We start from the raw sequence: 57,671 nt of genomic DNA, 5'->3' as shown, positions 1-57,671 counted from the left end.
CACGAGCCTTTAAAAAGTGGATAGGAGAGATTATTTCAGAGTATCGTGAATAGATTCTTAACATCAGAAGTTTTTGTCATAAACATTGGATGCTATCATCCAGTGTTTTTATTTTAAAAAAATTCAATATATCCTTGACAAGTGAGTAAACACTCACTAAGGAGGATGCATATGAAAACATTGCTACATTTACAAGATTTACAAAAATCTTTTGGTCAACAACTGGTGTTAAACCACGTTGGTTTTGAATTACAGTCTGGGGAAATCATTGGTCTAATCGGTCCTTCTGGTGCTGGTAAATCAACCATGATTAAAACTATGTTAGGAATGGAAAAGGCAGATAGTGGTATCGCTTTAGTCTTAGACCACACCATGCCTAATCGCCATATTCTGGGAGATATAGGCTATATGGCCCAGTCAGATGCTTTATATGATGCTTTGTCAGGACAAGAAAATCTGGAATTTTTCGGTCAGCTAAAAGGACTTTCCAAAAAAGACTTAACAACAGAAATTGCCCATGTGTCTCAGGTGGTAGATCTAACAGATCACTTAAATAAGGCTGTGTCTGGTTATTCCGGAGGGATGAAACGACGTTTGTCGCTGGCGATTGCACTTTTAGGAAATCCGCAACTTTTGATTTTGGACGAACCGACAGTTGGAATCGACCCCTCTCTTAGGAAGAAAATCTGGAAGGAATTAATCACGCTTAGAGACAATGGTGTAGGAATTCTGGTAACAACCCATGTCATGGATGAAGCAGAGCTGACAGATAAGGTCGGACTACTATTAGGTGGAAAAATCATTGCCTTTGATACACCATCCAAGCTAAAAGAATCTTATGGTGTTTCAAGTATTGAGGAAGTCTTTTTGAAAGCAGAAGGAGAATGAAATGAGAACCATTGCCATTGCAAAAAAAGTCGTCAAAGAATTGCTTCGTGACAAACGGACACTGGCCCTAATGTTTGTAGCACCAGTCTTTATCATGTGGTTGATGAACCTCATGTTTTCAGCAAGTACAACTGTAAATGTCAAGTTAGCGACACAAGATGTGCCAAGTAGTTTGGTAAGTAAGATGGACGACTTAGAACATGTCAGTGTCAAAACCTACAAAGACTTGGATCAAGCTAAAGAGGCTTTAAACGATGAAAAAGTAGATGCAGTTATCTCTTATAAGGATGGGGAATATCATGTAGCCTATGCCAATACAGATGCCTCTAAAACTTCGGTGACCCGACAAATATTACGCACCAGTATTGCCAGTGAAGGCACCAATCAATTATTAGCACGTGTGAAGCAATCCCTTCCACAATTACAACTAAAGGTAAAATCTCCTGAAATTAAGGAATCTTATGAATATGGTAACGAGGACACCGGCTTCTTTGCTAAAATGATTCCTGTTTTGCTTGGGTTCGTCGTTTTCTTCTTTGTCTTTTTGATTTCAGGGATGGCACTCTTGAAAGAACGTACTAGCGGAACCCTAGATCGTTTGTTGGCAACCCCAGTCAAACGTTCGGAAATTGTTTACGGCTATATGTTGTCTTACGGCCTTATTGCCATACTGCAGACAGGAGTAGTCGTTCTAGCAGCCATCTGGTTGTTGAACATTGAAGTTGTCGGAAGCCTGTTAAATGTTATAATAGTTAATGTGGTACTGGCTCTGGTGGCACTAGCCTTCGGAATTCTCTTGTCTACCTTGGCAAAATCAGAATTTCAGATGATGCAATTTATTCCTCTTGTGATTATGCCGCAACTCTTTTTCTCAGGAATCATTCCACTTGATTCAATGGGAGACTGGGCAAAAACTCTAGGGAAATTCTTGCCTTTGACCTACTCAGGTGATGCGATGAGTCAGATTATTCTTTACGGACGTGGACTTGGAGATATTTTACCAAATATTGGTGTTCTACTAGTCTTCCTTGTCGCTTTGACAGTTCTCAATATTGTCGGCTTGCGTCGTTACCGTAAAGTATAAAATATAAATATACGAGGATGAAAATGAGTGAGAGTGTTTTTGAGTCGTTTGAAGCTTATCTAAAGGGTGCAGACTATCCCAAGGGAAAGAAAAAAATCATGCAGGCGGCGGTCGATTTGATTTCTACTAAGAGTTACAATGGAACCTCCACCTTACAAATTGCTAAACATGCGGGACTTAGCCAAGCAACGCTCTTCAAGTATTTCAAGACCAAAGAAGATTTATTAACGGCTATTTTGCACCCTGTTGTTCCAGGACTTTTCGGTCGTTTTTTTGAAGAACTTTTAGCCTTAGAAACGACTGAAGAAAAGGTGCATTATCTGGTCCAAAATCGTATGGCCTATCTCAAAACGAATCGCGCTTTGATGAAAATTATTCTTCAGGAAATTTTTTCAAATAAGAAACTGAGAAAAGAACAACTTTATATTTGGAATACTCTTCAGGATAAATTATTAGTACTCCATAAGGAATTGATAGCAGATTCACGAGTGAATCCTGAAATCACGGTTCCTCAAATGGTTCGTATTTGTATAGGTCCCTTATTGGCCTACTTTGCCCAACTCTATATCGTTAGCGACAATAGTGACATAAGAGAAGAAGACTTAAATTTGTTGGAAAAACAGATTTTAGGTGGTTTGTGGAAATAAACGCCGACTGAAATGATATTTCTTAAAATAAAACACAAAAAGGACATGTTTCTGACTAAAGCAGATTTATGTCCTTTCTTTTCAGTTATGTACATTGTTTAATTGGTTTTTCTTTGTGATTCTTGGGAAGTAGTTCCTATGAAATCATATAATCAGTTTGAATTTTTGATATAATAATTCTTAAAATTTAGGAGGCAACAGATGATACATAAACATGAAATCCCAATTTTAGAGTTTGATGACAATCCTCAGGCTGTGATTATGCCGACCCATGAGGATTTAGACTTGAACTTGCCGGCTAGGTGCGTCTACGCCTTTTTAGAAGAAGAAATCGAACGCTATGCGAATGCTGTTGGCGCTGAAAAAGTTGGAGAGTTTGTCTCTGCGACCAAAAGTTATCCTATATTCGTTATGTCTTACAATGGGGAGGAGATTTGCTTGGCTCAAGCTCCAGTTGGTTCAGCTGCAGCTGCACAATTTCTTGATTGGTTGATTGGTTATGGCGTAAAACAAATCATTTCAACTGGAACTTGTGGCGTTTTGGTAAACATGAAGGAGAATGTTTTTTTGATTCCTACTAGAGCGTTGAGGGATGAAGGAGCGAGTTACCACTATGTAGCTCCATCCCGCTATATAGACATGAATAAACAAGCTCTGGAAGCTATTGAGAAAACTTTAAAACAAAAGAAAATCCCCTATGAAGAGGTCATGACATGGTCGACAGATGGTTTTTATAGAGAAACACCAGATAAGGTTTCCTATCGCATTGAAGAGGGCTGTAGTGTTGTAGAGATGGAATGTTCTGCACTTGCAGCAGTTGCTCAACTTCGAGGAGCTATTTGGGGATTGCTACTCTTTACGGCAGATTCCCTTGCAGATATTGACAATTACGATCAAAGAGCTTGGGGATCAGAGGCTTTTGATAAGGCTTTGGAGCTTTGTCTGGATATCATTGTTCAGATGTAATCTAGATTCAATAGAAAAAAAGCATGATTGTCTAGTCATGCTCTTTTCATGTATCAATTATTATTTCAAAATATCCCAAAGTTCTTGGGGAGTCTCAGTTACAAAATCTGGATTTTCTGCTAATAGGGTTTCGTTAGCCCCGAATCCCCAGGTCACCGCTATTGTTTTGATGCCAACTGTTTTTCCACCAATCAAATCAAACTTGGTATCACCAACAATGACGGACTGGTCTTTAGGGGCTTGATTTTCAGTAATGGCACGCTGCAAGACATCAGCCTTATGAAAAGCAGCAGGGGTAGATCCATAAATACCTTCAAAATATTCAGTAATACCAAGGTGTTGGCACATTTCTAGGGCAATGGGTTCATTTTTTGAAGTTGTGATAAAGATTTTCTTGTTAGGGTCTTTACTAAGTTGTTCAAGAACTTCCTTAATACCATCATAGAGGTGAGCTTCCAATTGTCCTTTGGTCTCATAATAGTCACGATAAATCTTGACAGCTTTGGCAGCACCTTCTTCACTAACCTCTTCTTTAAAGGTTACCTCGAGAGGTGGTCCCATAAAGGTACGAATTTTCTGATCACTAGGAACAGGAAGGCCTAGTCTTTCAAAAGTTTGAACAAAACCATTGTGAATACCCTCAGAACTATCAACGAGGGTACCATCTAGGTCGAAAAAAATATGTGTGAGTGTCATAGAATTCTCCAATATATTCTCTTTGGTTTATTATATCATGATAAAAACGGTTAAAGTGGTTAGGGCTATTTATCATTCTAAAGTTGACATGACTTTTTTATGTGTAACTGTTCGTTCTTGCTTATTTCCAAGTGCCTTGATGCGGGCTTCTAGGAGAATAGGACGTCCTTGAATACTTCGCGTATAAATAAGATCATATTTTCCTAGACTTTTTTGTATATGTCGAAGGAAAGACTCTGCATCTGCCTTTCGCTTTTCAAACATACTTGGAACGGCAAAAAATTCAGTTTGGTCCTTCACTTTGTGACAAGCCTTTAAGATATAGCGTTGATTTTCGATAGGAGCGAAAAATTCAGTCATAGTCTGAGCAAAGATTTCTTTTTCCCTCATGCTAGCACCCTTGAGATAGATGGCGTTATAAATCGCTTGTTTACTGTCTTTTACCACTCTAGGAGCAGATTCTTTAGTCTCAATCTGACCTGAATCCAGCAGAGCTTGATGGATAGCTTTGCCAAAAATTTCCAAACGTTTATAGGGGCTCTTATAGATAAAATATCTTCCCCAAAAGATAGCCAGTACAAGTAGCACAAGTAAGAATATAGGTAGGCTTTGATCAAACGGCTTCCCAACAATCAGATATCTTCCCAAATCAATAATAAAAAAAGTGGCAGCAAGGGCTTGGGAAATAAGAAAGGCCTTCATCCAATCATTAAGGTATACCAACGGTAGAAATTGTTTGTCGACCTCAACTTGGTTGACCACTTCCATTTCTTCGTATAGCGGGAGGGCTTGTTGCCAACGGTCTTTAAGCTCCTGACGTTTTTGAGATAGTGTAATGGCATTTTGATTAAGTTTTTCTAAACCCTTTCGGCTAAAAGTTATTTGATTGAGGTCAAGGCGATCAATACCAGATTCGATAGTAGGCTCTTGATAATGGAGGCCCAGAAACTGTGTCATACGCCGATCTAACAAATCTAAGTCAGGACTAAGTGCATACAACTGCAGCTCTAATGTCTCATCGTATTTTTCTTCCTCATCTTGAAAATCAAACCATCTCCTAGGTGATAAATTAATAGAAACCAAATGCCAGATATTACTCGTTTTATTAGGATTGTCTGGCCAGACACGGATGGCACGGCCTCGCATCTGATTACTTAGCATGAAGCTTCCAACAAAACTAGCTAAAATAAGGGAGTTAACACAAGGGGCATCCCAACCTTCGCCCAATAAAGACTTGGTCCCAATAATCACCTGAATATGTCCTTCTTGGAAAAGTTGGGTAAGGGCAGTCACTAAATCATGGTGAGAACCAGAAACACTCACCTTAAGATAGTCTTCTTGACTCAACTGTCCAATAACATCATAGGATAAACGAGAATTAGGAATGAGTCGCTCTAGATGTTCTTTAGCTGAAGTTGGAATAACCACTAAACTTCCTGTCAATACAGCCACAGGCACGGTCCAGGACTGTTCAATTATTTCTCTACGAATAGATTCAAAGTAAGAGAGCACACCTAGTTGTGTAAATTGTGCACTGTTATCGCCTAGATGAATTTGAAAATCCTTACGTATAAAGTCTGTCAAAACAAGTTGACGGAGATTATCTCCTAGAGACTGGTATTCTGCCTTAAAAATATCTCTAACAGCATTGAGTTTTCCCAATGATTGATTAAGCAGGACATCTTGCTTCTTATTCCGGATAAGTTTAACTTGATTTCTCTCGATAAGACCATTTGCTTTCAAATCACTCTTTAGCTGATTAAAGGCTTCCTCGGTAAATCCATACCAATTTGGGACCTGGAAAATCACGCCATTAAGCAAGGTTTCAAACCACTCAAGCGTAAAAGTTGGCAAGGTTTTTGCAGAGAGAAGTTCTTGAAAACGTTGAGGAAAAGGCAATTCTTTAGACCGTAAGAAAATCAGGGTAGCGGAAAGGTATTTAGGATTAGCCAATAGGTCATCATAGCCAATTTGGCCACTTAGTGCTGGACTAGACTGAATAGTGTTCGAAAAGTTTATATCTTTAGATAATTTAGTTAGAAAGTTAAGTTTCTGCTTATCAAACCGGTCTAATTGTGCACGTTCTTCCTTTGTTGGAAAGGCGAAGTAGACATAGTCCTGATGAGGACAGAGCGTCCCTTCCTTAACCAGTTCAGGCACTGTAATTTCTTCATCAATCTCACCACACATGCTTATATAACGTTCCCAAAGTGCAGGTTCTCCCTCGTATGGGGGTGTTGCTGTCAAAGAGATCATCTTTATATTTGGAAAAGCTTTATGAAAACTCTCTAAACTCTTCCACCATTCATTTCTTAAATGATGGCATTCATCCAGACAAAGAGTCCCTAAATCTTGGTCCCCAAAAGTTTTTCGAATATCGAAACCTTGAAAATCGAAATGCTCTTGTTGTGACTCATCATCTGTGTCCTCAATAAGACTATCGCCCACGACTTGGTTCATAGCACTGTGCAGTGCCTGATAGGTCGCAACCGTAATCATTTTAGGCCTTTTTAAATCCTGTGAAATGAGTTGTTCTACAAGATTGTCATCACTTAAAAAAGCTTGTTTAATCCGATCTACCCATTGTTGACGGATGGTAACTGTCGGAACTAAAATTAAAGTTGGATTACCAAAACGCTGTATAAATTCAATTCCTAAGGTTGTTTTACCAGAACCAGGAGCAGCCACCAAGTGAATCTTTCCATCATCCATAAAACTTTCGGCTTTATCGAGAACACGCCGTTGGTACTGTCGCCATTGTCCCTTAAATGAAAGCTGATTTAACATAATTTCCCTCCAATGTTACTAACTATTATATCATAGTGAAGATAGATAGAACTGGCCATATGGAAAAGCATGAATAGTAATATTTTTATAATATACGTCTCAAATATACAGCCAAAAACACCCCAAAATTGAGCTTTTGGAGTGTAAATCACGGGGTGCAATAATTAAGTTTTTAACGTAAACGAAGAGTTAGTTACGTTTTGGTTTGACTGCCATGCCTAGGCCGAGTGAAAAGGTTGTCAATATTATTTAAGGCTTTTTAAGTTATTTTTAAATGAGTTTTCAGTGTATTTTAATACCTATCTCACCGAAAAAATACTAGTTAGGGATGTTTAAATTCGTATCGCTAATCTAGTAAAATCCATTTCAGTCTGCAGAGCATCATTTGCTATTCACAGAACCCCAAAACAATTGATAAAATCAGGCGTAACCTATAAAGAAGAAGGCTTCAAAAAAGAGATCTCTTACTTAAATATTTAAAAATCAAAGAGGATGATATAATCTGACATTTCAACGGCGTACAAGATGTCCTCTGAAAAAGAAATTGCTGTTTTTTTACTCAAAGGTTATAGTTTATTTCTATAATACCTCTTAGAAATCAAAAACATTCAATTCCTTCCAAAAAATCTTAGTCATAGATTGACATTAAAGAAATTTTAAGATAACTTTAAAGTAACGATTTAATCCGATCTTATCGAGGAGTTGCCATGAAAAAAATAAATCTTCTTTATTTATTAGCTATTCTGGCCATCATATCTGGTCTTTTACTATATTACTTGCCAGACATGACGTCTGGACATAATGCAGAGTCAAATAATACAAGTCAAACTTTTAAGAAGAAGACGATTGTTCATGATTTTGGTACGACAGAGTTGAAAAAAGTTCCTAAACGTATCGTTATCCTCGACAACCTCTATGGTGAAATCTTGGATCCTCTCCATATCACTCCTGTAGGTGCAACAACTGGCCAAGCTGATAGTCATGAATTTTCAACCCTCTTTAAGAAACAATACAAGGATGCCAAGGTGGTTTCAGTTGGTTGGCAGGGAAGTCCAGATTTGGATAAGATTGCTGAGTTAAAACCTGATTTAATCCTTATGACTAGCGAGCAGGAAGACCTCTACGACGAGCTGTCTGAGATTGCACCGACTGTTGGTTACCAAATTAATACAGATGAAAATTGGGACTATCACGAAACCTCATTAAAGGTAGCAGAAATCTTCGACAAACGTGATGAGATGAAGAAGGACCTGGATAGAGTGGATGCTAGGGAGGCTGTTTTCGCAGAGAATGTCAAAGCTAAGTTTGGCAATCAAAAACTCATGTATCTGCGCGTGACAGACAATGACATCCGTTATTACGCTTACGGGCATTTTGGTTATCTGTATGATACTTATCATTTCAATCGTGCTGAAACCTTCAATCCAAATGATATGTTCCAAGTTATCGATCCAGATAAACTAAAAGACATTAATCCGGACCTCCTGATTGTTCAAGCAGATTCTCAAGAACTCCTAGATAACAAACTTAAAAATAACCCTGTCTGGAGTAGCTTAAAGGCAGTTCAAAATAACAAGGTAATTTATGCTGATTACTCAACCTACATGCTAGGCTTTGGGATTGTCTCCCAAGAGGCCATAATGAAACAGATCTCTGATGAATGGGGATTAAATTAAACTAAAAACGACCGTGATGGTCGTTTTTTCTATGTTCAAAAGTAGTCTAACTGATAAACAAGCGTCGAATATGTTTCCTCAAGGCAAAATAGAGCTGAATGGTCATGGGAATCCAAATCAAGGGTTCGCATAGGATAACACCAAGGTAGCCCATAGAAGGAATAACCAAAAGAACAAAGAGAATTTTTCCAAAAAGCTCAATGAAACTAGAGGTTAAGGGTGTGAGTTTCTTACCTAGGCCTTGGAGACTATTTCTGAAAATAAAGAGCATACCTAGAATAGGATAAAAAAGAGAACTGATACGGAGGTAGCGACTGGCGTTGTCAATAATCACAGCATTATCAGAACCAGAGATAAAACCAGCCAAAAAGGGACTTGCTATATAGAGAAGGACACAAGCAATGACAGACCAAGTGATAGAAACAAGACAAGATTGTTTTAAACCAGCCACTATGCGTTTAAACTGTTTGGCCCCGAAGTTTTGTGAGGTGAAGGTGGTCACCCCAGTAGCAAGTGAGGTCAAAGGGAGAACAGCGAAAGACATGATACGCCTTGCTGCAACCTGAGCACTGATGATAAGAGGGCCAAAACCGTTAATGGCATACTGCAAAGTCACTGTACCAATAGAAACAATGGAATTCATAAGTCCCATGGCCATTCCTTGTCCAAAAAGGTCCAAATAAAGACTTGAATCAAGAACAAAGTCTGACTTGCTTGGTAGAAGGAAGGTCACTTTTATCTTAATATAGTAAAGACAGAGGATAGCTGAAAGTCCCTGTGAGATAATTGTCGCTAAGCCTGCTGATTGAACACCAAGATGAAGTTGTGTAATAAAGAAAAGGTCTAAAACAATATTGACTAGAGCTGAAAAAATCAGAAAATAGAGGGCGGTAAGACTATCCCCAACCGCTCTGAGGAGTCCTGCACACAGATTATAACCCAAAGTTATTCCAACACAAGACACAATCATAGAAATATACTGGTAAGATTGTCCGATGATAGAAGTAGGCGTTCCTAAAAATCTTAGCAAAGGATAGAGGCCGAAATGTCCTAGAATCATAACCAAGGCACTCAAGCCTAGACCGATGACAGCAGTGGCCGCCACAGACTGACGAAGTTTCCTAAAGTCTTTGGCACCATAGTAACGTGCGATAACAACGCCCATACCATTTCCAACGCCAAGAGCAAAGCCGATAACCAAATCAAAAATAGCAGAAGAAGCTCCTACAGCAGCCAAGGCATCTGGACCTAGAAAACGACCCACAATCATGACATCGGCAGTATTGTAGAGTTGCTGGAAAATATTGGATATCAGAATTGGTAGAGCAAAGATTAAAAGAGACCTCAGAATTGGGCCTCGTAAAAGATCAACTGACGCATTTTTCATAGACTTATTATAGCAAGATTGTAATTGTGAAACAATGTTAAAAAGCCATCCTAGGATGACTTTTGGATATTTTTTAGGTAGCGTCTAAGTATTTGTGTCATATGATTGTAACCCGCCGCGATCATTGGAATTTGTAAGTAAATATAAGGTAGGGTGTACTGGCTCTTAGTCTCTGATATGAGGTGAAAGAGGATGCCACCGAAAAGATAGAGGAAGGCATAGAGGCCCAGTGTTGCTCCATCTCCCATTCGTTTATAAGTGAAAGCATAGTAGAACGCACCACCAAGATATAAGACTAGGAGATAGCCTTGCATATAGGTCACAAAAAAGAGATGCAGGGTCCCATCGTGATAGATAGAGGTCGCAAACCTATTCCACAAAGGCTGAAACTTGTCTTTACTTGGACCGTTCCAGATGGACTGGAAGCTTCCCTCTGTCCAGGAACTGATAAACTTAGTGCTAAAAAACCAACTGGCCTCATCGGGATGTGCTAGAAGATATTGAACACGTCTATCAAAAAGATGATTGGCGCTTTTTTCAATCTTTTCGATATTGCCCTTTTTCTTAGCATAAATGTCACGGACATAGCCGGTATACCATCCTGGCATTCGTTTAGAATCGGGTTTGTCCTGTAAGCCCATTGCCAACCAAGCAATCTGAGGTGTTCCAGAAATTTTTTGATGAGTGGTAATCTCATAGTAACTGGTTGTCGCCTTATGCAAGCCCATCGGAAAGGCAAAGAAAGCCAAAACCAAAAGTAAATAGCGGTAACGTTTCTCTCTGAGAGTCGTTAGTATCAAAATACCAGATAATGCAATAATGAGAATAATATTATTGCTCCTTACCCAGTAAGCCAATGATAGCATGACCACCGAAAGAATCGCATTCCTAGCCTTACCACGTTTTAAGTAACGTAGAAAGAAGAGAATGGCAAAACTAGAAAAGAACAAACCATACATAAGTCCATAGGCAAACATAATGTTAAAAACTAGAGGTAAGAAACCGAAGCTCATGATGACAGCCAAACGACTGACTAACGGTTTCGTAAACAGTTCATCCGTGATTTTCCATGTCGCATAGTTCATACCAATGACCATGCCAAGATTCAATACATAGAAAACCGAGATGACCGGCAAAGGAATCAGATAGAGAACCAGGCGTTCAAAACTAAGCAATCCCAACTGATGAGGATAGCGGTAAAAGTAGGCTCCTGGTTTAATTAAGGAGAAGTTGCCAGCATTAAACTGGACCGCCCCTTTAAAGACAGTACCTGCATCGTCTCGACCAGCAAAACTCGTCAGAAAAATCAAAAGTAGGCCAAAAATCATAAAGCAAACGGAAAAAAAGATGAAAATCTGCTTTGTTGTAAGTTCCTTTAAGATTTTGCGCCAGAGAAGTGTCAAAAGCAGAATGACACCACCTGAAACATAAACATACCAAGGGACGCTACTAATCTCTGCCCACTCAAAGTATCCCGTCATCATGGTCGTGCGAATGAGTAAAGCAGTCATAAATAATATGCCGAAGACTAAGAGCCCCACGTAGCGCCCTAACCATTCTAAAACAGAACTCGTATATGACATAAGAGCCTTCATTGAAAGTCTCCTTTAATATAGGTAATTACCCTTATAGTTTAGCACAGTCATCGGAAAAATGTAATGAAAACTTGAGGAAAATCTCATTCATCACTAAAAGAAATTGCTCTAATGACGACATCGAAAAAACTCTCTTGTATCAGCAACAAGAGAGTTTGATTTTATAAAGTAGTTTACTTCATCCGCATGCTATCGATTTTTTCTTCAGTCGGTGTGACACGTAAGGTCTTTTGTCCCGTATAAGTTACAAATCCAGGCTTACCAGCCGTTGGTTTGTTGAGTTTCTTAACATCAATCATATCCACTTGAACCAAGTTTGATAGACGAGCCTTAGAATAGTAGGCTGCCAATTCAGCCGCATCGGTCTTGACCTCGTCAGTTGGGTTAAGGTTGTCCTTGATAACTACGTGACTACCTGGGATATCCTTGGCGTGGAACCAGAGCTCACCTTTTTTAGCCATCTTGAAGGTCAACTCCTCATTTTGCAGGTTGTTACGACCAACCATGATAATGGTCTTGCCATCAGAAGCTAGATACTGTTCAGGTTTCTTACGTTTGTGGCGTTTGTCAGTTGAACGACGCTTCATAAACCCAGCCTGAACAAGCTCCTCACGAATATCCTCGATTTCATCCATATTGGCTTGAGAAAGACTGAATTCAACACTTTCTAAATAATCAATGGTCTGTTTGGTTTCCTCAATCAAACCAGTCAAGTGCTTAACAGCCTCCTTGAGCTTCTGGTATTTCTTGAAGTAACGTTGCGCATTTTGGTTAGGAGTCAGAGCCACATTTAGAGGAATGGTAATCTTTTCACCAGTGTAGTAGTTGTCTAGCTCGACACTATCCTTGTCATTTGGCACCATGCTGAGGTAGGTGGTCAACAGTTCCCCTTTTTGACGGAACTCCTCAGCATTTTCAGTCGCCGCAAGCTCTTTTTCCTGTTTAACAAGTTTCTTCTTGTTTTTTTCCAGCTCATTTTGCACACGATGGATTAAATCACTAGCCTGTTGAGCCACACGGTCACGCGCCGCCTTGTCCAAATAGTAGTAGTCCAAAAGGGCAGACAAGGTTTCAAACTCAGGTTGGTCCTGACTATCAGAGAATCTTACAGCTGAAAATGCTTTTGTCGTTAAGTTTGGCTCTACTTCACGATTGAAGAAGGCACGGAAATTCTTGAGCTTATCAGTCTCAAGTAAAGCTGATAATTCATTGGCCGTGTCACGCCCCAAACCTTGGAAAAGTTTTTGAAGGTTTCTAGCTGACAAATCCTCGGTTTGTAGGATTTCAAAGAGCTTTTCGTCTGCAATGTCAAATGGATTCTTGGCGTCTGTCTTAGGCGGTGCGATGTAGGTTGATCCTGGCAGAATAGTACGGTAACTATTTTGTGAGAAACCAACGTGCTTAATTGACTCGATAATTTTGCTCTCGTTTTTGTCAATCAGGATAATATTGGAGTGTTTCCCCATAATTTCCATGACTAGAGTAACCTTGACGCTGTCACCGATTTCGTTTTTGTTTGATACGGAAATCTCCAGAACACGATCATTTTCTACCTGCTGGATATCCTCGATAACCGCTCCCTGAAGGTATTTCCTCATAATCATGGTATAGGTATTTGGATTCTGTGGATTTGGCAAGTCAGCCTTGGTCGTCTGAATACGCCCAAAGACAGGGTGAGCCGAAAGCAGAAGCTTGTAATTCTGACGATTGTTACGAATGGTCAGGACCAACTCACGTTCAAAAGGCTGATTAACTTTCTGGATACGCCCGTAAAGCACCTGCTCACGTAGCTCAGCTGTCATATGATGAAGAAAAAAGCCGTCAAAAGACATGGTGTACTTCCTTTCTTATTATTGATAATACTTGTTTTATTTTTAAAATAAAATTGTCTGTGAGACTTTCCTTAGGTGTTGGCGGACGTCAGCGAACTTTTACAAAGTTCCATGACTAATTTTTGAGCCTAGCGTCTCAAAAATTCCGAGCGCCTGAAACCTTTTAGTTTCAGGCGCTTTTAACACGGCGGAAAGTCTCGGTTAATTGCTCGCTCTGCTCGCAAAAAAGATATTACAAAAACTTGCAGAGTTTATTAGCTTTGTTTGTTTTTTATAAATAATTTGCATACGTTATAAACGTAAATATTGCCTAACTATTATAGCACAAAGAGAGTATAAATGCTTTGGATGGGTAGTCGGAATTGAGTTTGTTATTATTATGGACCATTCTTTATTACAAAAATTGTTCCGCAAAAACAGTTAAAAGTTATGGCTTTTATTATCATGAATACCTTTGAATTTACATCTAACTTATGGTATCATTTAATATGCTGAAAATTAAAGGAGCATTAAATGAACGATATAAAAAAGATATGCAATGCGACTAATTTGAAATACCTAGCTGTTGCACTTATGTTTTTGGACCAAATCTATCAGTTGTTCGGGAGTATGGGGGCACCTATATGGTTGACGATGTTGGGACGTTTGGTTTTTCCAATCTTCCTCTTTCTAGCTGCAGATAGTTTCCATTATACTCATGACCGAATGGCCTACCTTAGACGTCTGCTTTACATGAGTTGGTTCATGACCATTGGTAATGCCATTATTGGAAGTATTTTTCATAATGGTGATATTGGTTTGATGAATAATGCTTTTTCAACCTTCTTTATTACAGGGATTTTTATATGTTCTTGGGATTTGTTGGCTAAGGGGCTTCGCGATAAATCGAACAAGGAGTTAATTCAAGGGATCGGTGTCTTTCTCTTGCCGATTCTTTCATCTATTCCAGTTGTGATTCTTGCAGGCATATTTGAAACGCCACATGCAAACCCACTCCTTGTGCAGATTGTTGCCTTTATCTTGTCACTAGTTCCAAGTATTATCATGGTTGAGGGTGGCTTTGTGATGGTTATTCTTGGTTTGCTATTCTATATCTTCCGAACCAATCGCATCGCTCAAATCATTGTCTTAGCTGTTATTTCAGTGATTGCCCATCTCTTTGATCCGACAGGTGTCCAGTGGATGATGGTTTTTGCTGCGATTCCTATGTATTTCTATAATGGTGAGCGTGGTAGTGGTAACAAGAATTTCTTCTATATTTTCTACCCAGCCCATATTTATCTCTTGTGGATTCTAGCAAGTTTGTTTAGATAAAATGACAAAGACAGTCCTTGTGCTGTCTTTTTTTACGCCCAAAGTCCATTTTTATAGTTTGTTTCCTGCTTCTAAAACTGCTATAATTTAAGGCGTAATAGAATCAAGTAATAAGTCAATTGGAGATATATCATGACAAAAGTAGCAGTAGTATTTGCGGACGGATTTGAAGAAATCGAAGCCTTGAGCCCAGTGGATGTCTTCCGCCGAGCAGGATTTGACTGTAGCATGCTTGGACTTGAAAGTGCGTCAGTAACTGGCTCACATGGGATTCAAGTTGCTATGGATGGCGTTTTTGATGGCAATTTTGCGGATTATGACTTGGTGGTCCTTCCTGGAGGTATGCCTGGATCAACTAATCTACGCGACAACGAAACTTTGATTGCCTCTCTTCAAGAGGCTGCTAAAGTAGGAAAATATATTGCTGCTATTTGTGCTGCACCAATTGTTCTCGAACGTGCTGGTCTTCTTGAAGGGCGTAAATTCACATGTTTCCCTGGCTTAGAGGAACAAATTGCATCTGGTGAGAATCAAACTGACTTGGTAGTTGTTGATGGCAATATTGTCACTAGCCGTGGTGCTGGAACAGCATTAGCCTTTGCTTATGCCTTGGTCGATTTGTTGGGTGGCGATGGTCAGCAGTTGGCACATACTATGGTTTACGACAGATTGTTTAAATAATGTTTTTTAGGGCTCTTGTTCAAGAACTCTAGCACCTCTTGTTAGGAATGTTGACAATTTATTTTCCCCTATGAGATGATAGAGAACGTATCAAACAGAGGGCCTAGTTATAGGCTGGAGAGACCTTAGCTTAATTTTATAAGCTTAGGTTTTTTCTTTTCTCCTTTGACATCCGTCTTGAAAACGGTTATAATAATCACAAAATAACCTTTAAATGAGTCCAGAGAGGCTTGAAAGGTCGGACAGGTGAAAAAAACAGGGTTCTCCTGTAATTTTTTGTGCGACCTTGCCATGTGGCGAGGTTTTTTTGATGACAGTTTGCAGTTTAGAAAGGGTTGTCATGATTTTAGTTGAAGATTTAACTATTGTGAGTCAGCGTGAGATTGCACCTCGTATTTTCGAGATGGTGCTTAAGGGAGAGATGGTTGCAGATATGCAGGTTGGGCAGTTCGTCCACCTCAAGGTGCCGGACCCAAGTAAGCTCCTTCGTCGTCCGATTTCCATCTCAGAGATTGACTACGACAAGAAAGAGGCAACCATTGTTTACCGTGTGGAGCGTGAGGGCACAGCTATTCTTTCTAAGATGGTAGCTGGTCAAACCATTGATACCATGGGTCCTCAGGGAAATGGATTTGATATTTCCGTTGTCGATGCTGGGCAGAAAGCCCTCCTTGTTGGTGGTGGTATCGGTGTCCCACCTTTGGTTGAGACGGCTAAGCAGTTGAAGGCTAAAGGGGTGGAAGTTGTATCGGTAATTGGTTTTGCCAATAAGAATGCCGTCATCTTGGAGGACAAGCTCAGAGCTTGTGGTGATGTTTATGTGACCACTGATGACGGTTCATACGGTATCAAGGGTTACGTTTCGACAGTTATTGATGGTTTCGACTGGACTCCAGATGCCGTTTACAGTTGCGGAGCTCCAGGCATGCTTAAATATGTCGATAGCAAGTTTGAAAATCATCCTCATGCCTATGTTTCTATGGAAGCTCGCATGGCTTGTGGTATGGGTGCTTGCTATGCCTGTGTGGTTCACGTTAAAGGAGAATCAGATGCCAAAAATCTTCGTGTTTGCGAGGAAGGGCCAGTCTTCCCTACCGGAAAAGTCATCGTCTAGGAGGTTACCATGTCAGAGACTAAATCAGAAAATCGTTTAGCTATTAGCCTTCCAGGGCTCGACTTGAAAAATCCTATTATCCCAGCCTCAGGTTGCTTTGGTTTTGGGCAAGAGTACGCCAAGTATTATGATTTGGATAAACTAGGGTCAATCATGATTAAGGCAACGACTGCCAACCCTCGCTTCGGTAATCCAACACCCCGTGTGGCTGAGACACCATCAGGCATGCTTAATGCTATTGGACTGCAAAACCCTGGTGTTGATGCTATCTTGTCAGAAAAACTCCCTTGGTTGCAGGAGCATTATCCTGATCTACCAATCATTGCCAATGTGGCTGGATTTTCAAACGAAGAATATGCGGAAGTCTCTCACAAGATTTCCAAAGCCAATAACGTCAAGGCAATCGAGCTTAACATCTCCTGTCCAAACGTGGACCATGGCAATAACGGTCTTCTCATCGGACAAGTCCCAGAGCTTGCCTACGCGGCAGTAAAAGCTAGTGTCTCTCACTCTGATGTGCCCGTCTATGTCAAACTGACACCGAGCGTGGCTGACATCACGAGTGTCGCTAAAGCAGTCGAAGATGCCGGTGCGACTGGTTTTACCATGATTAACACCTTGGTCGGTACACGCTATGACTTGGCTACTCGCAAACCAATTATTGCCAACGGTCAAGGTGGCATGTCAGGGCCAGCTGTCTTCCCAGTAGCCCTTAAACTCATCCGTCAAGTTGCTCTAGCATCAGACCTCCCAATCATCGGTATGGGTGGCGTCGACAGTGCCGAAGCGGCTATCGAAATGTTCATCGCTGGTGCCTCAGCCATCGGTGTCGGAACAGCCAACTTCGCAGATCCTTATGCCTGCCCTAAAATCATTGACCGCCTTCCTGAAGTCATGGACAAGTATGGCATCACAACACTCGAAGACTTACGCAAAGAAGTTCGAACAGAATTGTTGGGGAAATAGAATAAATTGATCTAAAAGAAAAAGATGGAAACTAAAACTTCCATCTTTTTTGATTATTTTCTTCTTCGAGCTCTGATTCCCTCAATTACAGTAGCAATTGCCTCTAATTCCCCGTCTGTTAAATGTTCACCATCTAGAACTAAGTTAAGTTGAGAGAGTTGTGAAATCTCAATTCCATTTGAATTCTCTTTCTTTATTTCTTCTTCCAGTCCAAATTTTGTAAGTGAATAATATATTTTCTCGTATGACTTGGGTAACTCATCAAAAGAGTCCTCAATAAGTCTTTTAAGTTCATCTCTGTATTTCTCAAGCCAATACTGCGTAACCTCTGCGTCTATATCTAAGGTTTCAATAAGATCAATTTTTTTATTAAGACGATTTGGTGTTGATTCTAATACATTAATGTTCAGTTCCTGTTTCAAGTAGCTATTTTGGTAATCAGCAAAATCACTCCAACTATAACCTATGAAATATACATGCAAATCATAAGGTTCGATGTTCTTTAGATATAAACCTTTAGAATCTACACAAATTTTTCGACCACAACTGTAATATATAGTATCTTTGCCTTTATGTTCAATGGTAAGTTTACTTTTCCATTCCTCAAAACACTCAGTTGTTGTATAGCGATCCCGTAAAGTCTCGTCAAAACCACTAGCTTTAGCAAGAACTAAAAGATAACTCTCTAGGAATTTTTCTGAGGGAAGTCGTTTCTCAGTTTCAACTAGTGAGATAAGTGTTGATGATGTTTTTGTTTCCTGCTTGATATCTTGAGCAGTCAAAGATAGATTTTCACGTTTCTCTTTTAACCATTTTCCAATCATACAGCAACCTCTCTCGTAGTAATATCGATAATGTGTCCATCCGAAATAATGTCTTCACTTATAAACATTTCTATATTTTCTGGTCTCACGAAACTAGAAAATAAGACCTGTTGACCTTTATTTTGTAACCATTTTGTTAGTTTAATAAGTTCTTTTTTAGCCAATTCAGTTTTGAGGGAGTCGACACCCTCAAAAACAAGAAAATCAATTCCTTCAAAAATTTCAGAAACGTTCTGAGAAATTCCATCATCTTTATTTGATGTAATAATATCTTCGAATTCGGAGGCATTGAAGTATTCAACATTTAGTTTTGGGTGTAATTCAATTATTTTCTCGTAAACTGAATTTAGCACTATTTTTGTTGTTTCTAGTTCGTTACAATATAGAATAAGAGGAATGGATTCTTCATCCAAATTAGTGATAACTTTTTCTATAGTTTTATCTAGTAACTTAGTAGATTCATTGTTGAAGTTTTCTTCAAAACTATCTGAATGTTGATTACTGTAATATTGTAGCGTGCCATATAGATTCTGAGCATCAAATCCTTCCCCTAGAAAAGTAACCTTATTTTGTTCACCTGTTGGGTAAGATTTAATTAATTGCTTTAGTAAAACCCCTAGATCTATACCGTTTTTTAGAATTGCATCATAAATTTCTGAGTCGTTTTGATTTAATATATTTCCTTGATTTTCTATAAAATCAAGGAAACTAATGACAATTTTTTCTTCTTCAGGAGAAAAAATTTCAATAGGAGCCTTAAGTGTTGTTTGTAACTGAACTACAAAAGTATCAATTACCTCATTCTTAAGTTTAATTTTCTTTTTAGTCTCATAGCGTTCTTTAATTATATCCCATATGTTATTCCTTTTATCTTCTGAAATACTAATAAAGAAACGATCCAAGTAATAAATTATAAAATCTCCCGAATCAAGTTTTTCGATATGAATATTATCTTTCCATTCCAAATAGTCAGTTTCATCGTCTGTCATATTATCACTTACTGAAAGATCTGCTAGCTTATCTAGTATATCATAAAGCATGGTAGCCGATGGCAAGTGCTTTTCGACTTGATAATTTTCTATCTGTTTCATTACCTTCTGATATTCATCAGAGTTATTGTTAACTCGAATTTTTTCAGCATGCATTTTCAATAGTTGTTCAAGCATGTTAACACCTCTTTCTTATTTTACAAGAGTATTTTACAATGTAAAAATATAAAAAGCAATAAATTTTACATTAAATTTTTACAATGTAAAACTGGATGTAATCTATAACATTAATCAATAGAAGTAGAGGTCTAAGATTAGGTATTTAGAACAAAATCCCCCTTTGACATTCCCATATAAAAGCGCTATAATAGAACAAATTGAACTGAACCTTTAATCGAGTCCAGAGAGGCGAGAAAGGTGTACTGAGATGCTACGGCATCACTAAAGGGTAGGGACTGCCCTGTTTTCGTGCAACCTTCGCTGACTGGCGGAGGTTTTTTGTGTGAAAGGATATAAGAAATGAGAGAAAATCGTCCTGTTATTGCCCTTGATTTCCCGACTTTTGAGAATGTGAAGGCATTCCTTGCTAAGTTTCCTGCTGATGAAAAGCTCTATGTGAAGATTGGTATGGAACTTTACTATGCGGCTGGGCCTGAGATTGTTCGCTACGTTAAAGATCTTGGCCATAGTGTTTTCCTTGACCTTAAGCTTCACGATATTCCAAATACTGTCAAATCTGCAATGCGTGTTTTGTCTAACCTTGGTGTTGATATGACAAATGTGCATGCGGCTGGTGGTGTGGAAATGATGAAGGCTGCGCGTGAGGGCTTGGGTGATGGTCCAATCTTGATTGCTGTAACTCAGTTGACCTCTACCTCTGAAGAGCAGATGCGTGATTTCCAAAATATCCAAACGACACTTCAAGAATCAGTGGTTCATTATGCTAAAAAGACTGCTGAAGCAGGTCTTGATGGTGTTGTTTGCTCAGCACACGAAGTTGCAAAAATCAAAGAAGCAACAAATGAAGACTTCGTTTGTTTGACACCTGGTATTCGTCCAGCAGGAGCAGCGGTTGGTGACCAAAAACGTGTCATGACACCTGCCGATGCGCGTCAAATTGGTTCAGATTACATTGTTGTTGGTCGTCCAATTACACAAGCTGATGATCCAGTAGCAGCTTATCACGACATCAAGGCTCAATGGAACGGTCAATAAATTTTCAAAAAGACCTTATTTCATAGGAAAATAGACTGAATTAGGTTATAATAAAGAGTAGAAAACGCTTTACGGAGGATAATAATTATGACATTAGCATCACAAATCGCATCTGACTTGCTTGATATCAAGGCTGTTTACCTTAAACCTGAAGAACCATTTACATGGGCATCAGGAATCAAATCACCAATCTACACAGACAACCGTATTACTTTGTCTTACCCAGAAACTCGTACACTTATCGAAAATGGTTTTGTGGAAAAAATTAAGGAAGAATTTCCTGAAGTAGAAGTGATTGCTGGTACTGCAACTGCTGGTATTCCTCACGGTGCTATCATCGCTGACAAGATGAACCTTCCATTTGCCTATATCCGTAGCAAACCAAAAGATCACGGTGCTGGTAACCAAATCGAAGGTCGTGTGGTTAAAGGCGAAAAAATGGTTGTTGTTGAAGACTTGATTTCAACTGGTGGATCAGTACTTGATGCGGTAGCAGCTGCAGAGCGTGAAGGGGCTAATGTTATTGGTGTTGTGGCTATCTTCACTTACGAATTGCCAAAAGCTGAGAAAAACTTCGCTGATGCTGGCGTGAAATTGGTCACTCTTTCAAACTACACTGAGTTGATCAAAGTGGCTAAAGTGCAAGGCTACATCACAGCAGACGGACTTCAACTCTTGAAAAAATTTAAAGAAAACCAAGAAACTTGGCAAGACTAATTATCATGATTGAAGGCGGAACGTTTCAGGCGTTTCGTTTTTTTTAGTATAATTTAGGAAATAATAGAAGTAGGGAGAATATAAGATGTCAGTAAATGAGTGGTCAGATGCAACGGCAATGGTTGAGGCTGTGCGAAATAAGACGGTCAGTCCCCCAGAACTAGTAAAGGATACAATAAGTGAAGCGGAGAGGACTAATACTAAAATCAATGCTATCGTCAGTCAACGTTACGAGAAAGCTTTAGAAGAAGCAGAAACTAGAGACTTTTCAGCTAAACCTTTTGCTAGTGTCCCAATTTTCCTAAAGGATTTAGGTCAGGAGCAAGCTGGTGAGCCGTCAACAGCGGGTTCTCGCCTATTTACAAGTTATCGGGCTAAGGAAACGGATAATTATGTTAAGAAACTTGAGGAATTGGGCTTTATTATCTTAGGACGTTCTAGCACTCCTGAGTTTGGCTTCAAAAATATCAGTGATGCTCAGATTCATGGTCCTGTCAATCTACCTGATGATGTGAGGCGTAATGCTGGTGGCTCAAGTGGTGGAGCGGCTGCTCTTGTAAGTTCTGGCATTTCTCTTTTGGCTCCAGCTAGTGACGGTGGGGGCTCTATTCGCATTCCAGCTTCCTTTAACGGCCTAATCGGTCTCAAGCCTACCAGAGGACGAATTCCTGTCGGTCCTGGTTCGTTTCGTGGATGGCAGGGAGCCTCTGTCCAGTTTGCTTTGACTAAGTCTGTTCGAGATACAAAACGCTTGCTTTATCATATGCAGACGTGTCAGATGGAAAGTCCCTTTATCTTGCCTAAACTTGACAAAGATTCTTTAGGAAAACCAGTTCAACCTCTGAAGATTGCTTTTTCTACTGTCTCTCCTATTGGTGGTAAGGTATCAGAATCTGCTATTGCGGCGACAAAAAAGGCTGCTAGAGCATTAGAAAGTCTAGGACATTATGTCCATGAAATCACCCATCAGCCCTTGAATGGGATTGAAGCTATGCAGTCTTACTACATCATGAATAGTGTAGAGACGGCTGCCATGTTTGATGGTATAGAGGCTGGTTTGGGACGTCAGATAACGCTTGAAGATATGGAGTTAATGACTTGGGCTATTTTCCAATCTGGCCAAAAGATTCCTGCCAAAGTTTACTCTAAAGTCCTAACTCAGTGGGACCAGTATAGCCATCAGATGACGAATTTTCATGAGTCTTACGATATTCTTCTGACTCCTACAGTTGCGGATGTGGCACCTAAACACGGACAGTTTGCACTCTCTCAAAGCCTACAAAATCAACTCAAGCATATGTCTGAGTTTGATTGGCCAAAGCAACAAGAACTTATTTGGGATATGTTTGCGGATAGTTTAGATTGGACGCCTTTCACCCAACAAGCTAACCTGACGGGACAACCATCGATTTCTTTACCTGTCTATCGTGATGGGCAAGGGCTGTCCCTTGGTGTTCAACTGACAGCCGCCAAGGGAAGAGAAGGCCTCCTCTTACACTTGGCCCAACAAATGGAAGAAGGTTCGGTTTTTAGCTGAGCATTATTATTTTCAGTTCAATATTTTGTAAAACCCTTTCAAATAGTGTAGGCTTAGATTATAAGTTTTTTAACTTAACTTAATTATTCAAGGAGACACACATAGATGAAAAAGAGATTTTTCGCCGTTTTTAGCTTAATTTTGGCTGCGGTCTTTTTGGTTGCCTGCTCGTCACAAAGTACAGGTGAGAAGAACTGGGAAAAGATTGAGAAACGTGGTAGCATCAAGGTTGCGACTGCTGGAACACTGTACCCACAAACCTACCACGATGATAAGAATAATTTGACTGGTTATGACGTTGAGATTCTCAAAGAAGTTGGAAAACGTCTTAAGTTGAAAATTGACTTCACTGAGATGGGTGTAGATGGCATGCTTACTGCTGTAAATAGTGGACAAGTCGATATCGCTAACTACTCACTCGAAGACGACAACAAGAATGTTAAAAAATTCTTACGTTCTGAACCATACAAGTATTCCTTCACTTCAATGGTCGTTCGTGAATCGGATAATTCAGGAATCTCTTCATGGAAGGATCTCAAAGGCAAAAAGGCAGCCGGTGCTGCAAGTACAAAGTACATGAAGATTGCCAAAAAAATGGGTGCTGAACTCGTCGTATATGATAATGTTACCAATGACGTTTACATGCAGGACTTGATAAATGGGCGTACAGACGTTATCGTCAACGATTACTATTTGCAAAAGATGGCAGTAGCCGCTATCAAAGACAAGTACCCAGTTAAGATCAACGACGGTATCTACAGTAACCCTTACTCAACAAGCTTTACTTTCTCATTGAAGAATAAAACCCTTCAAGAAAAGGTCAACAAAGCCATCAAAGACATGAAGAAAGATGGTACCCTTACCAAGATTTCAGAGAAATTCTTTGCTGGTCAAGACGTTACAAAGAAAACAAAAGTTGACTATACTGAGATTGATATCTCTGATGTTGAATAATATAAGCGATCCAATTGGATCGCTTATTTGCTAAAGAAATGTTTAGAAAGTTAGACTTATGATTATTGATTTTTCACTGATTCTAAAAAGCATTCCTTATGTCCTATCAGGTCTACCTTATACCTTAGGAATCTCGCTTTTAAGCTTTATGGTTGGGAATGTTTTTGCTATCATCCTTGCCTTTATGCGAATGTCTCAAAAGCCTTGGTTAAAGTATCCAGCCCGCATTTATATTTCCATCATGCGTGGGGTTCCTATGTTGGTCGTGCTCTTCATTCTTTACTTTGGTTTGCCTTATGTTGGTGTTCAGCTACCTGCCCTTCTTTGTGCCTTTATTGGCTTCTCCTGTGTTAGTGCCGCTTATATGGCAGAGATTTTCCGTTCATCCATAGTTGCCGTAGATAAGGGGCAGTGGGAAGCAGCTCGCTCTCTTGGTCTTCCTCAGAAGTCTATTATCCGTCGGATTATCTTACCTCAGGCTATGCGTATAGCAGTAGCCCCTCTTGGTAATGTTATTATTGATATGGTTAAGAGTTCCTCATTGGCTGCTATGATTACAGTGCCTGACATTTTCCAAAATGCTAAGATTATCGGTGGGCGTGAGTATGACTACATGTCTATGTATATCCTAATCGCCCTTATTTACTGGACTTTGAGCTTTACTTTAGAACTGCTTGAAGGCTATCTTGAAAAACGTTTAGCTACCTATTGATTTTTGAAAAAATTATTTGAATATCTAATAAAATATTGAAATTTATTTAATTCTAATCTTATAAATGTGGTATAATAAAAGCGATTTAAAAATCAGAAAGGTCTTTTGGAATGAAGAAGAAAACAGTCGTTGCAACGACACTATCAACCCTACTCGTCTCAACTGCTATCTTGGCTAATGCTGTCCAAGCTGACGAGGTAGAAGCTCATGCAGCTGTAACAGCACCAAGCACTGAAGTAGTAGCTACAGAGGCAACTACCAATGCGACATCTACTGCAGCAACAACTGCAACAAGCGAGTCTGCAGCTCCAGTAGCTAGTTCAACATCAGTTGTTACTGCTTTAACAGCTGAAACAAGCGAGACACCAGTTGCCACAGCCAGTGAAACAGCAACTGCAGCCGCAACTCCTACAACAGAAGTCGTGACAAATGCTAGCACAAGTGCCAGCAACGACACTGTAACTGTTCTTCACACCAACGATGTTCATGGTCGTATGGTTGAAGATGATCGTAACGGAGTTATTGGTGATGCCCTTTTGTCTGGTATCGTCAATGATTCTCGTTCAAAAGGAACAACCCTTGTCTTTGACTCAGGGGACTCATTCCAAGGTCTTCCAATCTCAAACAGCTCTAAGGGGGAGGACATGGCAAGCGTCATGAATGCTGTTGGTTTTGATGCCATGACAGTGGGTAACCATGAGTTCGACTTTGGTCTTGACCAATTGCGTCGTTTGAGCAAACAAATCAATTTCCCAATCATCACATCTAACGTTTATGTGGACGGCGTACGTCTTTTCCAACCATCTACAATCATTGACAAAACACCTGGTGTTGATGGAGATGAAGTAGTTGTTATTGGTGTTACTACACCTGAGACAGCTACTAAGACACACCCACGTAATATCACTGGTGTCTCTTTCACCGATCCTATTACTGAGGTTAAAGCTGTTGTTGACCAAGTGGAATCAAATGCTCGTGCTGAAGGTAAGGAATACAAGACTTATATTGTCCTTAGTCACTTGGGTATAGATACAACAACTCCAGTTGAATGGCGTGGATCAACATTGGCAGAAGCTCTTTCAAACTATGCACCTTTGAAAGGAAAACGTGTTCTTGTCCTTGATGGTCACTCACACACTCTTCACACAGCGACATACGGCGATAATGTCACTTACAACCAAACTGGTAGCTACCTTAACAATGTCGGCCGCGTCGTTTATAATTCTGACCGTGTCTTGTCACATGGCGTGATTTCACACGACGAAGCTAAGAAGAATTATAAAGTTAACCCAACAGTTAAAACTATGATTGATGACATCCAAGCTAAGTACAAGGCAGATTCTTCGAAAGTAGTTATCGAAAATAGTCCAGTTAAACTTAGCGGTGACCGTATGAACGTTCGTGTTCGCGAAACTAACCTTGGTAATGTTGTCGCTGATGCTCTCTTAGATTACGGACAATCAGCCTTCACACACAAGTCTAACCTTGCCGTAACAAACGGTGGTGGTCTTCGTGAAACAATTGCCAAAGACAAACCAATCACTAAAGGTGATATCATTGCCGTTCTTCCATTTGGTAACTCAGTTGCTCAAATCCAAGTGACAGGTCAAAATATCCATGATATGTTTGTCAAATCTCTTGGTTCTATTCTCCAAGTTGACGAAAGTGGTAAAACTGTTCTAGATGAAAATGGTCAACCTCTTCTTGAACCATCTGGCGGTTTCCTTCAAGTATCAGGAGCTCGTGTTTATTATGACACAACACTTCCAGCAGAAAAACGTATCTTATCAATTGACATTTTTGATCCAGAAACTGGTAGCTATAAACCACTCAACACTAATGAAAATTACTACCTTGTAACGAATGACTTCTTAGCTGCTGGTGGTGATGGCTACACAATGCTTGGTGGTCCTCGTGAAGAAGGTCCTTCAATGGATACCGTCTTTGCGGATTACTTGACACATGCAGACCTATCTAAGTATGCAGTTATCAATCCAAACTCACGTACCATTTCTATTTCAAGTGCTGATTTTGCTGCCTTGAACAAAAAAGAAAATGCAGAAGACCCTACACTTAATCCATTGAGTCCTGTTACGCCATCTAGCGTTGCTGAAGACCTTAAAACAACTAAACCAGTTGTATCTAAAGTAGTAACGACACCTAATGGTAAAGTATTCTTCGTTTCAACAAGAAACGAAGCACTTAAAGAAACAGAAAAAGTGGCAGAAGCTTCTGCTCAAACTGAAGTTCTTCCTACAACAGGTGATAAGGCCTCACACGCTGGACTCCTCGGACTTGGTATGTTGCTAACTCTCTTTGGACTTAGTGGAAAACACAAAGGTAAAGAAAAATACTAAGAAGTTTTCAGATAAAAATTAGAGTTAACCATTTGGCTAACTCTTTTTTGTTTTCTTCTTGTTGCTATGTGTTTTTCGATACTGACTTGGTGTTTGGTCGTAATAGTGTTTAAATTGACGGTTGAAATTTGATAAATTGTTAAAACCAACATCAGTAGCAATTTCCAAAACTGGTTTTACGCTATTACGGAGCTCCTCACAAGCAGCATGTAGTCTTGCTTGAATGATAAATTCAGTACAAGAGGTGCCAGTATGTTGTTTAAAAATTGTCATAAAATGTGTCTTACTATATCCCATGAGCTCTGACAACTTTTCAATCGTGAGATTTTCAGCATAATGTTGATTGATGTAATCAATGATTTCACGAATTTTATCATTTTTTCGATAATGATCATCAGAAGTTTTTCGCTTTACCAAACGATAGAAGTAGAAAAGGTAGATTAATTCTTCCAACTTTGACTTGAGAAGAAGTTCATAGTGACGATCTTTCTGACGAATCATCTTAAAAATCTCGAAGAGAAGTGCTTTAATTTCCGTATACCCCTCGTCTGATGGTCTTAGACATTGTTTAAACTTAAAATTGGAATTCTGTAAGGGCTGAAGATAACGGAGACTAAGCAGATCCACCAGAGACTGTCCCAACATATCCAAATGAAAATGAAGGGTATCAGTATGATGAGACTGATTATCTATGGGATGAATCGAATGAAGCTCATTAGGACATATCAAAAAAATATCTCCAGCCTGACTGTCAAAATAGTCATAATCAATATGATAGCGAGCTGTCCCCTCATAAACGTACTGAATCTCAAGCTCAGGATGCCAATGAAATAGAATATCAGGGCGTCCATTTTCGACCATAGTTTCCTCCAGTCGAAACGGAAACAGATTATCATCAAAATCTATCAAATGTTTAAAATCAGTATCAGTAGCAGCTTGACTCATGATTAACCTTTCAAAATCATAGGATAATACCATGATAGCATTTTCTTTCTTAAAAAGCATGAGTCAATCGTCTTATAGTATTGGTAGTTTTTTGATTTACATAATTTTATTTCTGTATTTATGTATGTAAAATAAAAAGATGACTAAGCATCCTTTTTACATAAATTTAGTTATGTTTATTTTCCTAGACAGAACTGACTAAAGAGTTGTGTAATGAGTTCATCTGGGGCGGCGTCACCAGTAATTTCTCCTAAAACTTCCCAGGTGCGTGTCATATCAACCTGTAAGAGGTCAACAGGCATGCCTAATTCAAGACCTTGATTGACTGCTTCAAGACTTTCGAGAGCTTTTTCAATGAGTGAAATGTGACGGGCATTTGAGAGATAAGTAGCATCTTTCTCCACTAGGCCAGCATTATCAAAGAAGAGCTGATTGATGCAATCTTCGATTTTGTCAATATTTTCATTCTTGAGGACTGAAATTGGAATAACATCTTCGGGAAGCTCTTCCATTTGGATTGCTTGTGGTAGGTCTGTCTTATTTAGAAGAATGATGCGATTGCTATTTTGACTGATTTCTAATAATGTACGGTCTTGCTCTGTTAACGGTTCGGAGCTATTAAGCACAAGGAGAACCAGGTCAGCCTCTTCGAGAGCTTTCTTGGAACGCTCAACACCAATCTTTTCAACCACATCATCTGTGTCTCGAATACCAGCGGTATCGATTAACTTAAGTGGAACACCCTTGATATTAACGTATTCTTCAATGACATCACGGGTGGTACCTTCAATATCTGTTACGATAGCTTTCTCCTCGCGTAGGAGATTGTTAAGAAGACTAGATTTTCCGACATTTGGACGACCAATGATTGCCGTTGAAAGGCCTTCTCGTAGGATTTTTCCTCGTTTAGCAGTGGCAAGAAGATTTTCTAAAAGTGCTTGGAACTCTTGCGTTTTTTCACGGACAAGAGCTGTGGTAACTTCTTCAACATCATCATATTCTGGGTAATCAATATTCACTTCGACTTGAGCCAAGGTGTTAAGGATTTCTTGGCGAGTGTTGTTAATGAGATCCTTGAGCGCCCCATCAAGTTGAGAGACGGCAACGGCCATAGCCTTATCAGTCTTAGCACGAATCAAATCCATGACAGCTTCAGCCTGAGTCAAGTCCACACGACCATTCAAAAAGGCACGTTTGGTAAATTCTCCAGGTTCAGCCATACGAGCTCCAGAACGAATAAGGAGTTGGAGGATTTCATTAGTCACAGCAACCCCACCGTGAGTGTTGATCTCCACGACATCCTCACGCGTAAAGGTCTTTGGCGCACGCATAACACTTACCATGACTTCATCAATGGTTTCCTCATTTTCGACAATATGGCCGTAATTGATAGTATGTGAAGCAACCGTTTCTAGATTTTTTCCTTTGAAAACTTTATTAGCAATAGCAATAGCATCGGTTCCAGATAAGCGAACGATACCGATAGCACCTTCACCTAAGGGCGTTGAAATGGCAGTAATCGTATCAAATTCTTTGGTAATTGACATAGTTATTCCTTTGGATTTTTTCTGTATAAGTTTAAAAATGATTTAATTTCATTGTAACGCAAAAGAGCAGTAGTCGCAAGGATTGGTGCTGATAAAGACAAGAAAAAAGAGCCTGAGCTCTTTTTGTTTATTTGTGGCGTTCAAAGTATGATTTGGTTTCTTTAATGATGATTGGTGAAAGGACTAGGAGGGCAATCAAGTTAGGCAATGCCATCAAGCCGTTTACGATATCTGCAATTTTCCAAACAACATCAAGTGTGAGGTAACCACCAAGAGCAACCATAACCACAAAAATGAGGCGGTAGAGTGGAAGGAATTTAGTTGATTTGAAAATGAATTCGAAACAACGTTCACCGTAGTAAGACCAACCCAAGATTGTTGTAAAGGCAAAGAGAACCAAAGAAAGTGTTAAGGCAATTTCACCAAATGTACCAAAAACAGAAGAGAAGGCGGCTTGTGTCATTGGGGCACCTTCTAGGCTACCTGACCATTGACCAGTTACAAGGATAGCAAGACCTGTAAGCGTACAGATGATAATCGTATCAATGAAAGTACCTGTCATTGAAATCAAACCTTGTTCAACAGGTTCTTCGGTCTTAGCTGCAGCAGCGGCGATAGGAGCAGATCCAAGACCTGACTCATTTGAGAAGACACCACGCGCAATACCAAGTCGCATAGCGACCATGACTGTTGCACCAGCAAAACCACCTACGGCTGCTTTCCCAGTAAAGGCAGATTGGAAGACCATTTCAAGAACTGGTAAAAGTTGATTAAAGTTTGTAAAGATAACCACAAGAGCTGCTAGGATATAAAGTCCAGCCATAAATGGTACGACCTTTTCAGAAACTTTAGAGATAGATTGGATACCACCAAAAATGATGGCAGCAGTTATAAGAGCAAGTAAGATACTTACGATTTTTGGTGACCAGTCAAAGCTGTTTTGAAGTGAGGCGGTGATTGAGTTAACTTGAGAGAAAGTACCAATCCCCAACCATGCAACTAGGACACCTGCAAAGGCAAAGAAGTAGGCCAAAGGTTTAGCAATTGTTTGCCATTTCCCAGAGAAACCATGTGTGATGTAATACATTGGACCACCAGAAACATTACCTTGGTCGTCAAGTGTACGGAATTTAATAGCCAAAAGACCTTCGGAATATTTGGTTGCCATACCAAAGAAAGCGGCAATCCACATCCAGAAAAGGGCACCAGGTCCACCAGTTTTGATGGCTGTAGCTACCCCAACAATGTTACCTGTACCAACAGTTGCAGCAAGAGCTGTCGCAAGGGCTGCAAAACTAGAAATATCACCTTCCCCTTTATCTTCAGCAAAGATAAGTTTAAAAGCTTTAGGAAGACGAAGAACTTGCAAAAGTCCAAGACGAAGCGTAAGGTAAATCCCAGTTCCTACAAGAAGGACCAAAAGGGGTGGACCCCAGACAAAATCATCAATGGTAGTAAAAAAGTCTAACATGAATGTAACAATCTCCTTTAACCGAGACGTCAAAAAGAGGTTTGGCTTAACCAGACCTCTGAGAATACAAAGCTATTACTACAAGTAAAAAAACTTGCGATGCTTTCTGTCCTTTTACCTGAGAGTTTCGGTTGTTACCCCTTGCCCCTTCGGTGTCTTGTTTACAGCTAAGGCTGCTTCAAGATCTCTCCAGAAGTCCGTCAATCACCAGTCTTCCTGATGACATCACTCGGTTTTTATTTTATTGTGGTTCTATATTATCTAAAAAACCGAACAGTGTCAACACTAATTTTTATCAAAACTATAAAAAACCGAATATTATACTTAAGAATCCCTTTCACCAAAATCTAGAAAAGCTTGGAATAACAATCATTTTTATCAAACAACCTCCCAATAAAAACAAACGATTATTTGCTAAAGTTATTTCACACTCATTATGAATAGAGACTGCATTTTCATCCAAAAAATGATAAAATAGTAGAGCTTATTTTTGAGAATGGAGAATATGATGAACCCATTATTAACTGGTATGAATGACAAACAGGCCGAAGCCGTCCAAACGACTGAAGGTCCTTTGTTGATTATGGCTGGTGCAGGATCAGGGAAGACACGTGTACTTACCCACCGCATTGCCTACCTTATTGACGAAAAAATGATCAATCCTTGGAATATTTTGGCCATTACCTTTACCAATAAGGCAGCTCGTGAGATGCGTGAGCGTGCTATGGCTTTAAACCCAGCAACTTCAGAAACCTTGATTGCGACCTTCCATAGTATGTGCGTGCGAATCCTTCGTCGTGAAGCGGACCATATTGGCTACAATCGAAACTTTACTATCGTGGATCCTGGTGAACAACGTACTTTGATGAAACGTATTCTCAAGAATCTTAATCTTGATCCTAAGAAGTGGAATGAACGTGCCATCTTAGGGACGATTTCCAACGCAAAAAATGACCTCTTGGATGAAGTGGCTTATGAGCACCAAGCTGGTGACATGTATACTCAAATCGTTGCTAAATGTTACAAAGCCTATCAGGAAGAGCTCCGTCGTAGTGAAGCCATGGATTTCGACGATTTGATTATGATGACTCTGCGTCTCTTTGACAAAAATCCCGATGTGCTCGCTTATTATCAGCAGCGTTATCAGTATATTCACGTGGATGAATATCAAGATACCAACCATGCTCAGTATCAGTTGGTAAAACTCTTAGCATCTCGCTTCAAGAATATCTGTGTCGTGGGTGATGCTGACCAATCAATCTACGGTTGGCGTGGGGCTGACATGCAGAACATCCTTGATTTTGAGAAGGACTATCCTGAAGCTAAGGTTGTCCTCTTGGAGGAAAACTACCGTTCAACTAAGAAAATTCTCCAAGCAGCCAACGAAGTTATCAAGAACAACCGTAACCGCCGTCCTAAGAAACTTTGGACTCAAAATGATGACGGTGAACAAATTGTTTATTACCGTGCTAATGACGAGCGTGATGAAGCTGTTTTTGTTGCTTCAACTATTGATAACATTATTCGTGAAGAAGGTAAGAACTTCAAGGATTTCGCTGTACTTTACCGTACCAATGCTCAGTCTCGTACCATTGAAGAAGCTTTACTCAAGTCTAATATTCCTTATACCATGGTTGGAGGAACCAAGTTCTATAGCCGTAAAGAAATTCGTGATGCCATTTCTTACTTGAACTTAATTGCCAATCCTGCTGATAATATTAGCTTTGAACGTGTCGTTAATGAACCTAAACGTGGAGTTGGACCTGGGACACTAGAAAAGATTCGTACCTTTGCCTATGAGCAAAACATGAGTCTCCTAGATGCTTCAGCTAATATTATGTTATCACCGATTAAGGGGAAAGCAGCTCAGGGCGTTTACGATTTTGCTAACATGATTCTGAACCTACGTGATCAGCTAGATGGACTAAGCATCACTGAAGCTGTAGAGGCTGTTTTGGATAAGTCTGGTTATCTGGATGCTCTTTCGATGCAACAAACACTTGAAAGTCAAGCGCGCATTGAAAATATCGAAGAATTCATGTCTGTTACTAAGAATTTTGACGAAACCAACACCGATGGTACGGAAGACGAGACAGGAATTGACCGTTTAGGCCGTTTCTTAAACGATTTAGCTTTAATTGCTGATACGGACGATGGTGATATGGAAGCAGCAGAGGTAACCTTGATGACTCTCCATGCTGCCAAAGGGCTTGAATTCCCAGTTGTCTTCCTAATTGGTATGGAAGAGGGAGTGTTCCCTTTGTCACGTGCCTCAGAAGAGCCAGATGAACTCGAAGAAGAGCGTCGTTTGGCTTACGTAGGTATCACTCGGGCGGAAGAGATTCTTTTCCTTACCAACGCTAATACGCGTACGCTTTTTGGTAAGACTAGCTATAATCGTCCTAGCCGTTTCTTACGTGAAATTTCAGATGATTTATTACAATATCAAGGTCTAGCACGTCCAGCCAATTCATCATTTGGTGTTCGTTTTACAAAGGAAGAGCCTACACAATTTGGTCAGGGCATGAGTTTACAACAAGCGCTTCAGACCAGAAAAGCAAATGCACAGCCGCAAAGACATACTGGTGCTCAGCCATTTTCAAAAGCCACTGGGGGACTACCTTTTGGTAAGGCTTCAGACTCAGGCAACTCAGCTACTGATTGGGAAATCGGAGATATCGCTCACCACAAGAAGTGGGGAGATGGTACCGTCCTAGAAGTAACTGGAAGTGGCAAGACACAGGAACTTAAGATAAAATTCCCAGAAGTTGGACTTAAAAAAGTCTTGGCAAGCGTAGCACCTATTGTGAAGAAATAGAAAGGGACCGAAAGGTCCTTTTTATAAGCTCTCCCTATCACTTTGATAAAAAATTTCTATTAGACAGCTAGCTTTTCTGGGTGTAGAATGAAGGCAACTTTTGTTTTGGAGGACACCCATATGTCACGAGAATTTTCATTTGAAACCTTACAATTACACGCTGGACAAACACCTGACAAGGAAACAAAATCACGTGCTGTTCCAATTTACCAAACCACTTCATATGTTTTTGACGACGCTCAAGAAGGTGAAGATCTCTTTGCCCTTAGAAAACCTGGTAATATTTACACACGTATTACCAATCCAACAGTAGCAGTACTTGAAGAACGTATTGCAGCCCTCGAAGGTGGTGTTGGTGCCTTGGCTACGGCATCAGGTATGGCTGCAATCACCTATGCTATCCTTGGTTTGGCACATGCTGGCGATCACGTTGTTGCTGCGACAACCCTCTATGGTGGGACATTCAATCTCTTAAAAGAAACCCTTCCACGCTATGGTATCACAACAACTTTTGTAGATGTTGACAATCCTGAAGAAATTGAAGCTGCTATCAAAGATAATACCAAGCTTGTCTTGATTGAGTCTTTGGGAAATCCGCTTATCAATATTCCTGATTTTGAAAAAATTGCTGAGATTGCTCACAGTCATAAGATTCCATTGGTTGCTGACAATACTTTTGGAACTCCATATCTCATCAATGTTATCTCCCATGGTGTAGATATCGTGGTTCATTCTGCAACTAAGTTTATCGGTGGACATGGAACAACTATTGGAGGTCTTATCGTCGATTCTGGTAAATTTGACTGGGAAGCTTCAGGCAAATTCCCACAGTTGGTTGACGAGGACCCATCTTACCACAATATCAGCTATACGCGTGATGTTGGTCCAGCAGCATTTGTAACTGCCCTTCGTACACAACTTTTGCGTGACACAGGGGCTGCCTTGGCACCTTTCAATGCTTTCTTGCTCTTGCAAGGACTTGAAACACTTTCACTTCGCGTCGAACGCCACGTCGAAAATACTAAAAAAATCGTAGACTTTTTGGAAAATCATCCAAAAGTTGAAAAGGTTAACTATCCTGGATTACCATCAAGTCCTTACTATGACTTGGCACAAAAATACTTCCCTAAAGGTCCAGGTTCTATTTTCACTTTCCATGTTAAAGGTGGACAAGACGAAGCACGTACCGTAATTGATAATCTTGAAATCTTCTCAGATTTAGCTAACGTTGCTGATGCAAAATCTTTGGTGGTGCACCCTGCAACAACAACTCACCAACAATTAGCAGAAGCTGATTTACTGGCTTGTGGTGTCACTCCAAATCAAATTCGTATCTCAGTTGGTTTGGAAAACGCAGATGATTTGATTGAAGATTTAAAACTAGCTCTTGATAAAATCTAAGTATTTCAATACAAAATAATTTAACCAGCTCTTTAGCTGGTTTTTTGTTATACTATCCCTATGAAATTTGTTTTTGATTTGGATGGAACCCTATGTTTTGATGGTATGACCATGTCAAAAGACCTACAAAAGGTTCTTTTAACTGCACCAAAATACGGGCATGACATTATTTTTGCAACAGCACGCTCTTACAGAGATTGTCTTAGTATTTTAGAAGGAGAATTGAGAAAGCTGATAGTAGTTGGCTTAAACGGCGGCGAAGTCTTTCAAGATGAACTTTTAGTATCACAATACACAATACCTTCTCCTGCTCTCAGAACGATTGTTAGCTACTGTGATACTTATAATCTCCCTTATTTTATTGATGATACCTTTAATTGTGCTATTCAAAATCCTGAGCAAATCCCTTTTCTTTCAAATGTTGATCCATTAAACAAAGCAAGGATTTTGCCTGTTCATGAACTTAATGAGCCTATCAAAGTTGTTATTCCACTTGTAGAGCATGAAGATATACGTGAAGACCTTATCTTTAATCTAAACAAACTGGAATGTTTAGACCTTAGTTATCATGATATTGAAAGATGTCTTTACATTAATCCTAAAGGTGTGACCAAGGCTAGTACTGTTTTAAACCACTTTGGTAAAGCCTTTGTAGCATTTGGAAATGATCAAAATGATATTTCTCTTTTCAAAAATGCTATATATGGAGTGCAAATTGGTGATTATCCCTACCTAAAAAACTTTGCGGATGAGGTTATTCCTGCAATTAATGCAGTTATTGCTGAAAAAATTAGACTACTGTTTGAAAAGTTCTAAACAAATGCTTAGGCTTATTGCTATATTTACAGTACAATAGTAAAAAAAGTATTGGAGGACAATTAACATGCCAACATTTATTGGAAAACCAGTTACAGTAGCAGAAGACAAACAACTTCAAGTTGGAGATACCTTGCGTGACTTTAACTTAACAGCAGCAGATTTGACGAAAAAATCACTTTCAGAATTCGATGGAAAGAAAAAAGTTATCTCTATCGTTCCATCAATCGATACTGGTATCTGTTCAACTCAAACACGTACCTTTAATAAGGAATTGTCAGAATTAGACGATACAGTAGTTATTACTATTTCAGTGGACCTACCATTTGCACAAGCTCGTTGGTGTGGTGCTGAAGGACTTGAAAATGCCATCATGCTTTCTGACTACTATGATAATAGTTTTGGTAAAGATTATGGTGTCCTCATTGAAGAATGGCACTTGTTAGCGCGTGCAGTTTTAGTGGCAGATGCTGACAATAAGATTACTTATGTCGAATATTTGAACAATATCAATACTGATCCAAACTATGAAGCAGCAGTAGCAGCGGTTAAAAGCTTATAAAATGAGGCTCAGGTCTCTTTTTTATTTTTGCCTTTCTTACAGTTTTTACTTGCAAAAGTATTAGCATCTTGCTATTATTGTATAGCAATACTCAATATGGATAGTAAAATATAAAAAGGAGATTCAATGTCTGAAAAAGAAAGACCTCAACTGATTATCGATTACGAAGCTAATACAGACAAACTTGTTCGTTTAGGCGATGTTGTCGATCAATTTAAAGGAAAAGCTGTTCCTGCTAAGGCAGATCCTGGCGAATTTGCTGTCATTAATCTATCGGATATGACACCCAACGGCATTGCCTACGATGCCCTTAAAACGTTTTCTGAGGAACAACGCAAACTTTTACGATTTCTCTTAGAAGACGGTGATGTTCTTATTGCATCTAAGGGAACTGTACAAAAAGTTGCTGTTTTCGAGGATCAGGGCAAGCGTGAAGTTGTCGCCTCATCAAATATCACAGTATTACGACCTAAGGAAAAACTCCGTGGTTTCTACATCAAGTTTTTTCTTGAGACAGAGATTGGTCGTGCCTATTTAGACTATGCTGATAAGGGAAAGGCCGTCCTAAATTTATCGACGGCTGATCTCCTAGACATCAAAATTCCTGAGATACCAATTGTGAAGCAAGATTATCAAATTGCTGCCTACTTGCGTGGGCGTGCTGATTACCATCGTAAGATGGTGAGGGCTGAGCAGGAGTGGGAAAATATCCAGCATAATGTGACAGAAGCTCTATTTGGAAATTAATCAAAAGCCAGCAAACTAAGATTTGTTGGTTTTTTTTCATTATTCTCGTGTATAATGGAAGTAGTAAATATGTTATTAGGAGGTCATTATGACTACCAACACTATAGATTTATCACAACCTGTTGCAACAATCATTAAAGAGCATCCAGAGGTTAAGGAATTACTGATTGATCTCGGTTTCAAGTCCTTGTCTAATCCAGCTATGCTAAATACTGTCGGTAAGGTGACTAGTCTAAAAGCTGGCTCTAAGTTAGCTAATATTCCCCTAGATAAAATCAAGCAAACCTTGATTTTCAACGGTTATGACGTAATTGGTGACTGATATGGAAGATAATCGTATTCAAATACTCAAAGAAATTCTACTAGATTTGCACCATGGAGCCAGTCCTGAGAGTGTTCAAGAGCGCTTCAATCAACACTTCAAGGGAGTATCTGCCCTCGAAATCTCTATGATGGAGCATGAATTGATGTCATCAGAAGATGGGGTTACCTTTGAAGACGTAATGAGCCTCTGTAATGTCCACGCAAACCTCTTTAAAGGTGCTATTGCAGATGTGGAAGTGGCAGACACTGATCAAGAGGGCCACCCTGTCTATGTGTTTAAACAAGAGAATTTAGCCCTACGTTCAGCTATTCTCCGTATCCGACGTATCATAGAAAATATTAGTAAGCCTGAAAATGAAGATTTTAAATCTGACTTGTTCAATGGACTTAAGCATCAGATGACTCTACTTGGTCAATTCCATAATCATTATACGCGTAAAGAAAAGCTTTTCTTTCCAATAATGGAGCGTTACGGCCATGACTCCCCTCCAAAAGTGATGTGGGGAGTAGACGATGACATCCGAAAACTTTTTAGAGCGGCAGAAGCTAAACTAAAAGAACTTCCAGAGGCTGATTTAGAAGAATTTTCAAAGTCTTTCGAAGCATTCTCAGAAGAGTTTGAAGCCATGATTTTCAAAGAAGAGGCTATCTTACTTATGATTCTGCTTGAAACCTTCACGCAAGACGATTGGCTTTCGATTGCCGAAGAAAGCGATGCCTATGGCTATGCAATAATAAAACCTACAGCTGTCTGGAAACCTAAGCGTGAACGTTTTGAGGAGGTAAATGCTGATACATCGCAAGAACAATCTGAACTAAGTAGTGACGAACATCTGGACAATACCCGAATTATTGACACTCCCGAAGGGCAGTTTACCATCAGCTTCACTCCAAAACCAAAAACTGAAACTGTCGTAGATAGAGAAACGACTCAGCCTTTTGGCAACGGTTATCTTTCTGTGGAGCAGGCCAATCTCATTCTCAACCATCTTCCTTTGGAAATCACTTTCGTCAATAAAGACGATATTTTCCAATACTATAATGATAATGTTCCTGCTAATGAAATGGTTTTTAAACGAACACCTAGCCAAATTGGACGAAACGTTGAACTTTGTCATCCGCCAAAAGTGCTTGATAAGGTCAAGAAAATCTTTGAATTACTAAGAAGTGGAGAGCGTGACCAAGTTCCAATGTGGTTCAAATCTGAACGTTTAGGAAAATTCGTCTATGTTACCTATGCAGCTGTTAGAGATGACAAGGGAGACTTTCAGGGTGTCCTAGAATATGTGCAGGATATTCAGCCTTTCTTTGAATTGGAAAGCGACCTTAATAGAGATATCGATTAATAAGCTAGCAGACCTGCGATTGCTTATGACTATAATACTTAAGAGGTTTGAGACTTTGCTCTCTGCCTCTTTATGTTTCTACCTAGCTCTTTAGGATTGCTTTTGATATAATTAAAAGTATGATTTCAGGAATTATTAATCTCAAAAAAGAGGCTGGAATGACCAGTCATGATGCTGTATTTAAACTACGTAAAATATTACAAGAGAAAAAAATCGGACATGGAGGTACCCTTGATCCAGATGTTACTGGTGTTTTACCTATAGCGATTGGAAAAGCGACTCGTGTTATTGAATACATGACTGAAGCAGGAAAGGTCTACGAGGGAGAAATTACCATTGGATTTTCAACAACTACCGAGGATGCTAGTGGAGATGTCGTTCAAACAACTCCGGTTACAGAGTTAGATGAAGAAACCGTCGATATGGCAATGGCTAGTTTTGAGGGAGAAATCACACAAACTCCTCCTATGTATTCAGCGGTTAAGGTCAACGGAAAGAAACTTTATGAGTACGCCCGCGCTGGAGAAGAAGTAGAGCGTCCACAACGTCAAGTGACAATTACCGAATTTGTCCGTACCTCTCCTATTGAATTGGAAAACAATACCGCAAAATTCACCTTCCGTGTTGCTTGTAGCAAGGGGACTTATGTCCGTACTTTATCTGTCGATTTGGGTGCTAAACTCGGATACGCGAGTCATATGTCTGCTCTTCGTCGAACAGCCTCAGCTGGTCTAACCTTAGATAAGGCACTAACACTCTCACAAATTTCAGAAATGGTAGAAGCGGGGGATACTTCCTTCCTCCTTCCCATCGAATTTGGTGTTCAGGACCTACCAGCTGTTCAAGTCACTGAGGATGATGCTAAAGAAATTTCATTTGGTCGCTTTATTACTATCGATAGCCAAGAACCCTTAGTTGCGGCCTTTTTAGGAGACAAGGTTCTAGCCATCATGGAAAAGCGAAATCAAGTTTATAAACCTAGAAAAGTATTAAGTCAATGAAAGTAACTTCTATTAATGATTATAAAGATATCCATCAGGAAAAGGAAACGGTTCTTGTCTTAGGGTATTTCGATGCTCTTCACCGTGGTCATAAGGTCCTTTTTGATAAGGCGCGCCAGATTGCTGATGAAAAACAGCTTGAAGTAGCTGTCCTTACCTTTAATGAGAGTCCTCAATTGACTTTTCAAAGGTATACGGATGATCTCCTCCTTCATATCACAGCACCTCAGAGACGTTGTGATCTTTTTAAAGCCTATGGCACTGATCAGCTTTATTTAACAGATTTCAATAGTGATTTTGCTCGAACAAGTTCAGACGATTTCATTGCTCGTTATATTAAACGTCTAAAAGCCCAAGAGGTTGTTGTGGGCTTTGATTACAAATTTGGACATCATCGAACAGATGCGGACTACCTAGCCCGTAATTTTTCTGGTAATGTTCATGTCATTGAGGAGCAACAAAGCGATGGTGAAAAGATTTCGTCAACACGTGTGCGTCAATTAATACGAGAAGGCAAGGTTAAAGAAGCCAATAAACTCCTTGGCCATGAATTCTCTACACGTGGCATCGTGGTGCATGGTGATGCCCGTGGACGTACCATTGGTTTTCCAACAGCAAATTTAGCACCTATTGATAGGACTTTTCTACCAGCTGATGGTGTCTATGTTGCCGATGTTGTAATTGATGGCAAACGTTATCGTTCCATGACTAGCCTAGGAAAAAACGTTACCTTTGGGGGAACAGAACTCCGTCTTGAAGCCAATATCTTTGATTTTGAAGGCGATATTTATGGAAAGACAATTGAAGTTTTTTGGCTGGATTATATCCGTGATATGATTAAGTTCAATAATATCGATGAACTATGTGCTCAACTGGAGGCTGATAAAAAAATCGCGGAAAAATTTTAAGAAAGCGTAGCCAAAACTAATCAAATAATGTATAATGATTAGGAATGTTAAAGTGAAAGGGGTGTTTGCGTGGTAACTTTATTTTTATCACCTAGCTGCACCAGCTGTAGGAAAGCACGAGCCTGGTTGACCAATCATGAAGTTGCTTTTGACGAACACAATATTATCACGAGCCCATTAACTCACGATGAGTTAATGAAGATTTTGTCTTACACGGAAAATGGTACTGAAGATATCATTTCAACTCGTTCAAAAGTCTTTCAGAAGCTGAATATCGATGTGGATGATTTGACCATCAAGGAACTCATTCAATTGATTTCTGAATACCCAAATCTTCTTCGTCGACCTATCATTATGGACACCAAACGCATGCAAATTGGTTTCAACGAAGATGAAATTCGTGCCTTTTTGCCTCGTGATTATAGAAAGCAAGAATTGCGCCAAGCGACCATTCGAGCTGAAATTGAGGGTAACAATGACTAAAGGAAATTATTCCTACCCACTCGATCCATCATGGAGCACTGAGGAAATTACCACAGTGCTTCATTTTTTGAGTCAGGTAGAAAAAGCATACGAGAGCAAGGTTGACCGTGACCAACTCTTGCAAGCCTATAAGGCATTTAAAACCGTTGTTCCAGGCAAAGCACCTGAAAAACAACTAGACAAGGCCTTTGAAGAAGCTAGCGGTTTTTCAACCTATCAAGCTGTCAAAGCTGCTAAAGCAAAAGATAAAGGATTTGTATCACTTGGAAAATAAACTGATTTTCGCCAAAGAAATCATCAAAGAAGCCGGTGCTTTTATTAAAGAAAGTTTGAGTAAAACTATCACGGTCGAAGAAAAGACGGCTTTTGATGATTTAGTAACTAATATTGACAAACAAACACAAGATTTACTCGTGGCACGTATTAAATCCTCCTTCCCTTCAGACAATATTTTCGCTGAAGAAAATGGCTTGGTTCATAATATCAAAGATGGAAATGTCTGGGTCTTGGATCCTATTGATGGAACGGTCAATTTTATTGTCCAACAAGATAATTTTTGTGTTATGATTGCCTACTATGAAGAGGGGCAAGGAAAATTCGGCCTCATTTATAACGTCATGGCTGATCAACTTTTCTATGGTGGTGGCCAGTTTGATGTGTATTGTAATGACAAGTTGCTTCCAGCATATAAAAACCCACCTTTAGACCGTTGCCTAGTCGCTAGCAATGGAGCTATGTATGCTAAAAATTTTCACGGCTTAAAAGACCTTATTGATAAGACCTTGGGCGTTCGTGTCTACGGTGGTGCTGGTTTAAGCATGTCAAAAGTCCTATCTGGTCAAATTTTAGCTTACTTTTCAGTTATTTACCCATGGGACTATGCCGCAGCAAGTATTATGGGAGAAAAATTGGGTTATCACCTTGAGACCATTTCTGGAGAACCACTGGATTATTCTAGTCGTCAAGCTGTGATGCTTGTCCCTAAAGACAGACTTGAAGAGATCAAGCATATTATGGGCTCAGAAAATTAATTTGAAACACAAAACCATACTGGACAAATCAGAACAGCAAGTTCTCTTGGTTAGTCCAGTTTTTTGATAGAAAGGAAACTATGCAATTTCCATTAGACTTTATAGAAAAATATAATAAGCTCCTTGGAGATGAAGCGAAGGACTTCTTTGCATCTTTTGACCAAGAAGCCGTGTCCGCCTACCGTACCAACCCTCTTAAAAAGCAACAGAAGGACTTTCCTAATGCCATTCCTGAAACACCTTGGGGCCATTACGGTAAAATTTCTGGAAAATCTGCCGATCATGCAACTGGTTTGGTATATTCTCAGGAACCAGCTGCTCAAATGGTTGCTCAAGTAGCAGCTCCTGCCAAGAGAAGTCGTGTCTTAGACTTGGCAGCTGCTCCAGGCGGAAAGTCTACTCATCTTCTTAGTTACCTAGATAATACAGGACTGTTGGTCAGCAATGAAATCAATCCAAAGCGTAGCAAAATTCTAGTTGAAAACATTGAGCGTTTTGGAGCGAGAAATGTTATTGTGACAAACACGTCAGCTGATAAACTAGCCAAAGTTTTCAAAAATTATTTTGATACGATTGTCTTTGATGGACCATGTTCTGGAGAAGGAATGTTTCGTAAGGATCCTGATGCAATCCAATATTGGCATAAGGAGTATCCTAGTGAACTGGCACAATTACAGAAGGACATCTTATCAGACGGTTTGAAAATGCTCGCTCCTGGTGGACAATTGATCTACTCAACCTGCACATGGTCTCCTGAGGAAAATGAAGGTATTGTTGCTTGGATTTTAGAAAATAATCCTGATCTTGAATTGGTGGCAATCCCTAAATTAAATGGCATGAGTGATGGAATTGATTTTCCAGAAACAGCTCGAATGTATCCACACCATTTCAAAGGTGAAGGCCAGTTTGTGGCAAAATTCCAGGATAAGCGCGTGCCTGAGCAAACACGTATCAAAGAGGGAAAATCTAACCTAAACAAGGAGCAGAAGCAACTTTGGGAAGATTTTGCAAAAAAACACCTTAAAACTAGACTGGATGGTTTACTGCAAGTTTTTGGGGACAATCTCTACCTGCTTCCAAAAGGGCTCCCAGACCTTTCTAAAGTTAAAATCGCTCGTAACGGTTTGCATCTTGGTGTCTTCAAGAAAAAACGTTTCGAACCAAGTTTTGCTTTTGGAATTGCTTTAACATCTGATGAAGTTGTTTCAAGTATAGAGCTAAGTCAAGACCAGTTTACCCAATACGTTTCTGGTAATGTGGTTACTCTAAATCAAACACATCCTAACGGTTGGTATCAGCTTTTAGTGGACGGCAATGGTTTTGGGTTTGCTAAAGTTGTTGGAAATACGGTTAAAAACTACTATCCTAAAGGATTAAGATTTCACATTTAAGAACCTGTAACCAAACTTTAATATGACTTAGTTATCCTATACTTGTTATAATTAGATAGGTGTCTTTTAACAGCATATCTATGAGACACTTTCTTACTTATGTTACAAAATGTCGGAGGACAAAAATGAAAAAAACAAAAGTCCTTGCAGTGATTCTGTCACTGGCAATGGCCATGCTGGTTTTAACTGGCTGTGCCTCTTGGATTGACCGTGGCCAGTCCATTACAGCAGTTGGTTCTACGGCCCTTCAACCCTTAGTGGAGGCGGCAGCAGATGGGTTTGCTGAAAAGAACCCTGACAATATCGTTAACGTTCAGGGGGGCGGTTCTGGTACTGGACTTTCTCAAGTACAATCCGGTGCCGTTCAAATTGGTAACAGTGACCTTTTTGCCGAGGAAAAATCGGGAATTGATGCTAGTAAGCTTGTCGACTTTCAAGTTGCCGTTGCTGGGATTGCAGTTATTACAAACAAAGAAGTCTCTGTAGATAACTTGACAACAGAACAACTGCGTAAGATTTTCACTGGTGAAATCACAAACTGGAAACAGCTTGGTGGTAAAGACCAAGAGATTACTATTATTAACCGTGCAGCTAGCTCAGGATCACGCGCAACTTTCGATGCAGTGATTATGGATGGTAAATCACCAATCCGTACCCAAGAGCAAGATTCTAACGGTATGGTTAAGTCAATCGTTGCTCAGACACCAGGTGCTATTTCATACCTATCATTTGCTTACCTTGATGATTCTGTTAAAACATTGAAGTTAAATGGATTTGAACCCAAAGCTGAAAATGTTGCAACTAACGATTGGCCGATTTGGTCCTACGAACATATGTATACCAAGGGAAAACCGGATAGCTATACCAAACATTTCTTAGATTACATGATGAGTGACGAAGTCCAAGAAAACGTCGTCGCAAAAATGGGTTACATTTCCATCCATAGCATGAAAGTTACCAAGGATGCTGATGGTAAAGTCTCAAAGAAGAGTGAGGAATAAGCATGAAAAATGAAGAATTGGTGAAGCAATTAACATCACCCTCTAAAAATTCACGCCTCGAAAAGTTTGGTAAAACAATCACTTTCCTTTGCCTGGCCTTGATTGTTTTCATCGTAGCGATGATTTTACTTTTCGTTGCTCAAAAAGGGCTGGCGACTTTCTTTGTCAATAAAATTAGCTTGGTCGAGTTTCTCTTTAGTGGTGATTGGTCACCATCTGAAGGCAAATTCGGGGCTCTACCAATGATTTTGGGATCATTCGTAGTGACTTTGCTTTCAGCCTTGGTTGCAACCCCATTTGCCATTGGAGCAGCCATCTTTATGACTGAGATTTCTCCTAAAGGGGCTAAATTCCTACAACCCGCTATTGAACTTTTGGTCGGAATTCCATCCGTTGTTTATGGATTTATTGGTCTCCAAGTAGTGGTTCCATTTGTTCGCTTAATTTTTGGTGGAACAGGTTTTGGTATTCTTTCAGGTACCTTTGTCTTGTTCGTCATGATTCTACCAACCGTAACCTTTATGACAACAGATACGCTTCGTGCAGTGCCTCGTCACTATCGTGAAGCTAGTCTAGCGATGGGGGCTACACGCTGGCAAACGATTTGGCGTGTGACACTTAATGCGGCTAAACCAGGTATCTTCACGGCCGTTATCTTTGGTATGGCCCGTGCCTTTGGTGAAGCTCTGGCCATCCAAATGGTTGTCGGAAATTCCGCCGTGATTCCAACTTCTTTAACGACACCAGCAGCAACATTGACATCTGTCTTGACTATGGGAATCGGAAATACAGTCATGGGTACTGTTTCAAACAATGTCCTTTGGTCTCTCGCCCTGGTGCTCTTATTGATGAGTCTTGGTTTCAATATGTTGGTGAAATTCATTACCCGTGAGAGAAAGAGAAATTATGAACGCTAAAAAAATTGATAAAATTGCCATCAGCACACTCTATGTGATTGCTGGCATTATTGTAACAATCCTGGCCGCCTTGATTCTCTATATCTTGGTTCGCGGGATACCACACATCAGCTGGTCTTTCTTGACTAGTCAATCATCATCCTACAAAGCTGGTGGAGGAATTGGGGTTCAACTCTACAACTCATTCTTCCTATTGGTTATTACTTTGATTATTTCTGTGCCTCTTTCAATGGGAGCTGGCATCTTCTTATCAGAATATGCTAAAAAAGGACGACTTACCAACTTTGTCCGTACCTGTATTGAAATCCTATCTTCACTACCTTCAGTGGTGGTCGGACTCTTTGGTTATTTGATTTTCGTTGTCCAATTTCAATATGGATTTTCAATCCTATCAGGTGCCTTGGCCTTAACTGTCTTTAACTTGCCACAAATGACTCGTACGGTTGAAGATAGCTTAAGAACCGTTCACCATACCCAACGTGAAGCTGGCCTAGCTCTAGGTTTGTCTCGCTGGGAAACTATCTGTCACGTTGTTGTTCCAGAAGCCTTACCTGGTATTGTTACTGGTATCGTTCTTGCTTCTGGTCGTATTTTCGGAGAAGCAGCAGCGCTTATCTATACAGCAGGTCAATCTGCACCAGCACTTAACTGGAGCGACTGGAATCCGCTTAGCATCTCTAGTCCAATTTCGATTTTCCGCCAAGCAGAGACACTTGCTGTTCACATCTGGAAGGTCAACTCAGAAGGTACGACACCTGACGCCACTGCAGTATCTGCCGGTTCAGCAGCAGTGCTCTTGATTTTCATTCTGATTTTCAACTTTGGTGCACGTCGTTTGGGAGCTTACCTCCATAAGAAATTAACATCCGCTTAAAGGAGTTATTATGACAAAATATAATTGGGACGAGCGTCATATTATCACCTTCCCAGAGAAGGAGCTCGCTCTTGAAACAAGGGACTTGCATGTCTACTATGGTCAAAAAGAAGCCATCAAAGGCATTGACATGCAATTCGAGAAAAATAAAATCACAGCTCTTATTGGGCCTTCAGGATGCGGTAAATCAACTTTTCTTCGTAGTCTAAACCGTATGAATGATACGATTGATATTGCAAAGGTTACTGGACAAATCCTTTATCAAGGAGTCGATGTTAACGCAAGTAATATCAATGTTTATGAAATGCGTAAACATATTGGAATGGTTTTCCAACGTCCAAATCCATTCGCCAAGTCTATTTACAGAAATATCACCTTTGCTCACGAACGTAAAGGTGTAAGAGATAAGCAAACCTTGGACGAGATTGTTGAAACATCACTTAAGCAAGCTGGACTTTGGGATCAAGTTAAAGATGACCTTCATAAATCTGCCTTTACCCTCTCGGGTGGTCAGCAGCAACGTCTTTGTATTGCAAGAGCTATTGCCGTGAAACCGCAGATTCTCCTCATGGACGAACCTGCAGCTTCATTGGACCCTGTAGCTACTATGCAGCTCGAAGAGACCATGTTTGAACTTAAGGAAGATTACTCTATTATCATCGTGACGCACAATATGCAACAAGCAGCGCGTGCTAGTGATTATACAGCATTCTTCTACCTTGGTGATCTTATCGAATATGATGAAACCAAGAAAATCTTCCAAGATGCTGCCCTACAGTCAACCAGTGACTATGTATCAGGACGCTTTGGATAGAAAGGAGCACTTATGACTGAACCAATCATTTCAATTAATGATTTATCGGTGTATTTCAATAAGAAAAAAGCCCTCAATAATGTGACAATGGATTTCTATCCAAATGAAATCACGGCCCTTATCGGTCCTTCAGGATCCGGGAAATCAACCCTGCTCCGTTCTATCAACCGAATGGGAGATTTAAATCCCGAATGGACACTTACTGGTGCTGTTTCATACAACGGTCACAATGTCTATAGTCCTAGAACAGATACTGTTGAGCTCAGAAAAGAAATCGGAATGGTCTTCCAACAACCTAACCCTTTTCCAATGTCAATCTATGAAAACGTTGTTTACGGACTTCGTATCAATGGTATCAAAGATAAGGCTGTTCTTGATCAAGCAGTAGAAGAATCACTAAAGGGTGCTTCAATCTGGGAAGAGGTTAAAGACCGTCTCCATGACTCAGCACTTGGACTTTCAGGAGGGCAACAACAACGTGTCTGCATTGCACGAGTGCTAGCCACATCTCCAAAGGTCATCCTTCTTGACGAACCAACGTCGGCCCTCGACCCTATATCCGCTGGTAAGATTGAGGAAACCCTCTATAACCTTAAAGAACAATACACCTTGTTGCTAGTCACTCGTTCTATGCAGCAGGCAAGTCGTATCTCACAACGAACAGCCTTTTTCCTTGATGGAGAGCTCATCGAGTATTCAACAACGAAAGACATGTTCCTAAATCCACAACATAAAGAAACTGAAGATTATATTACCGGTAAATTCGGTTAAGAAAGGACAGATTACTAAAAAAATTATGATGTTACGAACTCCCTTCGAAGAAGAATTAGAAAAACTCCACAACCAATTTTACGCTATGGGTACAGAGGTTGCAGCTCAGCTTAAGAAAGCTGTACGTGCCTTTATCAGCCATGACCGTGATTTGGCTAAGGAAGTCATTGAAAATGACGAAATCGTCAATAACTACGAAACCAAACTTGAGAAAAAATCACTTGAAATTATTGCTCTACAGCAACCTGTATCAAGTGATTTGCGTACAGTTATCACCGCACTTAAAGCATCTAGCGACGTTGAGCGTATGGGTGACCATGCCGTTGCTATCGCTAAAGCAACCATCCGCATTAAAGGTGAAGAGCGTCTAACTGAAATTGAAGCTGAAATCAAGAAAATGGGGAAAGCAGTCCGCCACATGGTCGAAGATGCTCTAGATGTTTACTTGAACAGTGACGAACGACGCGCTTATGAAATCGCAGCTTCAGATGAAATCATTGATAACTATTTCCGTGATATTCAAGCTATGACAGTAGAAGGTGTTCGTAAGAATCCAGATGCTGCCTTCGCTGCCAAAGAATATTTCCAAGTACTTATGTATTTGGAACGTATCGGTGACTATGCCCGCAATCTCTGCGAGTGGGTTGTCTACCTCAAATCTGGTAAAATCATTGAACTGTAGGCAAAGCTTCCAATCTATGTTATAATGGGTTTGTATTGAATAATTCAGACCCTTTTCTTTTGTAAAAGAGTCTAATATCGAAACATTTGTCAGTCTGTTTCGATACGAAAAGTTAGATTAGGAGTATATACGTATGACAGCATCTGTTGCTCGTTTTATCGAAAGTTTCATCCCTGAAAACTACAATCTTTTCTTGGACATTAATCGTTCTGAAAAGACCTTTACAGGGAATGTTGCCATCACAGGTGAAGCCCTTGATAACCATATCTCCCTTCACCAAAAAGACCTTACCATTAGTTCCGTTCTCTTGGATAATGAATCATTGAACTTCCAAATGGATGATGCTAACGAAGCCTTCCATATTGAACTTCCAGAGACCGGTGTTTTGACGCTTGTCATTGAATTCTCTGGTCGTATTACAGATAATATGACAGGGATTTACCCATCATATTACACCTACAATGGTGAGAAGAAAGAGATTATTTCAACGCAGTTTGAATCTCATTTTGCGCGTGAAGCCTTCCCATCTGTTGATGAACCAGAAGCCAAAGCTACTTTTGATTTCTCATTGAAATTTGATGCTGAAGAAGGCGATATCGCTTTGTCAAACATGCCTGAAATCAATAGCCATTTGCGTGAAGAAACTGGGGTTTGGACATTTGAGACAACCCCTCGTATGTCAACATACCTCCTTGCCTTTGGTTTTGGAGCTCTTCAAGGTAAGACAGCGAAAACGCAAAACGGAACTGAAGTTGGTGTCTTCGCTACAGTTGCACAAGCTGAAAACAGCGTTGACTTTGCCCTTGATATTGCCGTTCGTGTCATTGATTTCTACGAAGACTACTTCCAAGTCAAATATCCTATCCCATTGTCATACCATCTGGCTCTTCCTGACTTCTCAGCAGGTGCCATGGAAAACTGGGGACTTGTTACCTATCGTGAAGTTTACCTACTAGTAGACGAAAATAGCTCAGCTGCAAGTCGTCAACAAGTAGCTCTCGTGGTTGCCCACGAATTGGCTCACCAATGGTTCGGTAACCTTGTAACGATGAAATGGTGGGATGATCTCTGGCTTAACGAGAGCTTTGCCAATATGATGGAGTATGTTTCAGTAGATGCCATTGAACCTAGCTGGAACATCTTTGAAGATTTCCAAACAACTGGTGTGCCTCATGCCCTCCAGCGTGATGCTACAGATGGTGTTCAGTCAGTCCACATGGAAGTTAATCACCCAGATGAGATTAATACCCTCTTTGATAGTGCTATCGTTTATGCTAAGGGTAGCCGTCTCATGCATATGCTTCGCCGTTGGTTAGGCGATGAAGCCTTTGCCAAAGGACTTAAAGCTTACTTCGAAAAACACCAGTACAACAACACTATTGGACGTGACCTCTGGAATGCACTCTCTGATGCTTCTGGTAAAGATGTCTCTAGTTTCATGGATACTTGGTTGGAGCAACCAGGTTACCCTGTTGTTAGTGCAGAAGTTGTTGATGACACTCTTATTCTTAGTCAAAAACAATTCTTCATTGGTGAACATGAAGATAAAGGGCGTCTTTGGGAAATTCCATTGAACACAAACTGGAAAGGACTTCCAGACACACTCTCAGAAGAGCGTATTGAGATTCCAAATTATAGCCAGCTTGCTGCTGAAAATAATGGAGCTCTTCGCCTTAATACAGCAAATACGGCACATTACATCACAGACTACCAAGGACAACTCTTGGACCAACTCTTAGAGGAATTTGCTAACCTTGATACTGTAAGTAAACTTCAAATTTTGCAAGAACGTCGTCTTCTTGCTGAAAGTGGCCGTATCTCCTATGCAAGCCTAGTGGCTCTTCTTGATCTTGTCGAAAAAGAAGAAAGCTTCTTGATCGCGCAAGCTAAGTCTCAAATCCTCGCTGGTTTGAAACGCTTTATCGATGAGGATACAGAAGCAGAAGTGCACTACAAGGCTTTGGTACGTCGTCAATTCCAAAATGACTTTGAACGTCTTGGTTTCGATGCCAAGGATGGAGAGTCAGATGAAGATGAAATGGTTCGTCAAACGGCACTAAGCTACTTGATTCAAGCAGACTATCAACCAGCAGTCCTTGCAGCTGCAAGTGTTTTCCAAGCTCATAAAGAAAACATTGAAAGCATCCCTGCAAGTGTCCGTGGTCTTGTCCTCATTAACCAAATGAAACAAGAAGACAGTCTTACCCTTGTTGAGGACTATGTCAACGCATACGTCACAACAAATGATAGTAACTTCCGTCGTCAATTAACTCAAGCAGTTTCATACCTTAAAAATCAAGAAGGCCTCGACTACGTGTTAAGTCAGCTTAAAGACAAACATGTCGTTAAACCTCAAGACTTGTATCTCTGGTATATGAATTTCCTCAGCAAATCATTTGCTCAAGAAACCGTTTGGAACTGGGCAAAAGATAACTGGGATTGGATTAAAGCAGCCCTTGGTGGTGATATGAGCTTTGATAGCTTTGTTAATATCCCAGCATCAATCTTTAAAACGCAAGAACGTCTTGATCAATATATTGCTTTCTTCGAGCCACAAACAAGTGATAAAGCCTTGGAACGTAATATCTTAATGGGAATTAAGACAATTGCCGCACGAGTAAACTTGATTGAAAAAGAAAAAGCAGCCGTTGAATCTGCTCTTAAAGATTATTAATAAGAAAAACAAGCTTTCCGTGAAGGAGAGTTTGTTTTTTGTGTATGATACTTTACATAAATATAGTTATGTATTTAAAGAAATAACAAAACGTCCTTAGCATAATTAAATTTATGTAAAATAAAAACAACCACTCCAAATAGGAATGGTTGGGATAGCCAATTATAAATTGTCTAGAGCATTTTTTTGTTCATCATTAACAATATGCGTATATAGATCAGTAACCTGAGTGGAAGCATGGCCAAGTTGATGACTCACTAAAACTTGAGACTTTGTAGCATCATAAAGGCGTGTTGCCAGAGTATGTCGAAGCTTGTGGGGAGTCACACGAATTTTGAAATCCTGAGAATATTTGGCAACCATCTTTTCGATACTTGAAGCATCAATACGGTTTGGAACCCCTCGATATTTCGTTAAAAAGAGGGCAACATCTTGCTTTTCAGCCTTATAGCGTTTATCACGTATACTGAGATAAGTTTCAAGATAGGGCTTTGCAAAACTTGCTACATTAACTGAGTCCCGTTTGCCACCTTTTCGAGTGACGTCGATGACCATCATTTTTAGATTGATATCTTTAAGGTCCAGATTAACAGCTTCAGAGAGTCGAACACCTGAAGCCAGTAGCAAGGCAATGATAGCCAAATCACGTTCTTTATTCTTATAAAACGAAGATTTGGCGCGATTTGAGAGCTTGACTTCGTATTCATTTTCTACATAATCTAGGAATTCCATGGTTTCATCGCCAAGAAAGAGTTTTTGTTTGATATTCTCAGCACGTGCAGCTAGAGTTTCTTTCTTTTTCTTAGTAGAAACTTTTTTCATGACGTTACGATAGAAATAAGGCTCACCATCAGGACCCTCGACCTCCTCAGTTAAATACTTATAGAGACTAGATAGAGCTGAGAGTGTGCGATTAATGGTCGTTTGAGAGACACCTTGTTTCTTGGAATAGGTATTCAAAGATGGACGTTCACGTAGATAAAGGACAAATGACTCCATATCTTTTTTAGTTAGATTTTCCAAGGTTTTGATGTCAATTGAGGCAATATCATCAGCATCTGAAATACCTGAGTCAATCAACCAATCAAAAAAGCGTTTATATTCCTTAAGGTATTCGTATAAAGTTGTAAAAGAATACGGTACCGATAGTTTAGATTGATAATACTCCAGAACAAACCAGGGCATTAGAGATTTGTATTCCTCAATTTTTTCGAGTAAGAGTTCACGTTTCATTTGTTTTTTCTCCAAAGTTACTTAATAGAAGTATATCATACCCTTATCTTTCTTTCAAGAAAATTACAGTTTTTCGGAAAGATATTATAAGGTGTTTTTTACTTAGAGGTTTTTATAGATTTACCGGCCAGCCTATCTATATAGAGACTCACTTAGTCAATGATAAAAGAAAAAACAACCTGGAGTTTTCCAGATTGTTCAAACAATGATTAAGCTACGATAGCTTTTGCAACCTCCTCGGTTGTCATACGTGAGAAATAATGTGTTGTGTCAATAGTTTTAAGTTTTGCCAAGACATCTTCGTACTCATAAGGTACACCAACCAACAAGTCTTCAATATCTGATACATCTCCGATACCAAAGAAATCTCCGTAAATCTTAACAGATTTAATGATTGAATTTTCAACGTTGGCATAGGTTGAGATTTTACCGGCTTGGTAACGAACATTACGTTCTACTGTATATTCTGGTGATTGTCCGTAAGTCCAATCCCATGTATTGAATTGTTTCTCATAAGAATCCTGAATCTTAGCCAATTCGCTTTCAGAAAGGACGTATTCTGTCATTTCTGGGTAGAATTCTTTCATTTTTTCCAAGATTTTATCTGAGAATTCATTTACAGTGATTTTTTTTGGCAATTCGTCGACGATGTTGGTCACACGAGCACGTACAGATTTAACGCCTTTTGATTCGATTTTGTCTTTGCTGACTTTAAGGGCTTGTCCAAGAACCGACATATCAACGTCAAAAAGCAAGCAACCATGGTGCATCATACGACCTTTATAGTAAGCTTGAGCATTTCCACAGAACTTTTTACCATCGATTTCAAGGTCATTACGGCCAGTAAATTCAGCCTTAACTCCCAAATCAGCAAGTGTAGCGATTACAGGTTGAGAGAAAGTCTTAAAGTCAAAAGCACCTTCATCTGCCTTATTAGAGATGATGGTATAGTTCAGGTTATTCAAATCATGATAAACAGCGCCACCACCAGACAAACGGCGAACGACCTTAATACCATGAGCATCTGTATATTCTTTGTTAATCTCTTGAATGGTATTTTGGTGCTTACCGACAATGATAGCTGGACGGTTAATCCAAAGAATGAACAATTCATCTTCATTCACCAATTCACGAAAAGCATAGGCTTCCAAAGCAATATTATAGGCAGGATCGTTTGATGTATTTACGATATATTTCATGAGGTCTCCTCTTGTAATGTGATACTTATATTATAAAGGAAAACAGTGACAAAGTACACGAAGACGCCTTAGCTATAAGGATTTTCATGATATAATAGTATAAAATATATGGGGAGTTTTGACATGATACAAAATCCTAGTAAATTGAGTCTCTTTTTCTCAAGGCTAACTAATAAAATAAATAAAAAGTTCAAAATAGCCTTAGCTCTGCTTCTTTTTGTAACCCTTGGAATTTTTCTCTATAATGCCTACCAAAGAGCTTATAAGCCTTACCTCTATGATAAGGAGAATTACTATTACAAGGCTTATCATTACAGTGTCAAGAAGATAATACCTCAAAGAAAAGTTGTCAAAGATATTGAGATTGAGGTTCTACACTTCGGAAAAGACGATTTTCCAGATGATTTGTCTGCCTATAAGGTCGGCCATTATATTGATAAAGGAATTGATCCCCGAAGACTTTTCTTACATATTACTTTTACAGATAATACCAATATGACTTTACCATTTGGACAGGTGACCTCTACTGAAAACCATTATGAAGAATATCAAAACTATTTCGATCATAAAGTTTTTGAAGTCGGTCCAGGCTTTGATAAAGAATGGTTTTCTAATGCAGAGAATTACAGACAAATAATTCAGCGTTTCCCTGGATTACATGACAAAACAATGGATGCCGACTTCGAATTATATCTAAGAGATTTTCTTTTTTTGATAGTCCCTGGGGATACCCTATATCAAACTGGAGCTGTCAAAGAAGGTGTCAGTAAATACCACTTTCAGTTGAAAAATCCTAAATCAGGAAAAATGCAAAGTTATTTTATCTATGGAAATGAAGGCAAAATTCCATTATGGGATTGGCAAACTCCCTTTGTTACTTTTGATAAAGATTTTGCTAACAAAGAAAGAATCCAGGAATTTTTCGATGACTACGAAATTAGAGAGTATGGGAATTACTGGGATGGAATGTACAATATAACGTTTCCTCACTTAAATAGCTTTAGGGGTGACAGGTACAACTTTTATAAAATGGCTTTTTACTCAGATGAATTTACAAATTTTCCACTAAGCCTTGATTTAACAGGTAAGAGCGAGAATTTTAAAATTACCATAACAGATTCATACCTACAAGAAGAATCCAGAACTGCAAAAGATCAAATCCATTATCTAAAATACTCAACATCTAAAACTTATGATGCATCAAATAAAGAAGCATATATTAATGATATATTGAATCATTATCATAAGTGACAGAATTAAATTTATGTAAACACAGCTAACCATCTAAATTAGCTGTTTTTTTCATGCAAAAAAACAAGACCATTTCTGATCTTGTTTCCTTCTATGCAACTAGATTTTTATTTTGTGTGCCAGATGTCTTTGTCATACTGTTCGATTGTACGGTCAGATGAGAAGAATCCTGCTTCAGCGATGTTGTAAACAACTTTTTTGTTCCATGCATCTTGATCTTCGTAAGCTGCGTATACTTCTTCTTTCTTGTCGATGTATTCAGCCAAGTCAATCAAAGTCATGAACCAGTCTTTAGAGATAAGTTCTTTTTGGAGACGTTCCAAGCGTTCTTTATCTCCAACTTTAACGAGGTCTTCACTTACGATAAAGTCAACAGCTGCTTTGATGTTAGCATCTTTTTCGTAGTAATCACGTGATACATAACCTTCTTTTTCGTAAAGGTCGATGATTGTATCAGAGTCTTTACCGAACGTGAAGATGTTTTCTGGTCCTACCAATTCAGCAATCTCAACGTTGGCACCGTCCATTGTACCAAGAGTGAGGGCACCGTTAAGCATGAATTTCATGTTACCTGTACCTGAAGCTTCTTTAGAAGCCAATGAGATTTGTTCTGAGATATCTGTTGCTGGAATAAGGTGTTCAGCAACTGTTACGTTGTAGTTTTCAACCAAGTGAACGTTGAGGTATTTGCTTACTTCTGGATCATTGTTGATGAGTTCAGAAAGTGACAAGATCAAGTGGATGATGTCTTGAGCAATAACGTAGGCAGGAGCTGCTTTACCACCAAAGATGATAGTGATTTTACGTTTTGGAAGGTTTCCTTTTTTGATTTCCAAGTATTTGTGGATGACATACAAAGCGTTCATTTGTTGACGTTTGTATTCGTGGAAACGTTTGATTTGAGTATCAATGATTGAGTTTTCATCAAGATCGATACCTTTGTTGGCTTTAAGATAACGTTTAAGTGACAACTTGTTATCATATTTGATTTCAGCCAAACGTTTGTGAACTGCTGGATCATCTGCAAAGGCAGCCAATTTTTCCAATTGTGTTGCGTCAGTAAGGTAACCATCACCAATCAATTCTTTGATGTAATCAGCAAGTTCTTGGTTTGAGAATTCCAACCAACGACGGAATGTAATACCGTTTGTTTTGTTGTTGAAGCGTTCTGGGTAAAGGTCGTAGAATGGTTTCAACTCAGAAGATTTAAGGATTTCTGTGTGAAGTGCCGCTACACCGTTAACGCTTGTAGAGAAGTGGATATCCATGTGTGCCATGTGAACACGGTTGTCTTTGTCAATGATTTGAACACGTGGATCTTCGAATTTTTCACGAATGATAGCATCCAATTTCTTGATGATAACAACAAGGTGTGGAACAACTTCTTCAAGGTAGTCAAGAGGCCATTTTTCAAGGGCTTCAGCCAAGATAGTGTGGTTTGTGTAACCAACCATTTTGCTTACGATTGCTACTGCTTCATCAAATTCAAATCCATGTTTTTCTGTCAAAAGACGGATCAATTCTGGAATTACCATTGATGGGTGAGTATCGTTGATTTGTACGTAAGCGTAATCTGGAAGATCGTGAAGATTAGATCCACGTTCGATAGCTTCGTCGATCAAAAGTTGAGCAGCGTTTGATACCATGAAGTATTGTTGGTAGATACGCAAGAGCTCACCTTTACGAGTTGAGTCATCAGGGTAAAGGAAAAGTGTCAAGTTCTTTTGGATTTCGTCTTGATCAAAAGTGATTCCTTTATCAATCAAATCGTAGTCCACACCATTGATGTCAAAGAGGTTAAGGTAGTTCTTAGTTTCTTTCTTATAACCCAAGATATCCAAACGATCCAAACGTGATTTCAATGTGAAGTTTTTGAATGGAACATCATAAGAGATATCAGTTGGTACCAACCATGATTGATCTTCAATCCAGTAGTTTGGTTCTGCATCTTGTTTGTTGTCTTTGAAGACTTGTTTGAAAAGACCACAGTGGTAGTTAAGACCAACACCTTCACCGTTGATGCCAAGTGTTGCCATAGAGTCGATGAAACATGAAGCCAAACGACCCAAACCACCGTTACCAAGAGATGGTTCTGGTTCAACGTCTTCAATTTCACTGATTGATTTACCAGCAGCATCCAATTCAGCTTTAACATCCTTGTAGATGCCCAAGTTGATCAAGTTGTTAGACAAAAGTTTACCAATCAAGAATTCAGCTGAGATATAGTAAACTTTACGTTTGCTATCGTTTTTTGGTTTTGGAGCAGCTGCTTCTTTTACGAATTCCAACAAAAGATAGTAGATTTCTTCGTTTGAAAGGTCCTTAAGATTTTTGTTTTTTGCTTCAACATATTGTGTAAATGTAGCCATTTTAGTTATTACCTCGATTATATCTTTCTGTAATGTCTGTCAAAAATTCTTTCTTGTCGACAGTGATTTCACCTGGGAGCATACGCCATTTCCAGTTTTCACCAACTGTGTTAGGGAAGTTTGTACGGCTATTTTCAGGTTTATCAAGGATATCCTG

At 39.6% G+C, this 57,671-nt stretch carries 50 protein-coding genes and 1 riboswitch (1 of these 51 only partly in view); of the genes, 36 read left to right on the top strand and 14 right to left on the bottom strand.

All coding sequences use genetic code 11. The annotated features are described in order from the left end of the window. Nucleotides 1-171: 171 nt before the first annotated feature. The 4 genes from H7U04_RS03055 (at nucleotide 172) to H7U04_RS03040 (ending at nucleotide 3,585) form a co-directional block, all read left to right on the top strand. Nucleotides 172-888 (top strand): ABC transporter ATP-binding protein, encoded by a 717-nt coding sequence (locus H7U04_RS03055; protein WP_151404638.1) that lies wholly within the window; start codon nucleotides 172-174, stop codon nucleotides 886-888. 1 nt (nucleotide 889) lies between these two features. Further along, a complete protein-coding gene (locus H7U04_RS03050) occupies nucleotides 890-1,972 on the top strand; it encodes an ABC transporter permease (protein WP_080612008.1) in 1,083 nt (360 codons plus the stop codon). A 23-nt stretch (nucleotides 1,973-1,995) separates the two neighbouring features. After that, nucleotides 1,996-2,619: a TetR/AcrR family transcriptional regulator gene (locus tag H7U04_RS03045; RefSeq protein ID WP_037599905.1), complete on the top strand. Its 624-nt coding sequence runs from the start codon at nucleotides 1,996-1,998 to the stop codon at nucleotides 2,617-2,619. Between the two features lie 201 nt (nucleotides 2,620-2,820). Next, on the top strand, nucleotides 2,821-3,585 hold the full coding sequence (locus H7U04_RS03040; RefSeq protein WP_155197865.1) for a nucleoside phosphorylase: 765 nt from the start codon (nucleotides 2,821-2,823) through the stop codon (nucleotides 3,583-3,585). 60 nt (nucleotides 3,586-3,645) lie between these two features. Here the strand turns inward: H7U04_RS03040 and H7U04_RS03035 are convergent, their stop codons facing one another. Together H7U04_RS03035 and H7U04_RS03030 are read right to left on the bottom strand one after the other, a co-directional pair. Further along, complete coding sequence (locus tag H7U04_RS03035; RefSeq protein WP_073689347.1) at nucleotides 3,646-4,281, bottom strand: HAD hydrolase-like protein; 636 nt, start codon at nucleotides 4,279-4,281, stop codon at nucleotides 3,646-3,648. Nucleotides 4,282-4,353: 72 nt separating this feature from the next. After that, the gene (locus H7U04_RS03030) at nucleotides 4,354-7,068 is read right to left on the bottom strand and encodes a DEAD/DEAH box helicase family protein (RefSeq protein WP_156685071.1); all 2,715 of its coding nucleotides are present in this window, start codon (nucleotides 7,066-7,068) and stop codon (nucleotides 4,354-4,356) included. Between the two features lie 707 nt (nucleotides 7,069-7,775). Here H7U04_RS03030 and H7U04_RS03025 point away from each other — a divergent pair. After that, entirely contained in the window at nucleotides 7,776-8,744 is a 969-nt protein-coding gene (locus H7U04_RS03025) for an iron-siderophore ABC transporter substrate-binding protein (protein WP_156685070.1), read from the top strand. Nucleotides 8,745-8,790: 46 nt separating this feature from the next. Here the strand turns inward: H7U04_RS03025 and H7U04_RS03020 are convergent, their stop codons facing one another. The 3 genes from H7U04_RS03020 to H7U04_RS03010 form a co-directional block, all read right to left on the bottom strand. Then, nucleotides 8,791-10,131 (bottom strand): MATE family efflux transporter, encoded by a 1,341-nt coding sequence (locus tag H7U04_RS03020; RefSeq protein WP_073689320.1) that lies wholly within the window; start codon nucleotides 10,129-10,131, stop codon nucleotides 8,791-8,793. A gap of 50 nt (nucleotides 10,132-10,181) precedes the next feature. Further along, entirely contained in the window at nucleotides 10,182-11,726 is a 1,545-nt protein-coding gene (locus H7U04_RS03015; protein WP_073689319.1) for a hypothetical protein, read from the bottom strand. 173 nt (nucleotides 11,727-11,899) lie between these two features. Further along, nucleotides 11,900-13,558, bottom strand: a complete 1,659-nt coding sequence (locus tag H7U04_RS03010; RefSeq protein WP_110981418.1) for an NFACT family protein — start codon at nucleotides 13,556-13,558, stop codon at nucleotides 11,900-11,902. Between the two features lie 513 nt (nucleotides 13,559-14,071). On the opposite strand from H7U04_RS03010, the gene H7U04_RS03005 reads away from it, so the two are divergent. The 4 genes from H7U04_RS03005 (at nucleotide 14,072) to H7U04_RS02990 (ending at nucleotide 17,633) form a co-directional block, all read left to right on the top strand. Further along, the gene (locus tag H7U04_RS03005) at nucleotides 14,072-14,872 is read left to right on the top strand and encodes a TraX family protein (protein WP_110981417.1); all 801 of its coding nucleotides are present in this window, start codon (nucleotides 14,072-14,074) and stop codon (nucleotides 14,870-14,872) included. Between the two features lie 132 nt (nucleotides 14,873-15,004). Beyond that, entirely contained in the window at nucleotides 15,005-15,553 is a 549-nt protein-coding gene (locus tag H7U04_RS03000; RefSeq protein ID WP_110981416.1) for a DJ-1 family glyoxalase III, read from the top strand. A 340-nt stretch (nucleotides 15,554-15,893) separates the two neighbouring features. After that, complete coding sequence (locus H7U04_RS02995) at nucleotides 15,894-16,667, top strand: dihydroorotate dehydrogenase electron transfer subunit (protein ID WP_241672399.1); 774 nt, start codon at nucleotides 15,894-15,896, stop codon at nucleotides 16,665-16,667. A 9-nt stretch (nucleotides 16,668-16,676) separates the two neighbouring features. After that, entirely contained in the window at nucleotides 16,677-17,633 is a 957-nt protein-coding gene (locus tag H7U04_RS02990) for a dihydroorotate dehydrogenase (RefSeq protein WP_110981414.1), read from the top strand. Between the two features lie 53 nt (nucleotides 17,634-17,686). Here H7U04_RS02990 and H7U04_RS02985 read toward each other — a convergent pair whose 3' ends face one another. Then, on the bottom strand, nucleotides 17,687-18,457 hold the full coding sequence (locus tag H7U04_RS02985; RefSeq protein ID WP_110981413.1) for a hypothetical protein: 771 nt from the start codon (nucleotides 18,455-18,457) through the stop codon (nucleotides 17,687-17,689). Then, on the bottom strand, nucleotides 18,454-19,623 hold the full coding sequence (locus H7U04_RS02980) for a DnaA ATPase domain-containing protein (RefSeq protein ID WP_110981412.1): 1,170 nt from the start codon (nucleotides 19,621-19,623) through the stop codon (nucleotides 18,454-18,456). Before H7U04_RS02980 ends, H7U04_RS02985 begins: the two co-directional genes overlap by 4 nt. 342 nt (nucleotides 19,624-19,965) lie before the next feature. Here H7U04_RS02980 and pyrF point away from each other — a divergent pair, with 342 nt between their 5' ends. From pyrF to nt5e, 6 genes are all read left to right on the top strand, one after another. Beyond that, nucleotides 19,966-20,661 carry an orotidine-5'-phosphate decarboxylase gene (gene pyrF / locus H7U04_RS02975; RefSeq protein ID WP_110981411.1) on the top strand — a complete coding sequence of 232 codons (696 nt, stop codon included), beginning with the start codon at nucleotides 19,966-19,968 and terminating at the stop codon, nucleotides 20,659-20,661. A gap of 87 nt (nucleotides 20,662-20,748) precedes the next feature. Beyond that, on the top strand, nucleotides 20,749-21,378 hold the full coding sequence (gene pyrE / locus H7U04_RS02970) for an orotate phosphoribosyltransferase (RefSeq protein WP_073689313.1): 630 nt from the start codon (nucleotides 20,749-20,751) through the stop codon (nucleotides 21,376-21,378). 85 nt (nucleotides 21,379-21,463) lie between these two features. Beyond that, nucleotides 21,464-22,915, top strand: coding sequence for an amidase (locus H7U04_RS02965; protein WP_073689312.1), 1,452 nt, complete (start codon nucleotides 21,464-21,466; stop codon nucleotides 22,913-22,915). Between the two features lie 105 nt (nucleotides 22,916-23,020). Beyond that, nucleotides 23,021-23,869, top strand: coding sequence for a transporter substrate-binding domain-containing protein (locus tag H7U04_RS02960; RefSeq protein ID WP_073689311.1), 849 nt, complete (start codon nucleotides 23,021-23,023; stop codon nucleotides 23,867-23,869). 58 nt (nucleotides 23,870-23,927) lie between these two features. After that, nucleotides 23,928-24,581 carry an amino acid ABC transporter permease gene (locus H7U04_RS02955; protein WP_002890981.1) on the top strand — a complete coding sequence of 218 codons (654 nt, stop codon included), beginning with the start codon at nucleotides 23,928-23,930 and terminating at the stop codon, nucleotides 24,579-24,581. 110 nt (nucleotides 24,582-24,691) lie between these two features. Further along, a complete protein-coding gene (gene nt5e / locus H7U04_RS02950; RefSeq protein ID WP_110981410.1) occupies nucleotides 24,692-26,938 on the top strand; it encodes a cell surface ecto-5'-nucleotidase Nt5e in 2,247 nt (748 codons plus the stop codon). A 36-nt stretch (nucleotides 26,939-26,974) separates the two neighbouring features. On the opposite strand, the gene H7U04_RS02945 is transcribed toward nt5e, so the two are convergent. The 3 genes from H7U04_RS02945 to H7U04_RS02935 form a co-directional block, all read right to left on the bottom strand. Next, nucleotides 26,975-27,916: an AraC family transcriptional regulator gene (locus tag H7U04_RS02945; RefSeq protein ID WP_110981532.1), complete on the bottom strand. Its 942-nt coding sequence runs from the start codon at nucleotides 27,914-27,916 to the stop codon at nucleotides 26,975-26,977. Nucleotides 27,917-28,059: 143 nt separating this feature from the next. Beyond that, the gene (mnmE, locus tag H7U04_RS02940; protein ID WP_110981409.1) at nucleotides 28,060-29,430 is read right to left on the bottom strand and encodes a tRNA uridine-5-carboxymethylaminomethyl(34) synthesis GTPase MnmE; all 1,371 of its coding nucleotides are present in this window, start codon (nucleotides 29,428-29,430) and stop codon (nucleotides 28,060-28,062) included. Between the two features lie 127 nt (nucleotides 29,431-29,557). Continuing rightward, entirely contained in the window at nucleotides 29,558-30,901 is a 1,344-nt protein-coding gene (locus H7U04_RS02935; protein ID WP_110981408.1) for an alanine/glycine:cation symporter family protein, read from the bottom strand. Nucleotides 30,902-30,997: 96 nt separating this feature from the next. Beyond that, nucleotides 30,998-31,104: riboswitch (glycine riboswitch) on the bottom strand. A gap of 305 nt (nucleotides 31,105-31,409) precedes the next feature. Here H7U04_RS02935 and pcrA point away from each other — a divergent pair. The 20 genes from pcrA (at nucleotide 31,410) to H7U04_RS02835 (ending at nucleotide 51,462) form a co-directional block, all read left to right on the top strand. Then, nucleotides 31,410-33,719: a DNA helicase PcrA gene (gene pcrA / locus H7U04_RS02930; RefSeq protein WP_110981407.1), complete on the top strand. Its 2,310-nt coding sequence runs from the start codon at nucleotides 31,410-31,412 to the stop codon at nucleotides 33,717-33,719. A gap of 120 nt (nucleotides 33,720-33,839) precedes the next feature. Further along, entirely contained in the window at nucleotides 33,840-35,120 is a 1,281-nt protein-coding gene (locus H7U04_RS02925; RefSeq protein ID WP_037597805.1) for an O-acetylhomoserine aminocarboxypropyltransferase/cysteine synthase family protein, read from the top strand. 60 nt (nucleotides 35,121-35,180) lie between these two features. Further along, a complete protein-coding gene (locus H7U04_RS02920; RefSeq protein WP_110981406.1) occupies nucleotides 35,181-35,936 on the top strand; it encodes an HAD hydrolase family protein in 756 nt (251 codons plus the stop codon). Between the two features lie 67 nt (nucleotides 35,937-36,003). Beyond that, the gene (gene tpx, locus H7U04_RS02915; protein WP_110981405.1) at nucleotides 36,004-36,498 is read left to right on the top strand and encodes a thiol peroxidase; all 495 of its coding nucleotides are present in this window, start codon (nucleotides 36,004-36,006) and stop codon (nucleotides 36,496-36,498) included. 126 nt (nucleotides 36,499-36,624) lie between these two features. Beyond that, nucleotides 36,625-37,245 carry a restriction endonuclease subunit S gene (locus H7U04_RS02910; protein WP_110981404.1) on the top strand — a complete coding sequence of 207 codons (621 nt, stop codon included), beginning with the start codon at nucleotides 36,625-36,627 and terminating at the stop codon, nucleotides 37,243-37,245. An 88-nt stretch (nucleotides 37,246-37,333) separates the two neighbouring features. Then, nucleotides 37,334-37,567, top strand: coding sequence for a DUF1858 domain-containing protein (locus H7U04_RS02905; protein ID WP_110981403.1), 234 nt, complete (start codon nucleotides 37,334-37,336; stop codon nucleotides 37,565-37,567). Nucleotide 37,568: 1 nt separating this feature from the next. Then, entirely contained in the window at nucleotides 37,569-38,915 is a 1,347-nt protein-coding gene (locus H7U04_RS02900; protein WP_073949853.1) for a DUF438 domain-containing protein, read from the top strand. A 119-nt stretch (nucleotides 38,916-39,034) separates the two neighbouring features. Then, entirely contained in the window at nucleotides 39,035-39,916 is an 882-nt protein-coding gene (gene truB, locus H7U04_RS02895; protein ID WP_073949854.1) for a tRNA pseudouridine(55) synthase TruB, read from the top strand. Next, entirely contained in the window at nucleotides 39,913-40,824 is a 912-nt protein-coding gene (locus tag H7U04_RS02890) for a bifunctional riboflavin kinase/FAD synthetase (protein WP_110981402.1), read from the top strand. The genes truB and H7U04_RS02890 overlap by 4 nt, the downstream gene beginning before the upstream one ends. A gap of 69 nt (nucleotides 40,825-40,893) precedes the next feature. Continuing rightward, nucleotides 40,894-41,307 (top strand): Spx/MgsR family RNA polymerase-binding regulatory protein, encoded by a 414-nt coding sequence (locus H7U04_RS02885; protein WP_002890965.1) that lies wholly within the window; start codon nucleotides 40,894-40,896, stop codon nucleotides 41,305-41,307. Beyond that, nucleotides 41,300-41,581, top strand: a complete 282-nt coding sequence (locus H7U04_RS02880) for a UPF0223 family protein (protein WP_004182521.1) — start codon at nucleotides 41,300-41,302, stop codon at nucleotides 41,579-41,581. The genes H7U04_RS02885 and H7U04_RS02880 overlap by 8 nt, the downstream gene beginning before the upstream one ends. Next, entirely contained in the window at nucleotides 41,571-42,338 is a 768-nt protein-coding gene (locus H7U04_RS02875) for an inositol monophosphatase family protein (RefSeq protein WP_110981531.1), read from the top strand. Before H7U04_RS02880 ends, H7U04_RS02875 begins: the two co-directional genes overlap by 11 nt. Nucleotides 42,339-42,418: 80 nt before the next feature. Beyond that, nucleotides 42,419-43,729 carry an RsmF rRNA methyltransferase first C-terminal domain-containing protein gene (locus tag H7U04_RS02870; RefSeq protein WP_110981401.1) on the top strand — a complete coding sequence of 437 codons (1,311 nt, stop codon included), beginning with the start codon at nucleotides 42,419-42,421 and terminating at the stop codon, nucleotides 43,727-43,729. A gap of 125 nt (nucleotides 43,730-43,854) precedes the next feature. Next, a complete protein-coding gene (locus tag H7U04_RS02865; RefSeq protein WP_110981400.1) occupies nucleotides 43,855-44,730 on the top strand; it encodes a phosphate ABC transporter substrate-binding protein PstS family protein in 876 nt (291 codons plus the stop codon). Between the two features lie 2 nt (nucleotides 44,731-44,732). Continuing rightward, a complete protein-coding gene (gene pstC / locus H7U04_RS02860; RefSeq protein ID WP_110981399.1) occupies nucleotides 44,733-45,647 on the top strand; it encodes a phosphate ABC transporter permease subunit PstC in 915 nt (304 codons plus the stop codon). Continuing rightward, a complete protein-coding gene (pstA, locus tag H7U04_RS02855; RefSeq protein WP_110981398.1) occupies nucleotides 45,637-46,521 on the top strand; it encodes a phosphate ABC transporter permease PstA in 885 nt (294 codons plus the stop codon). Before pstC ends, pstA begins: the two co-directional genes overlap by 11 nt. Before the next feature lie 10 nt (nucleotides 46,522-46,531). Then, nucleotides 46,532-47,335 (top strand): phosphate ABC transporter ATP-binding protein PstB, encoded by an 804-nt coding sequence (gene pstB, locus H7U04_RS02850; protein WP_110981397.1) that lies wholly within the window; start codon nucleotides 46,532-46,534, stop codon nucleotides 47,333-47,335. A 12-nt stretch (nucleotides 47,336-47,347) separates the two neighbouring features. Next, entirely contained in the window at nucleotides 47,348-48,106 is a 759-nt protein-coding gene (gene pstB, locus H7U04_RS02845; RefSeq protein ID WP_110981396.1) for a phosphate ABC transporter ATP-binding protein PstB, read from the top strand. 28 nt (nucleotides 48,107-48,134) lie between these two features. Next, complete coding sequence (gene phoU, locus H7U04_RS02840; protein WP_004182526.1) at nucleotides 48,135-48,788, top strand: phosphate signaling complex protein PhoU; 654 nt, start codon at nucleotides 48,135-48,137, stop codon at nucleotides 48,786-48,788. 133 nt (nucleotides 48,789-48,921) lie between these two features. Further along, a complete protein-coding gene (locus H7U04_RS02835) occupies nucleotides 48,922-51,462 on the top strand; it encodes a M1 family metallopeptidase (RefSeq protein ID WP_022496656.1) in 2,541 nt (846 codons plus the stop codon). 162 nt (nucleotides 51,463-51,624) lie between these two features. Here the strand turns inward: H7U04_RS02835 and xerS are convergent, their stop codons facing one another. After that, entirely contained in the window at nucleotides 51,625-52,695 is a 1,071-nt protein-coding gene (gene xerS / locus H7U04_RS02830; RefSeq protein ID WP_110981395.1) for a tyrosine recombinase XerS, read from the bottom strand. A gap of 209 nt (nucleotides 52,696-52,904) precedes the next feature. Continuing rightward, nucleotides 52,905-53,894 (bottom strand): lipoate--protein ligase, encoded by a 990-nt coding sequence (locus H7U04_RS02825; protein ID WP_110981394.1) that lies wholly within the window; start codon nucleotides 53,892-53,894, stop codon nucleotides 52,905-52,907. A 123-nt stretch (nucleotides 53,895-54,017) separates the two neighbouring features. On the opposite strand from H7U04_RS02825, the gene H7U04_RS02820 reads away from it, so the two are divergent. Continuing rightward, on the top strand, nucleotides 54,018-55,145 hold the full coding sequence (locus tag H7U04_RS02820) for a hypothetical protein (protein WP_257056572.1): 1,128 nt from the start codon (nucleotides 54,018-54,020) through the stop codon (nucleotides 55,143-55,145). Nucleotides 55,146-55,252: 107 nt separating this feature from the next. Here H7U04_RS02820 and glgP read toward each other — a convergent pair whose 3' ends face one another. After that, entirely contained in the window at nucleotides 55,253-57,514 is a 2,262-nt protein-coding gene (gene glgP, locus H7U04_RS02815) for a glycogen/starch/alpha-glucan family phosphorylase (protein ID WP_110981392.1), read from the bottom strand. A gap of 1 nt (nucleotide 57,515) precedes the next feature. Continuing rightward, nucleotides 57,516-57,671, bottom strand: partial view of a 4-alpha-glucanotransferase gene (malQ, locus tag H7U04_RS02810; protein WP_070656245.1) — the 3' end only. It continues 1,344 nt past the right edge of the window; the window shows 156 of its 1,500 coding nt (coding positions 1,345-1,500); its start codon lies beyond the right edge, outside the window; it ends in the stop codon at nucleotides 57,516-57,518.

It is taken from the genome of Streptococcus sp. 22.1, from assembly GCF_016648645.1.
GTDB lineage: Bacteria > Bacillota > Bacilli > Lactobacillales > Streptococcaceae > Streptococcus.
The sequence above is the reverse complement of the archived record's forward strand: the minus strand, read 5'-3'. Positions and strand labels throughout refer to the sequence as shown.

Bases quoted from the DNA above. Each gene is read 5' to 3' on its own strand.
- mnmE (WP_110981409.1), bottom strand. From the start codon at position 29,430: ATGTCAATTACCAAAGAATTTGATACGATTACTGCCATTTCAACGCCC.
- H7U04_RS02865 (WP_110981400.1), top strand. From the start codon at position 43,855: ATGAAAAAAACAAAAGTCCTTGCAGTGATTCTGTCACTGGCAATGGCC.
- truB (WP_073949854.1), top strand. From the start codon at position 39,035: ATGATTTCAGGAATTATTAATCTCAAAAAAGAGGCTGGAATGACCAGT.
- H7U04_RS02835 (WP_022496656.1), top strand. From the start codon at position 48,922: ATGACAGCATCTGTTGCTCGTTTTATCGAAAGTTTCATCCCTGAAAAC.
- pstA (WP_110981398.1), top strand. From the start codon at position 45,637: ATGAACGCTAAAAAAATTGATAAAATTGCCATCAGCACACTCTATGTG.
- phoU (WP_004182526.1), top strand. From the start codon at position 48,135: ATGTTACGAACTCCCTTCGAAGAAGAATTAGAAAAACTCCACAACCAA.
- H7U04_RS02965 (WP_073689312.1), top strand. From the start codon at position 21,464: ATGTCAGTAAATGAGTGGTCAGATGCAACGGCAATGGTTGAGGCTGTG.
- H7U04_RS03020 (WP_073689320.1), bottom strand. From the start codon at position 10,131: ATGAAAAATGCGTCAGTTGATCTTTTACGAGGCCCAATTCTGAGGTCT.
- pcrA (WP_110981407.1), top strand. From the start codon at position 31,410: ATGAACCCATTATTAACTGGTATGAATGACAAACAGGCCGAAGCCGTC.
- H7U04_RS03015 (WP_073689319.1), bottom strand. From the start codon at position 11,726: ATGAAGGCTCTTATGTCATATACGAGTTCTGTTTTAGAATGGTTAGGG.
- xerS (WP_110981395.1), bottom strand. From the start codon at position 52,695: ATGAAACGTGAACTCTTACTCGAAAAAATTGAGGAATACAAATCTCTA.
- H7U04_RS03000 (WP_110981416.1), top strand. From the start codon at position 15,005: ATGACAAAAGTAGCAGTAGTATTTGCGGACGGATTTGAAGAAATCGAA.
- H7U04_RS03055 (WP_151404638.1), top strand. From the start codon at position 172: ATGAAAACATTGCTACATTTACAAGATTTACAAAAATCTTTTGGTCAA.
- H7U04_RS02990 (WP_110981414.1), top strand. From the start codon at position 16,677: ATGTCAGAGACTAAATCAGAAAATCGTTTAGCTATTAGCCTTCCAGGG.
- H7U04_RS02870 (WP_110981401.1), top strand. From the start codon at position 42,419: ATGCAATTTCCATTAGACTTTATAGAAAAATATAATAAGCTCCTTGGA.
- H7U04_RS03010 (WP_110981418.1), bottom strand. From the start codon at position 13,558: ATGTCTTTTGACGGCTTTTTTCTTCATCATATGACAGCTGAGCTACGT.
- H7U04_RS02880 (WP_004182521.1), top strand. From the start codon at position 41,300: ATGACTAAAGGAAATTATTCCTACCCACTCGATCCATCATGGAGCACT.
- H7U04_RS02925 (WP_037597805.1), top strand. From the start codon at position 33,840: ATGTCACGAGAATTTTCATTTGAAACCTTACAATTACACGCTGGACAA.
- H7U04_RS02820 (WP_257056572.1), top strand. From the start codon at position 54,018: ATGATACAAAATCCTAGTAAATTGAGTCTCTTTTTCTCAAGGCTAACT.
- H7U04_RS02905 (WP_110981403.1), top strand. From the start codon at position 37,334: ATGACTACCAACACTATAGATTTATCACAACCTGTTGCAACAATCATT.
- H7U04_RS02955 (WP_002890981.1), top strand. From the start codon at position 23,928: ATGATTATTGATTTTTCACTGATTCTAAAAAGCATTCCTTATGTCCTA.
- pstC (WP_110981399.1), top strand. From the start codon at position 44,733: ATGAAAAATGAAGAATTGGTGAAGCAATTAACATCACCCTCTAAAAAT.
- H7U04_RS03030 (WP_156685071.1), bottom strand. From the start codon at position 7,068: ATGTTAAATCAGCTTTCATTTAAGGGACAATGGCGACAGTACCAACGG.
- tpx (WP_110981405.1), top strand. From the start codon at position 36,004: ATGCCAACATTTATTGGAAAACCAGTTACAGTAGCAGAAGACAAACAA.
- pstB (WP_110981397.1), top strand. From the start codon at position 46,532: ATGACAAAATATAATTGGGACGAGCGTCATATTATCACCTTCCCAGAG.
- H7U04_RS02980 (WP_110981412.1), bottom strand. From the start codon at position 19,623: ATGCTTGAACAACTATTGAAAATGCATGCTGAAAAAATTCGAGTTAAC.
- H7U04_RS03045 (WP_037599905.1), top strand. From the start codon at position 1,996: ATGAGTGAGAGTGTTTTTGAGTCGTTTGAAGCTTATCTAAAGGGTGCA.
- pyrE (WP_073689313.1), top strand. From the start codon at position 20,749: ATGACATTAGCATCACAAATCGCATCTGACTTGCTTGATATCAAGGCT.
- H7U04_RS02995 (WP_241672399.1), top strand. From the start codon at position 15,894: ATGATTTTAGTTGAAGATTTAACTATTGTGAGTCAGCGTGAGATTGCA.
- H7U04_RS02985 (WP_110981413.1), bottom strand. From the start codon at position 18,457: ATGATTGGAAAATGGTTAAAAGAGAAACGTGAAAATCTATCTTTGACT.
- pstB (WP_110981396.1), top strand. From the start codon at position 47,348: ATGACTGAACCAATCATTTCAATTAATGATTTATCGGTGTATTTCAAT.
- H7U04_RS02935 (WP_110981408.1), bottom strand. From the start codon at position 30,901: ATGTTAGACTTTTTTACTACCATTGATGATTTTGTCTGGGGTCCACCC.
- H7U04_RS03025 (WP_156685070.1), top strand. From the start codon at position 7,776: ATGAAAAAAATAAATCTTCTTTATTTATTAGCTATTCTGGCCATCATA.
- H7U04_RS03050 (WP_080612008.1), top strand. From the start codon at position 890: ATGAGAACCATTGCCATTGCAAAAAAAGTCGTCAAAGAATTGCTTCGT.
- H7U04_RS02910 (WP_110981404.1), top strand. From the start codon at position 36,625: ATGTCTGAAAAAGAAAGACCTCAACTGATTATCGATTACGAAGCTAAT.
- nt5e (WP_110981410.1), top strand. From the start codon at position 24,692: ATGAAGAAGAAAACAGTCGTTGCAACGACACTATCAACCCTACTCGTC.
- H7U04_RS03040 (WP_155197865.1), top strand. From the start codon at position 2,821: ATGATACATAAACATGAAATCCCAATTTTAGAGTTTGATGACAATCCT.
- H7U04_RS02920 (WP_110981406.1), top strand. From the start codon at position 35,181: ATGAAATTTGTTTTTGATTTGGATGGAACCCTATGTTTTGATGGTATG.
- H7U04_RS03005 (WP_110981417.1), top strand. From the start codon at position 14,072: ATGAACGATATAAAAAAGATATGCAATGCGACTAATTTGAAATACCTA.
- H7U04_RS03035 (WP_073689347.1), bottom strand. From the start codon at position 4,281: ATGACACTCACACATATTTTTTTCGACCTAGATGGTACCCTCGTTGAT.
- glgP (WP_110981392.1), bottom strand. From the start codon at position 57,514: ATGGCTACATTTACACAATATGTTGAAGCAAAAAACAAAAATCTTAAG.
- H7U04_RS02890 (WP_110981402.1), top strand. From the start codon at position 39,913: ATGAAAGTAACTTCTATTAATGATTATAAAGATATCCATCAGGAAAAG.
- H7U04_RS02960 (WP_073689311.1), top strand. From the start codon at position 23,021: ATGAAAAAGAGATTTTTCGCCGTTTTTAGCTTAATTTTGGCTGCGGTC.
- pyrF (WP_110981411.1), top strand. From the start codon at position 19,966: ATGAGAGAAAATCGTCCTGTTATTGCCCTTGATTTCCCGACTTTTGAG.
- H7U04_RS02825 (WP_110981394.1), bottom strand. From the start codon at position 53,894: ATGAAATATATCGTAAATACATCAAACGATCCTGCCTATAATATTGCT.
- H7U04_RS02945 (WP_110981532.1), bottom strand. From the start codon at position 27,916: ATGGTATTATCCTATGATTTTGAAAGGTTAATCATGAGTCAAGCTGCT.
- H7U04_RS02900 (WP_073949853.1), top strand. From the start codon at position 37,569: ATGGAAGATAATCGTATTCAAATACTCAAAGAAATTCTACTAGATTTG.